This is a genomic window from Flavobacterium sp., assembly GCF_017744675.1.
Classification (GTDB): domain Bacteria; phylum Bacteroidota; class Bacteroidia; order Flavobacteriales; family Flavobacteriaceae; genus Flavobacterium.
Genome location: NZ_JAGIAV010000001.1, coordinates 866,151 through 923,821, shown reverse-complemented (window position 1 = coordinate 923,821; position 57,671 = coordinate 866,151). Strand labels below are relative to the sequence as shown.

General features: G+C 34.5%; 49 protein-coding genes and 3 tRNA genes (1 of these 52 only partly in view). 23 read left to right on the top strand and 29 right to left on the bottom strand.

What is annotated here, in order from left to right:
• Positions 1-1,550: the 5' portion of a phosphoenolpyruvate carboxykinase (ATP) gene (gene pckA / locus J7574_RS04065; protein ID WP_290964552.1), read on the bottom strand. It extends 55 nt beyond the left edge of the window; 1,550 of the gene's 1,605 nt are visible here — the first part of the coding sequence; the start codon lies at positions 1,548-1,550; its stop codon lies off the left edge, out of view.
• A 301-nt stretch (positions 1,551-1,851) separates the two neighbouring features.
• Entirely contained in the window at positions 1,852-2,238 is a 387-nt protein-coding gene (locus J7574_RS04060) for a DUF423 domain-containing protein (protein ID WP_290964549.1), read from the bottom strand.
• 186 nt (positions 2,239-2,424) lie between these two features.
• Here J7574_RS04060 and J7574_RS04055 point away from each other — a divergent pair, with 186 nt between their 5' ends.
• Complete coding sequence (locus J7574_RS04055; protein ID WP_290964547.1) at positions 2,425-3,789, top strand: saccharopine dehydrogenase family protein; 1,365 nt, start codon at positions 2,425-2,427, stop codon at positions 3,787-3,789.
• A gap of 330 nt (positions 3,790-4,119) precedes the next feature.
• Here J7574_RS04055 and J7574_RS04050 read toward each other — a convergent pair whose 3' ends face one another.
• The 5 genes from J7574_RS04050 to J7574_RS04030 form a co-directional block, all read right to left on the bottom strand.
• Positions 4,120-5,343: an energy transducer TonB gene (locus tag J7574_RS04050; RefSeq protein WP_290964545.1), complete on the bottom strand. Its 1,224-nt coding sequence runs from the start codon at positions 5,341-5,343 to the stop codon at positions 4,120-4,122.
• On the bottom strand, positions 5,340-5,714 hold the full coding sequence (locus tag J7574_RS04045; RefSeq protein ID WP_290964543.1) for a BlaI/MecI/CopY family transcriptional regulator: 375 nt from the start codon (positions 5,712-5,714) through the stop codon (positions 5,340-5,342). Before J7574_RS04045 ends, J7574_RS04050 begins: the two co-directional genes overlap by 4 nt.
• A complete protein-coding gene (locus tag J7574_RS04040) occupies positions 5,711-6,673 on the bottom strand; it encodes a DUF6624 domain-containing protein (RefSeq protein ID WP_290964541.1) in 963 nt (320 codons plus the stop codon). Before J7574_RS04040 ends, J7574_RS04045 begins: the two co-directional genes overlap by 4 nt.
• Before the next feature lie 18 nt (positions 6,674-6,691).
• A complete protein-coding gene (locus tag J7574_RS04035; protein ID WP_290964540.1) occupies positions 6,692-7,120 on the bottom strand; it encodes a hypothetical protein in 429 nt (142 codons plus the stop codon).
• Positions 7,121-7,370: 250 nt separating this feature from the next.
• Positions 7,371-8,759, bottom strand: a complete 1,389-nt coding sequence (locus J7574_RS04030; protein WP_290964537.1) for a dipeptidase — start codon at positions 8,757-8,759, stop codon at positions 7,371-7,373.
• A gap of 110 nt (positions 8,760-8,869) precedes the next feature.
• On the opposite strand from J7574_RS04030, the gene J7574_RS04025 reads away from it, so the two are divergent.
• Both J7574_RS04025 and J7574_RS04020 read left to right on the top strand, forming a co-directional pair.
• Positions 8,870-8,951: transfer RNA gene (locus tag J7574_RS04025), tRNA-Leu, on the top strand.
• Positions 8,952-9,202: 251 nt separating this feature from the next.
• Positions 9,203-10,048: a class I SAM-dependent methyltransferase gene (locus tag J7574_RS04020; protein ID WP_290964535.1), complete on the top strand. Its 846-nt coding sequence runs from the start codon at positions 9,203-9,205 to the stop codon at positions 10,046-10,048.
• Between the two features lie 319 nt (positions 10,049-10,367).
• On the opposite strand, the gene J7574_RS04015 is transcribed toward J7574_RS04020, so the two are convergent.
• Positions 10,368-10,517 (bottom strand): hypothetical protein, encoded by a 150-nt coding sequence (locus tag J7574_RS04015; RefSeq protein WP_367272534.1) that lies wholly within the window; start codon positions 10,515-10,517, stop codon positions 10,368-10,370.
• A 211-nt stretch (positions 10,518-10,728) separates the two neighbouring features.
• Between J7574_RS04015 and J7574_RS04010 the strand changes: the two genes are divergently transcribed.
• Positions 10,729-11,202 (top strand): YcxB family protein, encoded by a 474-nt coding sequence (locus tag J7574_RS04010; protein ID WP_290964532.1) that lies wholly within the window; start codon positions 10,729-10,731, stop codon positions 11,200-11,202.
• An 88-nt stretch (positions 11,203-11,290) separates the two neighbouring features.
• On the opposite strand, the gene J7574_RS04005 is transcribed toward J7574_RS04010, so the two are convergent.
• Together J7574_RS04005 and J7574_RS04000 are read right to left on the bottom strand one after the other, a co-directional pair.
• A complete protein-coding gene (locus tag J7574_RS04005) occupies positions 11,291-11,644 on the bottom strand; it encodes a GIY-YIG nuclease family protein (protein ID WP_290964529.1) in 354 nt (117 codons plus the stop codon).
• Positions 11,645-11,648: 4 nt separating this feature from the next.
• Entirely contained in the window at positions 11,649-12,239 is a 591-nt protein-coding gene (locus J7574_RS04000; RefSeq protein ID WP_290964526.1) for a TetR/AcrR family transcriptional regulator, read from the bottom strand.
• A gap of 217 nt (positions 12,240-12,456) precedes the next feature.
• Here J7574_RS04000 and J7574_RS03995 point away from each other — a divergent pair, with 217 nt between their 5' ends.
• Entirely contained in the window at positions 12,457-13,113 is a 657-nt protein-coding gene (locus J7574_RS03995) for a DUF1080 domain-containing protein (RefSeq protein WP_290964523.1), read from the top strand.
• Positions 13,114-13,276: 163 nt separating this feature from the next.
• Here the strand turns inward: J7574_RS03995 and J7574_RS03990 are convergent, their stop codons facing one another.
• The 10 genes from J7574_RS03990 to trxA form a co-directional block, all read right to left on the bottom strand.
• The gene (locus tag J7574_RS03990) at positions 13,277-13,942 is read right to left on the bottom strand and encodes an HAD family phosphatase (RefSeq protein ID WP_290964520.1); all 666 of its coding nucleotides are present in this window, start codon (positions 13,940-13,942) and stop codon (positions 13,277-13,279) included.
• Between the two features lie 423 nt (positions 13,943-14,365).
• The gene (locus tag J7574_RS03985; protein ID WP_290964518.1) at positions 14,366-15,949 is read right to left on the bottom strand and encodes an MFS transporter; all 1,584 of its coding nucleotides are present in this window, start codon (positions 15,947-15,949) and stop codon (positions 14,366-14,368) included.
• A 1-nt stretch (position 15,950) separates the two neighbouring features.
• Positions 15,951-17,003 (bottom strand): HlyD family secretion protein, encoded by a 1,053-nt coding sequence (locus J7574_RS03980; protein ID WP_290964515.1) that lies wholly within the window; start codon positions 17,001-17,003, stop codon positions 15,951-15,953.
• A gap of 110 nt (positions 17,004-17,113) precedes the next feature.
• Entirely contained in the window at positions 17,114-18,406 is a 1,293-nt protein-coding gene (locus tag J7574_RS03975) for a TolC family protein (protein WP_290964512.1), read from the bottom strand.
• Positions 18,407-18,809: 403 nt separating this feature from the next.
• A complete protein-coding gene (locus tag J7574_RS03970) occupies positions 18,810-19,634 on the bottom strand; it encodes an AraC family transcriptional regulator (protein WP_290964509.1) in 825 nt (274 codons plus the stop codon).
• 289 nt (positions 19,635-19,923) lie between these two features.
• A tRNA-Asp gene (locus J7574_RS03965) sits at positions 19,924-19,997 on the bottom strand.
• Positions 19,998-20,559: 562 nt separating this feature from the next.
• A tRNA-Asp gene (locus J7574_RS03960) sits at positions 20,560-20,633 on the bottom strand.
• Positions 20,634-20,719: 86 nt separating this feature from the next.
• Positions 20,720-21,646: a DUF58 domain-containing protein gene (locus J7574_RS03955; protein ID WP_290964506.1), complete on the bottom strand. Its 927-nt coding sequence runs from the start codon at positions 21,644-21,646 to the stop codon at positions 20,720-20,722.
• A complete protein-coding gene (locus J7574_RS03950; RefSeq protein WP_290964504.1) occupies positions 21,643-24,219 on the bottom strand; it encodes a M1 family aminopeptidase in 2,577 nt (858 codons plus the stop codon). The genes J7574_RS03955 and J7574_RS03950 overlap by 4 nt, the downstream gene beginning before the upstream one ends.
• 153 nt (positions 24,220-24,372) lie before the next feature.
• Entirely contained in the window at positions 24,373-24,690 is a 318-nt protein-coding gene (trxA, locus tag J7574_RS03945) for a thioredoxin (RefSeq protein WP_008466289.1), read from the bottom strand.
• 232 nt (positions 24,691-24,922) lie between these two features.
• On the opposite strand from trxA, the gene J7574_RS03940 reads away from it, so the two are divergent.
• Both J7574_RS03940 and J7574_RS03935 read left to right on the top strand, forming a co-directional pair.
• Complete coding sequence (locus tag J7574_RS03940) at positions 24,923-27,394, top strand: AsmA family protein (protein ID WP_290964499.1); 2,472 nt, start codon at positions 24,923-24,925, stop codon at positions 27,392-27,394.
• 190 nt (positions 27,395-27,584) lie between these two features.
• Complete coding sequence (locus tag J7574_RS03935) at positions 27,585-27,899, top strand: HPF/RaiA family ribosome-associated protein (RefSeq protein WP_290964497.1); 315 nt, start codon at positions 27,585-27,587, stop codon at positions 27,897-27,899.
• Positions 27,900-28,056: 157 nt separating this feature from the next.
• Here J7574_RS03935 and J7574_RS03930 read toward each other — a convergent pair whose 3' ends face one another.
• Positions 28,057-28,716 (bottom strand): hypothetical protein, encoded by a 660-nt coding sequence (locus tag J7574_RS03930; protein ID WP_290964495.1) that lies wholly within the window; start codon positions 28,714-28,716, stop codon positions 28,057-28,059.
• Between the two features lie 231 nt (positions 28,717-28,947).
• On the opposite strand from J7574_RS03930, the gene J7574_RS03925 reads away from it, so the two are divergent.
• The 5 genes from J7574_RS03925 (at position 28,948) to J7574_RS03905 (ending at position 33,216) form a co-directional block, all read left to right on the top strand.
• On the top strand, positions 28,948-29,436 hold the full coding sequence (locus tag J7574_RS03925; RefSeq protein ID WP_290964492.1) for a nuclear transport factor 2 family protein: 489 nt from the start codon (positions 28,948-28,950) through the stop codon (positions 29,434-29,436).
• A 264-nt stretch (positions 29,437-29,700) separates the two neighbouring features.
• Positions 29,701-31,083 carry an ammonium transporter gene (locus J7574_RS03920; RefSeq protein WP_290964489.1) on the top strand — a complete coding sequence of 461 codons (1,383 nt, stop codon included), beginning with the start codon at positions 29,701-29,703 and terminating at the stop codon, positions 31,081-31,083.
• A 361-nt stretch (positions 31,084-31,444) separates the two neighbouring features.
• Positions 31,445-32,122: a tRNA (guanosine(46)-N7)-methyltransferase TrmB gene (gene trmB, locus J7574_RS03915; RefSeq protein ID WP_290964487.1), complete on the top strand. Its 678-nt coding sequence runs from the start codon at positions 31,445-31,447 to the stop codon at positions 32,120-32,122.
• A gap of 41 nt (positions 32,123-32,163) precedes the next feature.
• Complete coding sequence (locus J7574_RS03910; protein WP_290964486.1) at positions 32,164-32,802, top strand: lysine transporter LysE; 639 nt, start codon at positions 32,164-32,166, stop codon at positions 32,800-32,802.
• 84 nt (positions 32,803-32,886) lie between these two features.
• Positions 32,887-33,216, top strand: coding sequence for an MGMT family protein (locus tag J7574_RS03905; protein WP_290964484.1), 330 nt, complete (start codon positions 32,887-32,889; stop codon positions 33,214-33,216).
• 326 nt (positions 33,217-33,542) lie between these two features.
• On the opposite strand, the gene J7574_RS03900 is transcribed toward J7574_RS03905, so the two are convergent.
• Together J7574_RS03900 and J7574_RS03895 are read right to left on the bottom strand one after the other, a co-directional pair.
• Positions 33,543-34,868, bottom strand: coding sequence for a PAS domain-containing sensor histidine kinase (locus tag J7574_RS03900; RefSeq protein ID WP_290964482.1), 1,326 nt, complete (start codon positions 34,866-34,868; stop codon positions 33,543-33,545).
• Positions 34,869-35,015: 147 nt separating this feature from the next.
• Entirely contained in the window at positions 35,016-36,365 is a 1,350-nt protein-coding gene (locus tag J7574_RS03895; protein WP_290964480.1) for a sigma-54 dependent transcriptional regulator, read from the bottom strand.
• A 160-nt stretch (positions 36,366-36,525) separates the two neighbouring features.
• Here J7574_RS03895 and J7574_RS03890 point away from each other — a divergent pair, with 160 nt between their 5' ends.
• The 3 genes from J7574_RS03890 to J7574_RS03880 all read left to right on the top strand — a co-directional run bounded on the left by J7574_RS03890 (position 36,526) and on the right by J7574_RS03880 (position 41,182).
• Entirely contained in the window at positions 36,526-37,770 is a 1,245-nt protein-coding gene (locus tag J7574_RS03890) for an HlyD family efflux transporter periplasmic adaptor subunit (protein ID WP_290964477.1), read from the top strand.
• A gap of 147 nt (positions 37,771-37,917) precedes the next feature.
• Positions 37,918-38,625 (top strand): ABC transporter ATP-binding protein, encoded by a 708-nt coding sequence (locus tag J7574_RS03885; protein WP_290964476.1) that lies wholly within the window; start codon positions 37,918-37,920, stop codon positions 38,623-38,625.
• A gap of 130 nt (positions 38,626-38,755) precedes the next feature.
• The gene (locus tag J7574_RS03880) at positions 38,756-41,182 is read left to right on the top strand and encodes an ABC transporter permease (RefSeq protein WP_290964473.1); all 2,427 of its coding nucleotides are present in this window, start codon (positions 38,756-38,758) and stop codon (positions 41,180-41,182) included.
• Between the two features lie 64 nt (positions 41,183-41,246).
• Here the strand turns inward: J7574_RS03880 and J7574_RS03875 are convergent, their stop codons facing one another.
• Complete coding sequence (locus J7574_RS03875; protein WP_290964469.1) at positions 41,247-42,845, bottom strand: L,D-transpeptidase family protein; 1,599 nt, start codon at positions 42,843-42,845, stop codon at positions 41,247-41,249.
• Between the two features lie 372 nt (positions 42,846-43,217).
• Here J7574_RS03875 and J7574_RS03870 point away from each other — a divergent pair, with 372 nt between their 5' ends.
• From J7574_RS03870 to J7574_RS03855, 4 genes are all read left to right on the top strand, one after another.
• Positions 43,218-44,345: an Mrp/NBP35 family ATP-binding protein gene (locus tag J7574_RS03870; protein WP_290964467.1), complete on the top strand. Its 1,128-nt coding sequence runs from the start codon at positions 43,218-43,220 to the stop codon at positions 44,343-44,345.
• A gap of 176 nt (positions 44,346-44,521) precedes the next feature.
• Complete coding sequence (locus tag J7574_RS03865; RefSeq protein ID WP_290964464.1) at positions 44,522-44,758, top strand: NifU family protein; 237 nt, start codon at positions 44,522-44,524, stop codon at positions 44,756-44,758.
• Between the two features lie 217 nt (positions 44,759-44,975).
• Positions 44,976-45,455, top strand: coding sequence for a hypothetical protein (locus J7574_RS03860; protein WP_290964463.1), 480 nt, complete (start codon positions 44,976-44,978; stop codon positions 45,453-45,455).
• Positions 45,456-45,512: 57 nt separating this feature from the next.
• Entirely contained in the window at positions 45,513-45,830 is a 318-nt protein-coding gene (locus tag J7574_RS03855; protein WP_091490641.1) for a 2Fe-2S iron-sulfur cluster-binding protein, read from the top strand.
• An 81-nt stretch (positions 45,831-45,911) separates the two neighbouring features.
• Here the strand turns inward: J7574_RS03855 and J7574_RS03850 are convergent, their stop codons facing one another.
• The 4 genes from J7574_RS03850 to J7574_RS03835 form a co-directional block, all read right to left on the bottom strand.
• Complete coding sequence (locus tag J7574_RS03850) at positions 45,912-46,415, bottom strand: SMI1/KNR4 family protein (protein WP_290964458.1); 504 nt, start codon at positions 46,413-46,415, stop codon at positions 45,912-45,914.
• Positions 46,416-46,544: 129 nt separating this feature from the next.
• A complete protein-coding gene (locus J7574_RS03845; RefSeq protein ID WP_290964455.1) occupies positions 46,545-47,534 on the bottom strand; it encodes an aspartate-semialdehyde dehydrogenase in 990 nt (329 codons plus the stop codon).
• 175 nt (positions 47,535-47,709) lie between these two features.
• Positions 47,710-48,090 (bottom strand): large conductance mechanosensitive channel protein MscL, encoded by a 381-nt coding sequence (gene mscL, locus J7574_RS03840; RefSeq protein ID WP_290964452.1) that lies wholly within the window; start codon positions 48,088-48,090, stop codon positions 47,710-47,712.
• Between the two features lie 205 nt (positions 48,091-48,295).
• Complete coding sequence (locus J7574_RS03835) at positions 48,296-50,767, bottom strand: bifunctional UDP-N-acetylmuramoyl-tripeptide:D-alanyl-D-alanine ligase/alanine racemase (protein ID WP_290964450.1); 2,472 nt, start codon at positions 50,765-50,767, stop codon at positions 48,296-48,298.
• Between the two features lie 285 nt (positions 50,768-51,052).
• On the opposite strand from J7574_RS03835, the gene J7574_RS03830 reads away from it, so the two are divergent.
• Positions 51,053-51,658, top strand: coding sequence for a hypothetical protein (locus tag J7574_RS03830; RefSeq protein ID WP_290964447.1), 606 nt, complete (start codon positions 51,053-51,055; stop codon positions 51,656-51,658).
• Here the strand turns inward: J7574_RS03830 and J7574_RS03825 are convergent.
• Entirely contained in the window at positions 51,653-52,357 is a 705-nt protein-coding gene (locus J7574_RS03825) for a porin family protein (protein WP_290964444.1), read from the bottom strand. The genes J7574_RS03830 and J7574_RS03825 overlap by 6 nt on opposite strands.
• Before the next feature lie 224 nt (positions 52,358-52,581).
• On the opposite strand from J7574_RS03825, the gene J7574_RS03820 reads away from it, so the two are divergent.
• The 3 genes from J7574_RS03820 (at position 52,582) to J7574_RS03810 (ending at position 57,540) form a co-directional block, all read left to right on the top strand.
• Positions 52,582-52,935: a hypothetical protein gene (locus J7574_RS03820; protein ID WP_290964441.1), complete on the top strand. Its 354-nt coding sequence runs from the start codon at positions 52,582-52,584 to the stop codon at positions 52,933-52,935.
• 161 nt (positions 52,936-53,096) lie between these two features.
• Positions 53,097-55,304 (top strand): TonB-dependent receptor, encoded by a 2,208-nt coding sequence (locus J7574_RS03815; RefSeq protein WP_290964438.1) that lies wholly within the window; start codon positions 53,097-53,099, stop codon positions 55,302-55,304.
• Positions 55,305-55,431: 127 nt separating this feature from the next.
• On the top strand, positions 55,432-57,540 hold the full coding sequence (locus J7574_RS03810) for a prolyl oligopeptidase family serine peptidase (protein ID WP_290964435.1): 2,109 nt from the start codon (positions 55,432-55,434) through the stop codon (positions 57,538-57,540).
• Positions 57,541-57,671 lie beyond the last annotated feature (131 nt).

Here is a 57,671-nt window from a genome sequence, read left to right as displayed (position 1 = left end):
TTCGCAAAATTAGCTTTGAATTTATGAGCCAATTCTAACGCTTTTTTATCGTATAAATCTTTGTCTTCCCAAGTGTTTCTAGGATTTAAAATTTCGTTTGGAACATTTGGACAAGATTCTGGCTGTGCAATTCCAAATACTTTGTGATCTACAAATTCTACATTATCTAGTTCTCCTTTTAATGCAGCTGTAATCATAGCGCGAGTATATTTCAGTTTCATACGGCTTCCTGTTCCGTACGCTCCGCCAGTCCATCCTGTGTTGATTAACCAAACTGTTACTCCAGCATCTTTCATTTTTTTGCTCAACATTTCAGCATAACGCGTTGGATGTAAAGGCATAAACGGAGCACCAAAACAAGCAGAGAAATTAGGTTGAGGCTCTGTTACACCAGCTTCTGTACCAGCAACTTTTGCTGTATATCCAGAAATAAAGTGGTACGCTGCCTGACCTGGAGTTAATTTTGAAATTGGAGGCAGGATTCCAAAAGAATCGGCCGTTAAGAAAAATATATTTTTAGGATTATGTCCAATCAAACCTGGTTGTACATTATCGATATGTGTAATTGGGTAACTTACACGAGTATTCTGAGTGATCGAAATATCATCAAAATCTACTTCGTTTGTTCCAGCTTTAAAAACCACATTTTCTAAAAGCGCTCCTTTTTTGATTGCTCTAAAAATGTCTGGTTCATTTTCTTCTGTTAGGTTAATTACTTTAGCGTAGCATCCGCCTTCGAAGTTGAAAACTGTGTTTTCATTTGTCCATCCGTGCTCATCGTCTCCGATTAATTTACGTTCTGGATCTGCAGATAAAGTTGTTTTTCCTGTTCCAGATAATCCGAAGAAAATTGCCGTATCTCCTGCTTCACCAACATTGGCGCTACAGTGCATTGGAAGTGTATTTTTGAAAACTGGAAGAATAAAGTTTAGAGCAGAAAAAATTCCTTTTTTCATTTCTCCCGTATAACCCGTTCCTCCAATTAAAGCGATTTTTTTAGTAAAATCTAAAATAGCAAAATTAGATTGTCTTGTTCCGTCTACAGCAGGATCTGCCATAAAACTTGGAGCACAAACTACTGTCCATTCTGGAGTAAAATTAGCCAGTTCTGAATCTTCTGGACGCAAGAACATATTGTAGCAGAACAAGTTTGACCAAGCTGTTTCTGTTACAACACGAACATTTAATCTATAATTTGGATCTGAACACACATAAGAATCGCGAACAAAAACTTCCTTGTCTGATAAAAATGCTGTTACTTTATTATAAAGCTTTTCAAAAGCTTGAGGCTCAAACGGAATATTTACATTTCCCCACCAAACTTGATCTTTAGTTATATCGTCTTTTACGATAAAACGATCTTGTGGAGAACGACCTGTAAATTCACCTGTATTAATTGCCAACGCTCCGGTAGAATTCTCAACACCTTGTCCTGACTGCAAAGTAATCGCATGTAATTCATCTGCAGATAGTTGATAACGAACTTTTGCATTTTCAATTCCTAACTCTTTTAACGAAATCGATTGCGCGAAAACTGTATTAGTGCCCATAAATTTTTAAGTTGTGTGTGATTTTTTATTTAAAGCAAAATTACAGATTAATTTTTATTTCTTTTAAAATACTTAAATTTCACTCTAACTTATGCGAAAAAAGAGAAATTTCACTTTAAAAATTACAAAAAGAAAAAAATAATCGCTTCTAATTTGTTTAATTACAACCTAATGCGTGATTTTGTTATATTATTTTTGTTTAACAATAGAAAATACAAAAAAGTCACACAAATAAGATCATATGTTATTTATGTGACAAAATTAAAGATTAATTCTTAGACAGAATTTTTTTTTCGAGATTTTATGATTTTCTCTTCAATATCGTAAAGAATAATAGCGCCCAGGCAATAATTAATAAGAAACCACCCAATGGAGTTGCGAATATGATAATTTTAGACTCAAAAAGAGTATAGTCTTTTGTAGCCAATAAATAGATCGAACCGCTAAAAAGAAGAACACCTGCAACAACCAAATTATAGATTGTTTTTAAGGTTTTTTCGGCAATGTCTTTTTGTGTAGATAAAAATAGAAGAAATAGAGCATGATACATTTGGTAGCGAACACCAACTTCAAAAGTATTTAACTGATCAACCGAAAGATATTTTTTCAATAAATGAGCACCAAAAGCGCCCAAAATAATAGCTAACATACCAATAAAAGCTCCCGTTAGAACGATTCTTCTTTTCATAATTATTTCTTTTGAAATTTAAAACAAAAATACTTCAAACGAACCAAAAAACCGCCTTTTTTTTGGGATTATTTAGAACTAAATCAAATTCTTTTTTGGGTTTTGCGAAAAAAATAATTCAATTTAATTTAATTTTAATTGTTATATTTATAACAATTAAATATATTTGTGTTAAATATTTGAGACATGAGAAACATTTTAATATTTGGAGCAGGAAGATCTGCATCATCTTTAATTCGATATTTATTATCGAAATCTAATGAAGAAAAACTACACTTAACAGTAGCTGACCTTTCATTGGATCTTGCAAAAGCAAAGACGCAGAATCATCCAAATGCCACTCCACTTGCCTTAGATATTTTTAATGCCGACGAAAGAAGAAAAGCTATCGCAAATGCTTCGACAGTAATTTCAATGCTGCCTGCGCATTTGCATATCGAAATCGCCAAAGACTGTTTGGAGTTTAAAAAGAATCTTGTTACAGCATCTTATATTAGTGATGCTATGCAAGCTTTAAACGAAGAGGCCATCAAAAACAATTTGATTTTTATGAACGAAATTGGTCTCGATCCAGGAATCGACCACATGAGTGCCATGAAAGTTATTGACGAAATTAGATCTAAAGGAGGCAAGATGCTTTTGTTTGAATCATTTTGCGGCGGACTCGTAGCTCCAGAATCTGATAATAATTTATGGAATTATAAATTCACTTGGGCGCCAAGAAATGTGGTTTTGGCTGGACAAGGTGGCGCTGCCAAGTTTATTCAAGAAGGCACCTATAAATATATACCGTACAGCGCTTTGTTTCGCAGAACCGAATTTCTAGAAGTGGAAGGCTACGGAAAATTTGAAGCCTATTCAAATCGCGATTCTCTTAAATACCGTTCGGTTTATGGTTTAGATAACATTCTTACTTTATATAGAGGAACAATTAGAAGAGTTGGCTTTTCGAGAGCTTGGAACATGTTTGTACAGCTCGGAATGACTGATGATAGTTATATTTTAGAGGGGTCAGAAAATATGAGTTATCGTCAGTTTATCAACTCTTTCCTTCCTTATCATCCAACAGATTCTGTAGAGATTAAAACAAGATTGATTTTAAAAATCGATCAGGACGATATTATGTGGGATAAGCTTCTGGAACTGGATTTGTTTAACCCACACAAAATGGTAAATCTTCCAAACGCTACTCCAGCGCAAATTTTAGAAAAAATATTATCTGAAAGCTGGGCCTTAGAGCCAGATGATAAAGATATGATTGTGATGTATCATAAGTTTGGTTACGAACTAAACGGCGAGAAAAAACAAATCGATTCTAAAATGGTTTGCATTGGCGATGACCAAACTTATACGGCAATGGCCAAAACAGTCGGACTTCCTGTTGCGATCGCTACATTATTGATTTTAAACGGGAAAATTACAACTCCAGGCGTTCAGCTTCCTATTAAAAAAGAAGTGTACGAACCAATCCTGAAAGAGTTAGAAGAATATGGGGTTATTTTTAACGAACAAAAAGTACCTTATTTTGGTTACAATCCAGACTTATTTTAGTCTGGGTCTGCATTGTTTATTTTTTAGAATTTTTTTTTAATTAGTTTTTTGATTTTATCCGCTTCCCTCCATCAGAAGCGGATTTTTTCTTTTAAGGGACAGAGGGGCAAAGTAACAGAGTGACAAAGTTTTTTACTTTTCAATAAAATTAATTTGCCTCCAGCTTTAGCTGGAGGTTTTAGATTATAAAGTAAAAAGGCTTTAGCCAAATTTTCTTATTTCTGAAATATTCGGCTAAAGCCAATTAAATCATATAAAAAACCTCCAGCTAAAGCTGGAGGCAATTAGGAAACCTTTGTCTCTCTATCACTTTGTCTCTTTGTCACTTTCCTACTTTGCATCTTTGCTACTTTGAATAGTAATTGGCAAAGAATACAGTACTCTAACCGGTTTTCCGTTTTCGCTTCCTGGAATCCAGTTTGGAGAAAGTTTTAAAACACGAATTGCTTCTTCTCCTAGTCCGTATCCTGCATCTTTTACAATTGTAATTTCAGATAAACTTCCGTCTTTTTCGACCATAAACTGCATGTATATTTTGGTATCGACATGATTTTTTGAGGCCTCTGCCGGAATTTTAAAGCGCTGGCCTACAAATTTGTAAAACTCCATCACTCCACCTGGAAATTCAGGCTGTTTGATTTCTGAATCACCAGCTTTATACACCTTATCATTCATTAGATTAGCTTTCTGGGCTACAGCTTCAGAACTGAAAGCAAATAATAACACGATACAAACGGCAACAACTGTCAATACTTTGAATCCAGCTTTTGCAACAGACTCTTGTTTAGTCATCATAAGTAAACGTTTTTTGGTTATTTGATAATTGATATTGCTTGCCAACGGAACAGTTTGTTTTTTTGAAGCAAATTCCAGAAGTAGATTCTGGTAATTGCTTACTTCTCCAAATTGTTTATTTACAGCCTCATCGGCTAAAAATTCGTGATTGAGCTTAATTGCTTTTATAAAATAAGGCAAAATAGGATTGATCCAAAACACAATTCTTAGCGCTTCAACAAAAAGAATATCCAGCGTATGTTTTTGTTCTAAATGGGCTTTTTCATGCGCGATTAATTCTGATGGAATTTTACCCATCTCAAACTCTGCTTTGTTCACAAAAATGGCATTCCAGAAAGAATGAGGCAAAACCGCTTCATCAATTAAAACAACCTTTACGCCATTTATTAAACGGGTTTCTTTTCTTTTTAATTTCAAGAAAAATGAAATTATGTTTAAAATAAAACGAAACCCCAGAACTAATAAAACAAAAACATAAATGCGAATTAAAAAATAGAAAATATTTTGCATAATGTCGCTTTCATTCAAAGGAGCACGACCGGTTCGAATCACGATTTCTTCCAACTGAATAGTGTTTATTCCCGTTTCAAACATGGTTTTTATCGAAAACAATTGCAACGGAATTACAAAACTAAAAATCAAAGTTCCGATAAGGTACGCACGATTAAAACGAAACATTTTTTCGTTTTCCAACAATAATTTATAGACTGCATAAAAAACAAAAAGCAGTATTCCTGATTTTAAAAGATAGGTTATCATTTTTTCTTTTTTTGAATTTCTGAATCGATTATTTTTTTAAGATCTTCCAATTCGGAAGCACTCAAATTGGTTTCGGTCGTAAAGAATGAAGCAAATTGCGATGCCGAATTATTAAAGAAATTGCTAATGAGTCCTTTTACGTGTTTAGAAAAATAATCTGTTTTTTTCACCAAAGGATAATATTCTCTCGAATTTCCAAACTCGTTGTATGCCACAAACTTTTTGTCAATCATTCGTTTTAAGAGCGTAGCAACCGTTGTCGTTGCCGGTTTTGGTTCCGAATACGCTTCGAGCAAATCTTTCATAAAAGCCTTTTCAAGCTTCCATAAATGCTCCATCAATTGTTCTTCTGCGTTTGATAATTGTGTCATTTTTTACTGTTTTCAAGTTTTTCTGATTCAGCCAATTCTTTTTTATAGGCCTCCAAATTCCATTCAATATTCAATTTTGCTGCATATTCAGCCATTGTGCCAAGTCCGACTTCTGCGCGCCTTTTATCCACATTATCTGGATCTATCATTGGCGCTATGCAAATTTTATTCGTCTTTTTATTCTTTGAACTCTGACTGCCATAAATCTGTTTTTTCCCTTCTCTTAAAGCAACTCGATCTTCTAAATATGCCAAATTTCCTGGATCTGCATTGCCGTTTACAACCGCTTCTCTCATCATCGGTAAATATTTTTGCTGGTATTTTAAATCGGCATGCTGAATAACCAAAAACAAAGTTTTATTTCCCTGAGAACCTACTACATTTTTTCCTAACCAGCCTCTTTCATCCAGTATTTTCATCACCTTAATGAGGTTAATACTGTCTTTCGTTCCCATAATTTTACCTATGCTGTCCAATTTTTTCTTATCAGGATTTGAAGTTTTATAAATATTCATAAATTCACCGCGAATTTCTTGGTCTTCGGCATAAATCAATGCAAGTTCTTTTTCTAGCGCCTTATCGTAATTTGCCCCAATAATATCCAATTTCTTCTGCAATTTATCTATTGTCTTTTTCCATTCTTTTTCTGAATGCAGACGTTTTAAATCCTGATCAATTTGAATATGCGCCATGTTTTCATATCCTTTATCAATAGATAGATTCAACCATTTAAAAGCTTTTTTATTTTCTTCTGCCTTAGACGCGGAACAGCCCGCATTATAGAAGTCTGAATATGATTTCTGTTCTATTTTAAAAGCCTTAGTATAATAAGCAACAGACAATTTATAGTTTTCTGCCGTATAGCAAGAATCTGCTTTGTGAACCCATTCTTTATAGGTTTGCGCTTCCGCGAAAGCGAAATTGGTTACTACAAAAAAGTAAGCAAGTAATTTTTTCATAAATTAAAGTTAGTAGTATTATTTAATAGTATGTTCTGAGACTAATTCTCCTTTATCGTAATTTTTGATGTTTTTCAATTTCCCGTTGTCTGAATAAAATTTCCATTCTCCAAAATAAAACCAATGCGACTCAACCGAATTGGTTTCGAATTTTGTTTTCCCTTTCGATTCTAATTTTCCGTTTTCGTAGTAACTCTTTACAACACAAATTCCGTTTTTGTATTTCTCTGTTTTGTAGATTTTGCCATTAATGTACGTTTTCCACTTTTTTACAGGAAGATCACTTTTATAATATTCATACGATTTATAGGTAGTGCCATCCTGTGCATAACTGTCCATCCAAACCCCTTCTTTTTTCTTGTCAATCTTCTGATTAATCGGTTTGCTTTTACAGCCCAAAAGCAGTAATCCCCAAAACAATACTAAAAAAAGGTTCTTCAAACTCATTTGCTCTACAATTATAGATTTGTTTCTACAAATGTAGAATTAAATTTCAAACGAACAAGTTTTTTCTTATTTTTTTATTTCCTGCGATTATTTTTTAACCGCAAAGCACGCAAGGATTTTTCTACTGTTACGCTCATAAACGCAAAGTTCGCTAAGCTTTATCTAGAAAACTTTGCGAACTTTTTATAATTCTTACTTAAAAAAGCTTAGCGACCTTTGCGTATACCTTTGCGCTCTTTGCGGTTAAACTTTACTTAGAAAGCTCCACAAAATACTTATAAAACAACGGAATAGTCTCAATACCTTTCAAGTAATTAAAGATTCCGAAATGCTCGTTTGGAGAGTGAATAGCATCGCTGTCTAATCCGAAGCCCATTAGGATGGTTTTGCTTTTTAGTTCTTTTTCGAATAAAGCCACAATCGGAATACTTCCTCCTGAGCGAACCGGAATTGCAGGAACTCCAAAAGTCTCAGTATACGCTTTGTTAGCAGCCTGATACCCGATGCTGTCAATTGGCGTTACATAACCTTGTCCTCCGTGGTGAGGCGTTACTTTTACCGTAACTCCAGTTGGAGCAATGCTTGTAAAGTGTTTTGTGAAAAGTTCTGTAATCTCTTCCCAATCTTGATTTGGAACCAAACGCATTGAAATTTTAGCAAAAGCCTTACTCGCAATAACCGTTTTAGCACCCTCTCCCGTGTAACCGCCCCAGATTCCGTTAACGTCTAATGTCGGACGGATAGAGTTTCTTTCGTTAGTTACATAACCTTTTTCACCATAAACATCAGCGATGTTTAAAGCATTTTTATATTTTTCTAAGCTAAAAGGCGCTTTTGCCATTTCGGCTCTTTCTTCTGCAGATAATTCCTGAACTTTATCGTAGAAACCTGGAATTGTAATATGATTGTTTTCGTCGTGAAGAGAAGCAATCATTTTTGCCAAAATATTAATTGGGTTTGCCACAGCTCCACCGTATAAACCAGAATGCAAATCGCGGTTCGGACCTGTAACTTCCACCTCAACATAACTCAAACCTCTTAAACCAGTCGTAATAGACGGCTGTTGATTTGAAATCATTCCGGTATCTGAAATAAGAATAACATCATTTTTCAGTTTTTCTTGATTGCGTTCTACGAACCAAGCCAAACTTGCAGAACCTACTTCTTCTTCTCCTTCGATCATGAATTTTACGTTACAAGGCAAAGTATTGCTTTGCACCATTAATTCAAGCGCTTTTACGTGCATGTACATCTGACCTTTGTCGTCGCACGCTCCACGCGCAAAAATCGCTCCTTCTGGATGAATATCTGTAGTTTTAATAACAGGTTCAAATGGTGGTGAAGTCCATAATTCTAATGGATCTGGCGGTTGCACATCGTAGTGTCCGTAAACTAAAACCGTTGGAAGATTTGGGTCTATTATTTTTTCTCCGTAGATAATTGGGTAACCTGGAGTGTCGCAAGTTTCGACATAATCGCACCCTGCTTTTGATAAACTTTCTTTTACAGCCTCTGCTGTGTCAATAACATCTTGAGAATATGCAGTGTCGGCACTTACCGACGGAATCTTTAATAATTCGATCAATTCGTTGATAAACCGATCTTTATGTTGTTGAACGTAGGACTTAATATTTTCCATTTAAATAATTTTTATAGAAAACCAAAAGTACAAAAAAGAGAATTAAAAAAAATTTTCAAAAAACGCTTTGATAATTGGAAAGTATGCTTATCTTTGCACCCACAATTACCGCGGATATGGCGAAATTGGTAGACGTGCCAGACTTAGGATCTGGTGCCGCAAGGCGTGTAGGTTCGAGTCCTATTATCCGCACAAAAAAAGCTTCTGAAGATTTTCAGAAGCTTTTTTGTTTTTAGCGCATAATCAAAAAACCTATTTTCAAGACAAAAACTCTAACTGTCAAACAATTAACCGCTCAACTAAATCAATCAAGGCAATTATTCCGTAACTTTGATAGTCAAAAAATCTGCTTATAAACCTTCTCTTTGCCTACTGCAGAACAAATTCCCCAAATTTTGTTTTGGTTATAAAATTCACTTTTCAGCAACCTAACAAAAAACAAAATGGAAACACAACTTCAAGAAATTCGGGAACAGCAAAAAGCATCTTGGAACAAATTTTCGCCAGGCTGGAAAAAATGGGATTATGAAATTCTAGATTTTATGAGGCCTTTTGCCGATGAAATTATTCGTTCGATACATCCAAAAGGTTCAGACAAAGTTTTGGATGTCGCCGCTGGAACGGGCGAACCGGGTTTGAGCATCGCCGCGATGCTTTCTGACGGAAAAGTAACTATTACAGACCTCGCCGACGATATGCTCACCATTGCCCGCGAAAATGCTTTTAGAAAAGGAATTACCAATGTCGAATTTCAAGCGTGCGATGTAACCGAACTTCCTTTTTACGACAATACTTTTGATGCCATAAGCTGTAGAATGGGTTTTATGTTTTTTCCAGATATGCTTTTGGCAGCAAAAGAAATGTTTCGAGTTTTGAAACCTGGAGGCCGAATCGCAATTGCGGTTTGGAGCACAGCCGATAAAAATTTCTGGGTTACTGCCATTGGCGGAACCATTAATAGAAACATGCAACTCAATCCTCCGCCGCCCGAAGCTCCGGGTATGTTTCGTTGTTCGAAAAGCGGTTTAATGACCGATATTTTCAAACAAGCAGGATTTAAAAACACTACCGAAACCGAACATATTGGCAAATTAGTTTGCGGCACTCCAGATGTGTATTGGAATATGATGACTGAAATTGCCGCGCCTTTTGTTGCCGCGCTCAGCAATGCCGACGATGCCATGAGAGAAAAAATAAAACAAGAAGTTTTCTCACAAGTAAATGAAAAATTCCCCGATGGAAATGTAATTATTGATGGAAGTGCGCTAGTCATTTCTGGGGAGAAATGATTTTAATCATCAATATTTACACGTCTAGTTGTGTCATTTCGACGTAAGGAGACTCGAGCGATAGCGAACGGACGTAGTAAATCTCCACGAGAAGCTCCACAAAGATTGATATTCGCAACGGAGCTACTTGCGAAGATTTCTCCTTACGTCGAAATGACAAACTTTGTGGAAATCTTCACAATCCACCTTGACGAAAGAAGATTCCCAGCATCACCAACAGGTTGTACACTATGAAAAAAATTGCGGAAATCACTCTGGAATTTTTTGTTGGTTTTGCCTTTGGTTTCTCCTTTCGTTGAGATAAACTATTTAATTTCTTTTACTCCACTTCTAAATACGGATCCAAAACCTCTGCTAATTCGTTTACCCAATAAAAGAAATTTTCAAGGTTCATTTTTCCCATTGCATCTTTTTCTTTCATTACGTTCAACATTAAGAGATAATTTGTTCTTCGCAATGCTTTCGCCATATCTTTTGGGTCGATAACATCTTTAAAAAAACTTTTAGTCTGATTTCTAAGTCTTTTGAAATTTGATTTGTACTCATGATTTTAGAATTAAAATATTTGCAAAAATCTTTAGAACTTAATTTCATTTGAACCCATATATGCCTTCAATTCTAATAATTATTTTCTTATACGAAATCTATTTTTAATTTTACATCAAAACCAAAAAGCAATAATGATTAAAACCAAAAAATTTCAACTTACCCAAAAAGAATACTTTTCATTTATTATTAGAATTCTATTAAAAAAGATAGGCTGGCTATTCGCTTTAATGATTTTAATTTCTATCGCACTAATCTTCAAGGATAATAAAAATTATACTCAAAATTCCGTTATGGTCTTTGGCTTTTTCTTACCAGCTGTATCATTATTTCAACTTTGGAGATTTGCAAATTCAAAAGAAAACAGAAATTTTTTTGTAGAAATACAATACGAAGTTTTTACAGATAAAATTTTTTCTACAGTTGGTGAAACATCTGAAAGCACAATTGCAATACAGAATTTTATTAAAGCTTTAGAACTAAAAGACCTTTACCTTTTATACATTTCAAAAGGTCAATGTTTTTACTTTCCAAAAAGAATTTTCGAATCTCAAGAAGATGAAAATTGGTTTAGAAATGAAGTGTTTTTAAAGATTAAGAAGAAATAAATTCGGCCAAAGCCTATTTCCAATAGAATCAAAAAAAAACCTCCAGCTAAAGCAGGAGGCAATTCATAAAACTTCATGTCATAAGTGACTATTGCTTCTTTTTGTTATATCCTTTTTCGTCAAAAGGTTTTATTTCATCCAAAAACATTTGCTCGAGAAGCTTCAAATCTTTCTGATCAAATTCTACTTTATCATTTTCTTTTACTTCGCTCAGAATTTCAAATTCAAATTTATTACCTCCAAGCTCTTTCCAATCTTTCTGAAGTTCTACCACGGGATGATTTCCGCAGTTAAGCTGAAATTTTTGGCGTTTAAAAATCGCATCAAGATCAGTATTGCTGTCTATATAGACTTTTCCGTTTACAGTATTTCGTATCTGAAAAACACCTTTTTTAAACTTCATTTCCTTGTATTCGTCTCTAAGCTCTTTTTTAGTTTTCATGCGGTTATTTTTTCATTGCTTTTTCTATCTGCGATTTTAAATTTTTACTAAAATCAGCATAATCAGACGGGTAATTTCTATTTAAATACAACATTAAAATTCCCGTAATTAAGTAGTTAAGTTCTTTTATTATTTCCTGAATTTCTGTTACTGTAAAGCTTTTTTCATCAATACAATATTGAAATTCTTCTTGACAAAGTTTTTCAAGAAAGGAGAAAATTAGTTCTGCTATTTTGGCATTTTCAGCCGAATTGGGAAGTTTTTCGATAAAAAAGATTTCAAAAACACTAGGATATTGCACAAAATATTCGGCGTAGGAAGTTGCAATTGCAACAATTTTCTTTTCTCCTCTTTGCGCGTCTTTCGTTTTATCTTCGACATATTCCTGGCACTCCTGCTGAAAATCTTTCACACAAAGAAAAATGAGCTCTTTTACATCTTTAAAATAATTATAAAGTGTAGCAAACGAATATCCCGCTTTTTCGGCTATGCTCCTTACGCTTAAAGCTTGAATGCCTACTCCTTTTAAAATTTCTTTTGTGGCTTGAATGAAATAATCTTTCATTCGCTGCTCTTGTATTTCTTTTTTACCCATCACTTTAAACACTATTAAAAAATATAAACACTGTTCATATTTTGAACAAATGTAAAAATAATTAATGCAAATGCAATATTTTCAGCTATAAAAAAATGTCAATTCAATTTTCAAAACAAAAAAAGCAGAACGGCGAATTTTTATTTTAACCGATATAATTATTTTTACTTTTTATAAATCGTCAATCAAACGAGTCTATCGTTTCAAACTTATCGTTATGTTTCAAAAATCAGTTTTTGCAGTTCTTCTTGTTTTCATTTTAAATTCTTGCGTTGTGCAGCGAAAAAGCTTGGAAATAAACGATTGGTATGCGTTTACCAAATCGAATACGACCAGACAAGAACCTTCAAAAGTTTATGAATTCACAGACGGAATGATTCGCATGTATGGAGAAGATCCAAGTTGTTTGATGACTAAAGAAAGTTATAAAAACTTTGAGCTGGAATTGGAGTACAGATGGAATATGGAAGAGAAATACAAAATGAAAGGAACAAAAAACAGTGGTGTTATGTACAATATTCCGCTGGATGCATCTGACAAAATTTGGCCAAAAGGAATTCAGTTTCAGATAAAAGAAAACACCACGGGAGATTTTATCTTTCTAGATCAGGTAACGGCAAAAGTAAACGGAAAATTAATCGAAGCTGGCGCAAGTGTGGTTTCTCCTAAGTTTTTGGAAAATGAGAAACCGTACGGCGAATGGAATGTAGTTGTAATTAAATCTTTGAACGGAAAAATCACGCAATATTTAAACGGAAAATTAATAAACGAATGCACAGAGGCTTCTTCTACTGAAGGAAAGATTTCTTTAAACTACGAGCGTTCGCCAATTGATTTTAGAAACATTCAGATAAAAAGCATTTCTAAAGAGTAGGCAAAATCAGCCTCCTATTGGTGTCGAATCCCGCGTGTGATTCCTCCTTCGTCGGAATGATAAAATTGAGATAATTGAGCTGCATAAAAAAACCTTTGTCAAAGTTTAAAACTTTGACAAAGGTCGCTCGTTTAGTTTGCGATTAGAATTTGGAATTTGGGTTTTATTTATTGGAATTTAACAACTCAATAATCTTCCCAACGTTGACTTCGCTATAATCATTAATATAAAAATCGCATGGTGGCAATTCTTCTTTTTTATGAGTGCTGAGAACGCCAACTACTTTCATTCCCGCATTTAATCCTGCTGTAATGCCCGAAAAAGAATCTTCGAAAACGACACAATCAGACGGGGAAACGCCAACGCGCTCTGCCGATTTCAGATACACTTCTGGATTTGGTTTATGAAACGTAACATCTTCGCTAGACATCATCGAATCCATTTTTTGGTCGAGTTTCAAAAAATTGGCAATCAAATCTAAATTGGCACGCGGAGCCGATGTGGCAACCGCTGTTTTGAATCCGCGGGATTTTAGCTCTTCTAAAAACTGCATATAATGCGGAATCGTTTCGACTTTGTCTTTGTAAATCTCACGAAACATTCCTTCTTTTTCGTCTTCCAATTTCGTTAATTCTTCTCCCGAAATTGGGCGCTTGAAGAAATGCGTCATGATATAACTATTGTGTTTTCCGTACATATGTTCTTCAAATTCTTCATTGGTGTACGGAATATTATATTTATCGAAAAACTTCTCAAAAGCGACTACATGATGCGGATTGGTGTGGCAAATCACGCCGTCCATATCAAAAATTACACATTGCTGGCTCATAATTTTATTTGTTTTTTAAACGGGTGCAAGATAAGGCAATAAAGCGGTTATTACACAGAGATTCACAAAGGTTTTTCGCGGAGATGCGCTAAGATTTTTTAGTCTCGCAAAGGTGCTAAGACGCAAAGTTTTATTTCACGCAGATTTAAAAAAGATTTAATCAGATATGCGCAGATTATTTGAATCTCGCAAAGGCGCTAAGACGCAAAGTTTTTTTCACGCAGATTTAAAAAGATTTAATCAGATGTGCACAGATTATTTATTTCTAAAATCTCAAAAATTAAATCTGCTAAAATCTGCAGAATCTGCGTGAAACAAAAAATCCCCTTTAATCTTATTATCCCGATAGCTATCGGGATAATAAGATTAAAAGACAAAGATTAGCAAAACTTGAAACTTTAAACCTGAAACATGAAACAAAATTTACCCTATCCAAATTTTACTTTTTACCAAAGTCATCGTCTGTCTCAAATGTTGATTGCAGGCGATTAGAATAATCAAAACCACTAAACCGTAACCTACAATGGTATAAATCTCCATATCGGCCAATAAAGTCGATTGTTTGGCGATTGTGTCGAAAACCTTTTTCATTGCTAAAACATTGGCATTATCTGCCGAATAACCTTTGGCCATAAAACTTTGCGTTGTGCTTGCAATGGCTTGCTGTGCTTCTGGATTTTCGCCTGTTACAAATTGGCTTAGCTTCAAGAAATGTTTTTTATTTAAGAAAACCATCGCATTCTGCATGACGCAGAAACCAACTGTGCTTCCCCAGAAACGGCCCGAAACTCCAACAATTCCTGAAGAAACTGCCATATTTGCCGGAACCGATGATGTGGTAAATAAGATGAGCGGAACAAATAAAAACCCAACACCGATTCCTTGCAAAATATACGGAATGATAATATCGCTCAACGCAATATCTGGCACAAAAAGAAACGTAAACCAGAAATGGAAAATAGCAATGAGCGTAAAACCAATCAGGAAAATAATTTTAGTCGAAACAGATTTCATCAGGAAGAAAGCAGCCAGAACAAGTCCGATTACGTTTCCTAATCCGTTTATGTACTGCACGCCTGCCACACGCGACGGATCCCAATTCCAGATGGAAAACATCGCCGAATGACAAAGACTCAACGTTGCTCTGCTGATATAGAAAAGGAAAAACAATAAAAATCCTATTCGCAGATTGGCGTATTTTATCACTTCAAAATCAAAACTTGGTCTTTTTACCAAACGTTCTTTAAAGATAAACAATCCGCCTGTGATAAGGGAAATCATCAACGCCAAAACCATTTCTGACGATTGAAACCAATATTTTTTCTCGGCATACACAAAAAAGTAGGCACCGCAAAGAATCGAAATTAAAACCAAAAAATAACTCATCCAGTCGATTTGATACAACGGAATCTTCTTTGTAATTCGGTGCCCCCTGAAAGTAACTAAGATTAAAAAGACGTTTAAAACCTGAAGTCCGCCCGAAACATACAGCATGTATTTCCAATCGTAATGATCGAGAAACCACACAGCAATATTCATAATAAAAGGCGTAGACAATAATAGTGAGCCATAATAAAATGAAAATCCTATAATAATGGCGTTTTTAGAATTGAATTGCTGAATAATCAATTGTCTGATTGTAATGGCAGGAAGCGCCATAAGAACACCTTCTACAATTCTTAGCAATAAAAAAACCGAAAAATTGGTAACATAACCCGATAAAACAATCGTAATTCCGATTAGAGAATACACGCCCATCAGATAATTTTTGGTTGGGAAAAAGCTCGAAAATCGGCTTTCTATCAAAATAGTTGCCAGCAAAGTTCCGTAGGTAACGCACATAGCGAACTGCAAATCTTCGGGCTCAATATCCAGAAAACTTGCCGCATACGTTACGTTTGACGTATAAACTCCCAATAAAATCATGGAATGCAGCAAACAAACGAACAAAATAGTTATGATCGCCCATTTTGGAACCCATGATTTAAATATACTTTTATCTTCCATTTTATTTGTGCGCAGCAACAACCGTAATGTTCATTCCTGCTCTTAAAAAATCGGTTTGTTTATCTTGTTCTTTTAACTGAATTCTAACTGGAATTCTCTGTTCGATTTTCACAAAGTTTCCAGTTGCATTATCTGGAGGAAGCAATGAGAATCTCGCACCGCTCGCAGGCGATAACGAAGCAATTGTTCCCACAAAAGTTTTGTCATTTATAGCATCAGCTTTGATTTCTACTTCTTGCCCAACGGTTAAATACTGCAATTGCGTTTCTTTAAAATTGGCTGTAATCCATTTTTCTTTACTTACAATAGAAAGCAAAGACTGCCCTTCTTTTACCATTTGTCCTGGCTGTAAAGTTCTTTTTCCAACCCAACCATCGTAAGGCGCTGTAATTACTGTGTACGAAAGAAATAATGCCGCATTATCTGCCACCGCTTGCTTTGAAGCAATATTAGTTTGCGTTGTTGGAACATTCGCCTCGGCAACAGAAGTGCTTAAAGAAGCCGAATGAATTCTGTTTTTCATTTCTGAAAAATGTGCCTGAGCCGATTCGTAATCTGCTTTTACTTTTTCTAATTGCTGAGAAGTTGCCGCTTCTTCGGTTACCAAAGCTTTATATCTTTCGTATTCTAATTTTGTTTTCCAAAGGTTCGCTTTCGCAGCTTCCAATTGCGCTTCGTTAATTGCCGTTGCACTTGCTGTATTGACTGCATTCTTTTGAGCCACAACACTATTTTGCTGCGCGTTTTGAACATCGGCAAGAGCCACATTCAATTTCGATTTGTATTCTCTGTTATCAATCACGACCAAAGTGTCTCCTTTATGCACAAATTGGTTTTCGTCAAAACGAACTTCCTGCACATAACCTGTAATTCTAGACATAATTGGCGTAACGTATTGTTCTACCTGAGCGTCATTGGTTTCTTCGTGGTTTCGGTTAAACACATAAAACCAAATTCCCAAAATAACCCCGCTTATAACCAGCGTACACGCAATAATTGTTATCAGTATATGAAACGTCCTATTTCTTTTAGTTTCATTTTTTATCTTAACCATCTTTTTATCTCTTTATCTTAGTTCTTTAAGTCTTTTCTCTTGCTTCTATTCAAGTCTTGCTTCTTTCTTCTTTCATCTAAGGCTTTAGCCTAATCTTTCACGTCTAGCATTTAGCTCTGAGGCATAATCCCCGCCGTGTGCATCATTTCGTAATGTTTCAAAACAGCATCCAAATGCGTAGCAATTTTGTTGTATTTCGCTTGAAGCAAAGCATTATCAGCATCGACCATTTCGGTAATTAAAACCAACTGATTTAAGTATTTCAGCTTTACAATTCGATAGTTTTCTTCGGCTAAATCCAAAGCTTTGTCAACCACAACAAACTTTTCAAGGATTTCCTGATATTGCGTATGCTCTTTGTACAACTGATCCTGAATTTCATCTTTTATGATTTCATTCTGCATTTTCTGCATATCGATTTTAGTACTCGCTTTGGCTACTTTCGTTTTGTTTTTGTACAAAGCCGAAAGGTCAAAACGCGCCTCGATTCCCACCTGACCTAAAGTGTACAAATACGGATTTGGCGGAAAGAATTTGTAGTTAGGATAATAAAAACCATAATTCCCGAAGAAGTTTACACTTGGCAGATAATTCCCTTTTACCATTTGCAGTTCAGTTTTACTGATGTTTAATTCCTGACTAGCCATTCGCATTTCTTCATTCTGCATGGCTTTGTTCAAGTAAAAATCATACGGATCTACACCGTTCATTTCGTCCAGATTTGCAGTGGTGTCGATTGCAATTTCTTCATTTTCCGGAATCTGAATCAACGTCTTCAGATCGTGAAGTGCGATTTTAATGTTTTTGGAGTTTGTAAGCGCATTCAATTCACGATCTGAGAGTTGTAATTCGGCACGTATAACTTCATTTTTGGTTACCGTTCCGTGTTTCTGAAGTGATTGCACTTCTTTTAATCGGTTTTTTTCTTCTTTGATGTTTTCTTCAAATATTTTTTGAAGTTCCATCATTTTATAAATCGCCAGATAATTAGCCACAACTTGCAGTTCAATATCATTTTCTGTTTTTTCCGATTTTATTTTTGCTATTTCGTTTTCTTGATTCGCAATTTTAATCGCGTTGTTAATTTTGTTTCCAACGTAAATTGGCATTTTAAAAGTGGAATTCACCTCATAGATTTCAGGAATTGCAGGTGTAACTTCTTTGTCTTTTAAGAAACCGCTTCCTTTAAATTCTGTAATGTTGGTAATTCTAGAGTACATCCCGTTTAGTTGTACATCTGGCAATCTAAGTTCTTTTCTTTCTTTGATGTTTTGCTCAGCGAGCGTAATCTCCAGTTGAGATTTAAGGACTTTTTTATTGTTTTCCTTCGCCAGTTTCATCGCTTCTTGTAAAGAAACCGTATGAACTTCCTGAGCCTGTAAACTATTGAATACTAACGCCATTAGTAAAATCAATAAGCTTCTGGGAAAACAATCTTCTTTAGAGTTTGTTTTTGTAAGGAACATGGATATTTGAATAATTTATGCTGCAAAGTTCCTTCATTTTTTCCTTGGCAGAAGATTCTAAAAAGTCAATAACATATTCATTTCGGACAAATGTTAAAATTCCATTTCGCGAAAACGTTATATTAAATTACTGAAAAACAAATAGTTGAAGATTAAAGTTATTTCACGCAGATTTTATTTTTCTCTCGCAGATTTGGCAGATTTGGCAGATAAAATTTTAAAAATCTCCAAAATCAGCTTAGATCTAAACAAATCTGCGTGAAAAATTTAGCACAATCCAAAAATCCCCTAAATCTGCGGAATCTGCGAGAGAAATCAATTAAGCACTGTATGAAATATACTATTTAGATCTTTCCAAAATTTCCTCTCCATTTAAATAATCAGAAGGTCTTTGTCCTAAAATTTTGAAAAAAGTATTACTGAAAGTTGGAACACTATTATAACCAACTTCCAGAGCTACCTCTTTTACAGAAAGCTTTCTTTCTAACAAAAGTTCGATCGCTTTAAGGATTCTTCGAATGGTATAATATTGAATAAACGACATTTTGAGATCTTTCTGAAATAAGCGATACAAAGAACGTTCGCTATATCCGAATTCATGCGCCACATCTGCAAAAAGAATCGTTTCTCCGAGGTTATTTTCAATATATCGAAGAATCTTTCCCAAACGCGCATCTTTAGCCTGAGGCAATTCTAAAGGTAAATTGGTATGGCATATCTGTGGAAGAATCGCTTTTATCGCCTTTGCAATAACAAAACTCGGGCTTCCTTTTTTCAAATCACCATTCCACTGATTGGTAAACATCATCATTTGAAGCAGTAAATTGTTCACTGGATAAATACCCTCGCTTTTGTAGAATTCATCTTCATCTTTTTCAACCGGAAAATAGAGATTTCGCATCATCACCTGCTCAGACTTCGGGTGAATGCTATGCTCCACTCCACTCGGAATCCAAATAAAATGCCTTGCAGGCAGAAAATAAGATTTTGTTTCTGTTGTTACAAACACCACATCTCCTTCTGCATAAAGCATTTGAGCTTTGTCATGTTTGTGTGTTGGAACCAGTAATTCGCCCATTATATCATGATGACAATAAATGCTTTTTTTATCGGCATCTACTTTCTTGATGTAATATTTGTCTACTTTGAAAGGCTCTTGTTCCATAATATAAAGATAGGAAAGAAATAAATTCTAATAATTAAAATCCCAAATTCCAATCACCACACAGTTTGTCATTCCGAGGAACGAGGAATCTCACTAGAAATTCCGCAAAGTAATTCTCCAATCTATGTCGAATCCCGCGTGAGATTCCTCGTTCCTCGGAATGACAAATTAGACCGAGTAAAACCTTTGCGAACTTTGCGTAAAATCTTAGCGTGCTTTGCGGTTAAACTTCACTAAGTGTATAAAACAAAAAAGCTTCTCATTAAGAGAAGCTTTTTACAAACTTAGGCGGTCTGGACGGGACTCGAACCCGCGACCCCATGCGTGACAGGCATGTATTCTAACCAACTGAACTACCAAACCCTGCGTTATTGTGGGTGCAAAAATACAACAGAATTTCATTTCTGCAAGCGTTTTTATGAATAAAATTTGAGAAATTTTTAATCGACTAAAATCCAATATTTTAAAAATTTAGGTTTTAATCAAAAAGCAGGAATTTTCTTTTACTTAACCGCAAAGACACGGCAAAACAAAAACATAAAGTCTGTAAAAGCTTTATTAAATTACAGTTTTGCGGACTTTGTATCCTTAAAAACATCTTTGCAAACTTTGCGCATCCTTTGCGCTCTTTGCGGTAAAATCTTTGTAGAATTTCTTGCGGAGATTCCTCGTTCCTCAGAATGATAAACTGTATGATCAAATTGGAATTTGGGATTTAATTTTAAGAATTCAAAATCATTGGAATTTACCTTTTACAAAAGGTCTTAAATCAAAAAAGCCATCCACAAAAGTGGAAAGCTTTTCATTGGTCTAACTACTAAACCAGCTACGAGTTACAAAGTCGTAGCAAAACAACACAACTAATCTTAGATACCGTTTTTGGGCAAAAAAGCCTTTCTTAATAGAAAGGCTTCTCCCAATATTGCGGTCTGGACGGGACTCGAACCCGCGACCCCATGCGTGACAGGCATGTATTCTAACCAACTGAACTACCAAACCTCTGCGTTATTGCGGTTGCAAAGATATAACAGAATTTCGTTTCTGCAAGTGTTTTTATAAAAAAAATTAAAAATTTCTTTAAAATATTATCCAAAGTTTTGTTTTTCAACCAAATAAGTAGTCAATATTTTTTCAAAATTATCGCCCACATTTACCGGAACGTACTTAATTTGGTTCTTGGCACAGGTTAAAGCCAAGTTTTTAAAATAGGCTTCTACCCTTTTTTCATATTCTTCTTTTACATTATCAGCAAAAATAGAAACCTCTTCTCCCGATTCTAAATCAATGAACTTTCTGGGCGCATTATCAAAATCAAACTTTAATTCGGTTTGATTATCAACCACATGAAACAAAACCACTTTATGTTTGTTGTGCTTCAAATGCTGCAATGCATTGAATAGTTTCTCGTCATCCTGCGTTTGAAACATATCGGTAAACAAAATAATCATCGAACGGCGATGCATTTTCTCAGCAATCTGATGCAGATACGTAATCGTATCGGTAGTTTTCTTTGCCTTAGGCTGTTCTAACAATTGCTCCAATTTATTCAATAGCATTCTATGGTGGCGATCGCTTCCTTTTTCTGGAGCGTAATATTCGTAATGATCAGAGAAAACGCTTAAACCAACGGCATCACGTTGTTTCTTTAGAATATTCATCAAAACTGCCGAAGCCAAAACCGCAAAACCAATCTTCTTTTCATAAAAAGGCTGATTCGATTTCAGTTCAGGATAATGCATCGAAGACGAATTATCTACAATAAGATGACAGCGTAAATTGGTTTCTTCCTCAAAACGTTTCGTGTACAAACGATCGGTTTTAGCAAATAATTTCCAATCGATATGTTTGGTGCTTTCGCCTGCATTATAGACTTTATGCTCGGCAAATTCGGCCGAAAATCCATGAAACGGACTCTTGTGCATTCCAGATATAAAACCTTCCACAACCTGATTTGCCAGCATTTCGAGATGCTGAAAACTCGAGACTTTCTCTATTTCCGATTCAATTTTCATTCGGTTTCTTTTTTAATATTTTGTGCTTTATAAAGCAAATCTGTCGCCATGAATAACTTGCGTTTCAAAATCGGACTAAAATTAGGGTTTTCTTTTAAGAATCGCTGCACTTCATCAAAAGCATATTTCGACGAATATTTCCCTACAGTGCTATCTAACCAATCTTTCGGAAAGAAAATATCTCCCGTACGCTGAATTTCGTCTACCAAATCTAGTGAAAATCTAATATATTTTTTCGCACTTTCTTGTCGAAGCGGATGATTTACATTGGCCAAACCAACCGAAACCCACGATTCTTTTTCTCGATTAGAATCCTCTTTTAAAGATTCTATAAAAGCATTTCGAACCGATTCATTTTTTGATAATGACGGAAGCAGAAACTCAAATCGTTTCTTTTTATCTGGGTTTGAAATTGAATTTCTAGTTCGCTCTAAAATTTCATCGGCCTTTGGATGTTTGAAAATAGCCAGATTCATTGCCATATTGGTGTAATCATCTTCATTTAATTTTAAACCTGAAATCGAAATTTCCCTATTCCAAACCTTATACAAACTCGCCTTTCCAGAATCTGAATAAGCAACCGAACTAAACAAACCAAACAATGTCTTTTTAATATTCGAAGATAAATTAGCTTGTAAACGATCATATAAAATAGCAATCAACTGTTTTTGTACTTTATTTTGCTGTTTCTCACTCAAAAATTTCCAGTAAATCGTATTCAGATTATTAGAAGCAATTCGTAAAACCAATTCATTTTCTTCAGTTTGAATTGCTTTTAAAAAACATTCGAAAGCTTGATTTACAGAAACATTTCCAATTAAAGTATTTTCATAAAGATTGCTATACGTCGAAGCCCTTGCTACCTCATCTTTTAAACTTGCGATATAATTTAAATTATTCCCGTCAAGCGGAAAAACTCCGTATCCAAAACCATTATAGTTGTAAATAATAAAAAGCGGTTTTTCAAGTCCTACAGCTTCTTTTAAAACCAAATTTTTATCTGTAATATTTGCCGTTAGCACTTTTACATCGTTAGCATACACTAAACCAATTTGAAAAATCTGTGGCCACACATTCTCTGATTTATCTTCGGCTTGCTGAATGATTTCAAATTTTTTGATTCGGTTTTGAACGTCGTATTCAATTTTATCTGAGAAAATAGTTCTTCCCGATTGGTTTACCCAAACCTCACTCCATTTCTTCATGTCCAAAGGCGTTTCGGCATCTAGAATTTCTACGAGATTATTCCAATCGGCATTGTCATTGGCGTATTTCTGAATGTATTTTTGAATCCCTTTTTGGAAAGATTCTTTTCCCATCGAAGCTTCCAATTGACGCATCATAATGGGGGCTTTATTGTAAATCATAGCGCCATAAAGCGAACCCGCATCTTTCAAATTTTCCAAATGCTGTCTTATTGGGTGTGTGCCCAAAGACCGATCCTCCGCGTAAGCGCTAGGATAATGCGCCGTAAAAAACTGCAAATTATGATTGACTTTCGGGAAAATCGGATTCATAATTTTATCTGCCATGAAGTTCGCAAAAACCTCTTTCATCCAAACATCATCAAACCATTTCATGGTTACCAAATCGCCAAACCACATATGTGAAGTTTCGTGTGCAATGAGTTTTGCTCGGTTTAATTTCTCGCTGTCGGTGGCGCTGTTGTCCAAAAATAAAGTCGATTCTCGGTACTGAATTGCACCAACATGCTCCATTCCACCATATTGAAAAACAGGAATCGAAGCAAAATCTAACTTCTGAAACGGAAATTTATAATTGGTATATTTTTCTAAAAAATCTAAAGATTGCTGATGCAAATTGAAAATTGTATCAACACTGCTTTCTATTTTTCCTTTATCATTTTCTCGATACAGCATTGTCATTTCCATATTTCCAGGCTTTTGCGTCACGCTATTGAATTTTCCTACTACAAACGAAAACAAATAGGTACTCATTTTGTCTGATTCTCCGAAAGTGTACGACGTAAAATCGCCTTTTTCAAGTTTCTCTTTTACATCGGCTCCAGCCAAAACTTTCCAATCTTTTGGAACCGAAAGACTCAGTTTGTAAGTTGCTTTTATATCGGGTTGATCAAAACAAGGAAATAAAGTGCTTGCGCGATCTGGAACCAGCAAAGTATATAGAAAATCATCGTTTCTATTTAAAGATAAATTGCCTGCAATGAATGAAATCGCAATAGTATTTTTTCCTGAAATCAAACTTCCGTTAGGAATTACAATATGCCCTTTTTCATGAGTAATACCAATCGTTTCTCCATTTGCCGATACCGATTTTATGTTTTGTGTTTTCTCTTTAAAATCTAAATATAACGACTCGCTTAAATCTGATAAACTTAAATTTAAAACCAAAATGGAGCTAATATTTTCTGCCTTTTGATTAGGAATACTAAAATCCAAAATGTATTGAACATTAGAAATCTGCTGTTTTCTAAACTGAGCCAATTGCTCTGAAACACCATTTTCTAAAATAAGATTTCCTTTTGTTTTAGATTGCGAAAATCCAATCGTAATCATTGTGAAAAAAGTAAGAAAGGAGTAAAAAATTTTCATTTTTCGAAGGATATAAGATTCGTAAAAATAAAAATTCCGCCACGAATTCACGAATTATTTAAAGCAAAAATTCGTGAATTCGTGGCGAAAGAAATCCAAATAAAAAAGGCTTGACTTTCGTCAAACCTCCTTTATATAAATTGCAATCTAAGATTACAATAAAGCATCTAAACTATCTGCGTAGGCTTGTTTCGGAGCTACTCCTACTTGTTTTCCTACTACTTCACCATTTTGAAACACCAAAACGGTTGGTATGTTACGCACACCATATTTTGCAGCAAATTCTTGGTTAGCATCTACATCTACTTTACCAACAACTACTTTACCAGCATACTCTTCGCTTAATTGGTCAATGATTGGACCAACCATTCTACAAGGACCACACCATGCTGCCCAAAAATCTACCATTACTGGTTTATCTGATTTTAAAACTACTTCATCAAAAGTAGCATCTGTTATTGCTAATGCCATAATATATTAAGATTAAAATTAGGTTTGAATATTTAACTTTCAAACTACAGTACAAATTTAAAAATTTAAAATAAATCAAACACCATTACTAAATTAGTTTTCATTATAAATGTATTGTCAATAATTATAAACTGTATAACGTTAAATTTACAATTTATTTAACTGAAAATCAAATCAGTATATATTTTAGCATTTTTTTAGTATCTTTAGTATATCCATAAATTCGATTAACATGAAAGAAACTTTAGCCAAAACAAAATCCTTTCTGCAATCTGATTCTTTTAAAAAATATGCCAAACGATTTGGTTATTTTATCCTAGGCTTAATCGCAATTCTTCTGCTGGCTTGCGGAGGTTTATCCATTTATTTCCACCAACATAAAACAGAAATAATTGCCAAAGTCAATACCAAAATCAACGAAAACATAAATGGCAAGTTTCATATAACCGATTTCCATTATAAGTTTTTAACGGGTTTTCCGTACTTCACACTTGCGCTTAATGAAGTCGAAATAAAAGACAATAAATGGCCAAGCCACAAACATACTTTGCTGAGAGCAAAAGAAATCGAAGCACGTTTAAACATTTGGAGCCTGTTGCATCATGAAATTAATATTCATAAAATCTTGATCAACGACGCCGATATCTACATTTACAAAGCCGCAGATGGTTATTCTAATGCGAATATTTTCAAGCCTAAAAAGAAAAAGCCAAAAACCGACAAAGAAAAACCCGAAACTACAATCGATCAAGTAAGTCTCTCAGAAGTTCATGTGATTATCGACAATCATCTAGGCCATAAATTGTTTGATTTTGATGTGGCAAGTTTAGAGTCTAAAGTCAATTATGATGGTGACAATTGGCAGACGAATTTGTTTTTGAAAACGAAAATCAACAGTCTGGCTTTTAATACCGTTCATGGAAGTTTTGCCAAAGACAAAGTGCTCGAAGGCAAATTTGATATTTCGTATGCTGAAGCCAAACAGAAAATAGACATTAATACTGAAGGCCTTAAAATTGGTTCTGATGCTTTTGATATTGTGGCTTTCTTTAATATCGGGAAAAACAATTCGCTTTTCGGAATCAATATTGGAACCGATATTTTATGGCAAAATGCTTCTAATTTATTGTCTGGAAATATCAGTTCGAAACTGAATAAATTTGGCATCAAAAAACCGATTAAGGTAAACTGCGACATTAAAGGCGATTTGAATGTAGCAGGCGACCCGAAAATTGTTGTACAAGCAGATGTGAGAAATAACGAGTTGAGCATTCCGGATGGTTTGTTTACCAATTGCAGTTTTAAAGGAATTTTTACCAACACATTTAAACCCGAAAAGGAATCCAGCGATCCGAACTCGGCTATTATTTTGACCAATTTTAAAGCCGAATACGAAAATGTGCCACTAACTATTGCACAAGCCGTGATTAATGACCTCGAAAAACCAATTGCAACTGGAGTTGTAAATTCTGACTTTGATATTTCGAAATTGAACGGAATGATGAACGAGAAAATCCTTCGTTTTGATAGCGGTCACGCCAAAGCCAATTTGAAATTTCAGTTTGATATTGTCGATTTGTACATCAACAAACCTCGTTTTACGGGCGATGTTGATATTGATAATGCCACTTTCGATTATCTTCCAAAAAGCATTCATGCCGAAAATACAGCCGTTCAGTTGTCTTTTACGCAAGAAGCGCTTTACATCAAAAAAATTGCCTACAAACACAAAAAGAACGTCATTCGCATTGACGGAAAAATCGATAATTTCCTGAATCTGTATTACGATGCACCCGAAAAAATGGTTGTAAACTGGAATATTTATTGTCCAAGTATTGATGTGAAACAGTTTATGGGCGTTTTAAAAAATTCGCCAAAACAGAAAGTAGCCGAAAAAAGACCTGCAAAAAAGAATGTCAATTTTACGAATCAATTAAGATCGGTTATCGAAAAATGTACTGCCGTGATCAATCTTAAAGCCGATAAAATCACGTACGGCGCGCTCACGGCCACCAATACACAAGCAACGCTGCAAATGCTAAATTCTAAAATCCTGCTCAAAAACGGAACACTGCAAACTTCTGGTGGAAGCATTAATTTTAGCGGTTCTGTTCAGCCAAGCGGGAATAATTATGTTTTTACTTCAAACGCTCAAATAAATCACGTAGATATTTCCAGTTTTTTAAAATCTTTTAACAACTTCGGAATCAAATCTTTTAGTCCGAAAAACATTCGTGGCCGATTAACCAGTACTGCCAATGTTGTAGGCTTAATGAACAGCAAAGGCGATTTGATAATGAATTCAACAAAAGGGAAATTAGACTTCAATGTCAATCAAGGCGCCTTAATAAACTTTGAACCCATTATGAAAGTCGGCAAATTTGCTTTTCCGTTTCGCGATGTCGAGAATATTACTTTCAGCGATTTATCGGGTTCGCTCAACCTTCGCGGAGAACAAGTCGATGTCAACAAACTCACCATAAGTTCGAGCGTTCTTAACCTGGATGCAGAAGGCGTTTATTCTTTCGGCCGAGGCACCAATCTAGCACTTACCGTTCCGCTAAGAAATTCTAAAAACGACGCCAAACTCGCCACCAAAGAAGAACGCAAAGCCGTTCGCGAAAAAGGAATCGTCCTGCATTTGATCGCTTATGATAATGAAGGAAAAATGAAAGTTAAGTGGGGGAAGAAGGAGAAATCGTAGTTTCTTTCTTTAAATAAACTCTCATTTTTTGTCATTGCAAATTAAAATACTATGAGTATATTTTTTCCAAATCGAAGTTACAAAATTGAAAAATAAATCATTTTAAAATTTCATAATATTTCCTTAACCTGCTTGTCTTTTAGCTTTAAAATCGATAAGTTTGAGAATGAATCATTAAATATTATGCGTTATGAAAGTACAAATCAACACAGACAAAAACATTGATGGACACGCAAGATTAGAAGCTTACTTTTCTGCAGAAATTGAAAAAAGCTTAAATCGTTTTGAAGATAAAATTACTCGTGTAGAGCTTCATTTTGGAGATGAAAACGGGGAAAAATTCGGATTGCATGACAAAAAATGTGTGATTGAAGTCCGTCCTGTAAAATTACAGCCAATAACCGTGACAGAGCATGCCGATACTCTTGAAAAAGCTTTCAGCGGGGCATTGGCCAAAGTCAAAAAATCGTTGACGAGCACTTTCGAGAAAATAAAAGAATATTAATCTATTTTTTTAACCATATAAGTGATATAAGTAAATTTAAGATCTTTACTTAATGTTACTCCTAAAAAAAGTGAAGCCGCAAAGTAATATACTTTGCGTTTTTTTGTTTTGAGATCAATTCTAAAATGAACTTATATCACTTATATGGTTTAACAAACTATTTAGGCAGTGGTGCTCCTACTGCAATATCGCAACGGTGACCTGGTTTTCCGTGTGGCGGATTCATTCCATCAGCAACCGTAGCTTCGTTTCCTTCTGTGCTTAACAATGCAGGAACTGGGTTTGATGCAGGAGGTGGCGTTACTGAAAAATTTTGTGTAACGGTTCCGCTTTGCGCTGTATTTGTACTTGTTGCCGTTGTCTTTGCAACAGGAGAATTTAATGGTGCTCCAACAGGAATATCACATCTATGACCCGGTTGTCCGTGAGGCGGGTTCATTCCTTTAGCCACTTTAACTGGCGTTGTTGTCGTAGTCACTACTTGAGGCTGGCCTACCTTTACTGTTTGCCCAGCTTGTGCCGTAACCTGACCTTGCTGAGGTGGTGCCGAATTTAATGGCGCGCCAACTGCAATATCACAGCGGTGGCCTGGCTGTCCGTGTGCAGGATTAATCCCTTTTGTATCGCTTAAAACCGTATTTGGGTTTGCCGCAGGATTTTGCACCACTGGCGCAGCAGCTTTAGTTGTATCTTTTGCAAGTCCTAACCTTACTAATTCTGAGGTTGCTGTACTTTCTTGCGGCTCTAATTCTTTTTTACAAGAAATAAACAATAAGGAAGTGATGGCTAACGAACTGATAAGTATTTTTGGATTCATTGGGGTATTGTTTAAAATCTCTCAAATATACTCGTTTTTTCGCGATTACACCACATAAGTCATATAAGATAATTTAAGCTTTACGTACACTTGCCACAAAGGCTCAAAGGCACAAAGTTTATTTTAAAATCTTAGCAACTTAGTGTCTTTGTGGCAATAACTTCTTTAATTTCCTTACATCACTTATATGGTTCAAAAAAATTATACCTTTAAACTCAAATCATACTACTCATGAAAAAAACACTTTTATTTCTTTTATTCGTTGTTTCTTTTGCGAATGCACAAGCAGACAAAACCAAAATCAATCAAATCTTAGACGCTTGGCATAAAGCTGCTGCTGAGGTAAAATATGATGCTTATTTTAGTGTCTTAAATTCAGATGCCATTTACATCGGAACTGATGCAACCGAAAATTGGACCAAAAAAGAATTCGCAATTTGGGCAAAACCTTTTTTTGATAAAGGAACAACTTGGAACTTTAGAGCTTTAGAACGTCATATCTTTTTTGACAAAAGCGGAAAAATAGCTTGGTTTGACGAGTTGCTAGATACGCAAATGAAAATCTGTCGCGGTTCTGGAGTTTTGGTAAAAGTGGGGAACGAATGGAAAATTCAGCATTATGTTTTATCTATGACTATTCCGAATGACGAAGTAAATGCTGTAACCAAGATAAAAGCTCCAATTGAAGACGCTTTGATCGCCAAGCTTCAGAAAAAATAAAACATTTTCAGGTTTTCTTATTATAAACGTAACTTTTTGAGCACTTTACCAATGTGATTAACAGATTAATTTTAATTAATTCGTTAAAAACAGTGCTTTTTTGTAACTTTAGAATAAGATACTGTCAAAAAAACGTACCGTATTTTACAAAATCAATCAAAATAAAAACCTATACCTCTATTTTAACAGCCTTTAAAACGAGAATCTGTATTTTTTTCTAACTTTGACCCCAAAAAAAATAGGGTTAAACAAAGTATTTTAAAAATGAAAATAGAAAAACGCTGGATTATATCCTTTATTATGATCAGTGTCGTATGTACGATCGGTGCATTTTGGCCTACAGTAACAGAAAATAATTATGTTTTATCAGAATTTGGAACTATAGACCACATTGTTCCTGCCGATGTCGCTTGGATGCTAACTTCAAGCTGTTTGGTTTTAATCATGACACCAGGATTGTCTTTCTTTTATGGCGGAATGGTAGGCAAGAAAAACGTTATTTCTACCATGCTTCAAAGTTTTATCTGTTTGGGTGTAGTAACACTTTTATGGGTTGTTGTGGCGTTTAGTTTGGCTTTTGGAGAGCCAGTTGGTTTTGGCTCTGGAGATCATTTTTATAGCTTTTTCGGAAATCCAACCACTTTTGCTTTTATGGATTATGTGGGCGTTCTTCCTCATAAACAATTGGCTACTACAATTCCGTTTATGCTTTTTGCTTTGTTTCAAATGAAATTTGCCATTATCTGTCCAGCGATCATTACAGGTTCGTTTGCAGAACGTGTTCGTTTTATTTCTTATTTAGTATTCATTAGTTTATTTACGATATTCATTTATGCTCCTTTGTGTCACGCCGTTTGGTACCCAACTGGAGTTTTAGGAAGCTATTTTGGCGTTAAAGATTTTGCTGGAGGAACAGTGGTGCACATGAGTTCTGGCTTTGCAGCTTTGGCGGGAGTTATTGTTTTAGGAAAAAGAAAAAACAGCCAACATATTCCAACCAATATTCCGTTTGTTTTATTAGGAACAGGAATGCTTTGGTTTGGCTGGTTCGGATTTAACGCTGGATCTGCTCTTGCGGCCAACGGAACTGCTGCTATGGCTTTTGCCACAACCACAACCTCATCGGCTGCGGCGATGTTAACTTGGATTTTCTTTGATAGAATGAACGGAAGAAAAGTTTCTGCTCTAGGAGCTTGTATTGGAGCCGTTGTTGGTCTTGTTGCCATTACGCCAGCTGCAGGATTTGTTTCTGTACCAGAAAGTATGTTCTTCGGATTCATCACGGCTTTGGTTTCTAACACGGCTGTAAACTGTAAATATTCTAAAAAATTCGACGATACCCTTGACGTTTTTGCCTGCCACGGTGTTGGTGGAATTATGGGAATGATCTTAACGGCTATTTTTGCTCACGGCGAAAATGCAAGTTTGCTTCATGGCGGATGGAATGTTTTCGGACATCACATGATGGCGTTGCTTCTAGTATCAATCTTTACTTTCTTCGGCGCTTATTTCTTGTTTAAAGTAACTAATTTCATTATTCCGCTGAGAGTTTCAGAAGAATCAGAACACATCGGATTGGATTTATCACAACACGATGAAACATTAGATCCAAAATCAAAACCAATTACAGAACCGCATTACGGTTAAATACTATTTTTTTTCCGCCACAAATTCACGAATTATTTTTAAAATAAAATTCGTGAATTTGTGGCGGAAGACATTTTGAATATGTAGTCCCAATGGGACATTTTTCATCTATATATTATTCTACTACCGATATTTTATTCCTAACGGAATAATTATAAAAAACACCTCATTCCTTAATAAATCTCGTAGAGATCAAATATTGGTAAAAACAGATAATCTTCAACTTCAAGCTGTCCCGTAGGGACTATACTTCCATAAACATTGAAAAAAATCTTTTTAATTCGTGAATTCGTGGCGGAAAAACATTTAAACAGCATTTCATTCGTTTATATTCCTTAATTTTGCGGAAAATTTTTGTAAAGTGGGAAGTAAAAATAAACTAAAAAGATTCAGAGAAAACGAAACATTTCAAAACGTTTTTCAACCAACCAGAGAAGAAGTTGTAGGCGATTTAATGCCTTTGAAAGGAAAATGGAATTCTGATTTCTTTAAAAATGATAATCCATTAGTTTTGGAATTGGGATGCGGAAAAGGAGAATACTCTGTTGGATTAGCAGAAAAATACCCTGACAAAAATTTTATCGGAATCGATATAAAAGGAGCGCGTTTCTGGAGAGGTGCAAAAACTGCTGTAGAAAACGGTCTTCACAATGTTGCTTTCGTACGTACGCAAATCGAATTGATTGATCATATTTTTGCTGAAGGCGAAGTAGACGAAATCTGGATTACTTTCCCAGATCCGCAGATCAAATACAAGAGAACCAAACACAGAATGACGAATTCTGAATTCTTGAAATTGTACAAAAGAATCTTGAAAAAAGACGGTGTGGTAAATCTTAAAACCGATAGCGAATTTATGCACGGTTATACACTTGGATTACTTCACGGAGAAGGACACGAGGTTTTGTATGCTAACCACAATGTCTATAAAAACGAAGGAAGTCCTGAAGTTGTGACTTCTATCCAGACTTTCTACGAAAAACAATATTTAGAGATTAATAAGGCAATTACGTATATTCGTTTCAAAATTAAGGACTAACTTTAATTTTGAAACCTTTATCTAACCGATTTAATAACTAAATGACCTACCTCACTCCATTACTTTCAGGCTTTATTGCCGCAGCCATCGGGACTATTCCGCCAGGATTGCTCAACATGACAGCTGCGAAAATAAAAATGAAAGAAGGAAAAAAAAATGCTTTGTCATTTGTAATCGGTGCTATTCTGGTTATTTTTTTTCAGGCGTATGTTGCAGTGCTATTTGCCCGTGTTATAGACAATCGGCCAGATGTTGTTACGTTATTGCGTGAAGTTGGTTTTGTCATTTTTTCGATCTTAACGATTTATTTTTTATTTTTTGCTAAAGATCCAATAGCAAAGAAAAAAACAAAAATTAAAAAGAGTAGTAAAAAAAGTCGTTTCTTTCTCGGAATGCTACTTTCTGGATTAAATTTCTTTCCTATTCCCTACTATGTTGTAGTGAGTGTAACATTGGCCTCTTACCATCTTTTTGTATTCGAAAACTCGATTATCTTAACCTTTGTACTAGGCGCTGTCCTTGGTGCTTTTGCCGTTTTATACAGCTACATTGCTTTCTTTGGAAGAATAGAAAAAAAAACCGACTACTTCATGCGCAACATGAATACCATAATCGGGACAATTACAGGATTGGTTGCTCTTGCGACACTTTTTAATATCTTGAATTATTACTTCGGATAAATAAAACGAACCATTAAGCAATTAAGAAAAATTAAGTTTTTATCTTTATTACCTTCATTTCTTAATGGTAAAAATATTTTTTTAATGGCTGAGGAAAATTTTTTCGAAAGGGTTTATGTAATCGCTAGACAAATTCCGTTTGGGAAAGTAACTTCTTATGGCGCTATTGCAAAAGCTTTGGGAGCTGCACGTTCTGCAAGAATGGTAGGCTGGGCAATGAACGCTTGTCATAATATGGATGATATCCCCGCTCACCGAGTTGTAAACCAAAAAGGACTTCTAACAGGAAAACATCATTTTGACGGAACTAATTTAATGCAACAGCTTTTAGAGAATGAAGGCATTAAAGTCGTTAATAATCAGATTGTCGATTTTGAAAAACATTTCTGGCAGCCGGAAATTTCCACCATATAAGTGATATAAGTTCATTTTAGCTTGACTTGATTATTTTACTTTCTCCCGCAGATTTTGCAGATTTAGGAGATTTACCATCGTATAAATAATTTAGAAAAAATCTGCCGAATCTGCGAAATCTGCGAGAGAAAAAGACGCACTGCAGTTCCTTTACAATAAAATCTTTGCGACTTCGCGTCTTTGCGAGATTAGACCATTCAGAGTACTTGCTCTCTTTGCGTAGACGCACTGCAGTGCGTCTCTACAATACAATCTTTGCGCCTTTGCGAGATTAAATAACAAAGTAAAACTTTAAATGAACTTATATCACTTATATGGTTCATTTTTTAGATCAAGCAAATAACAAAACTCGTTTGATCTTCGTCGGTTTGGTAACTTAAATAACCTCCGTGAGCTTCAATAATATTTTTGGAAAGCGTTAATCCGATTCCAGCGCCATCTTTTCTTGTCGTGAAAAACGGAAGGAAAACTTTATCTCTAATTTCAGCATCTACTCCCTTTCCGTTGTCTGAAATCACAATAAAAAAGCGATTGTTTTCGGTATAGCTCGAAATAATTAGTTTCTTTTCTTCTTTTTCTTTTAAAGCATGAATACTATTGGTAATCAAATTGATAATCACTTGTTCCATCTGATTTTTATCAATCAAAATCGAACGAGAACTATGAATTTCATTGATTAACTCAATTCCCTCATCTTTCAAAATCGGACTCATAATACGCAAACAATCTTCAAACAAAGCGTTTATTGGCGTCGCTTGTTTGTTTGGCGTTGGAAGCATTGCTAGTTTTCGATAATTCTCTACAAAAAACTGTAAATGATCGCTTCTGTTAATGATGGTAGAAATACTGCTTTTGATGTCTTCAAAATCATCATCTTCCAGTTCTTCTTGATCTACAATTTGAAGCAAATTCTGCGAAAGCGCACGAATTGGCGTTAGCGAATTCATTAATTCGTGCGAGATAATCTTCATTAGATTTATCCAGGCTTCTTTTTCTTTTTTCTCAATAACACGCTGAATACTATCCAAAAGAATAATAAAATATTCCTTGTTGTAAGTCTGCGTGCGAGAAGTCTGAAGCATAAAAGTCTGTAAATCCTGATCTTCAATTTTAATTGAAATTGCTGTTTTCAGTTCGCCAAAATCTACATTTTCTATTTCAGTGCAAAGTGCAGGAAGATAGTTTTTAAGGTATTTCCAATGGCTTACTTTCGGCACTTTAAACAGATTCGAAAAACAATCGTTCATTATAAAAATTGACCAATCATCATTTTCTTTTTCTAAGATTAAAGCAGCTGTATCAATACTGTTCAAAATCGAACGATAAATCAATTCTTTGGAAATTTGTTCCTGTTTCTGAACCTTTAAAGCATTGTATAAAAGATACAAACTATTGAAATTGTCTTTTTTATATTCTTCTGGAAAATGAGTCGAAAAGTCGTCATGCAGAATGGAATTTATGGTTTTATCATAAAACAGCAATTGGTTTTTGACAAAAAAATACATTTCGAAAAGAAAAATCAACACAAAGACTCCAACTAATAAAGCATTAAATCGAAATCCTTTATAAAATAATAAAGCACTGCAGAGGGAAAGAGCCATTACAAAAACGACCCTAACAAACAACGCGTTATAAAATTTCCAACTCTTCATTATTTTGTTTGAATTGCCTCTAGCTTTAGCTGGAGAGATAAAATTATTTATAGAAATGGGCTTTAGCCAAATGTTTAGGTTTGGCTAAAGCCTGAAATCTTTACTTATTATTGACATCCAGCTAAAGCTGGACGCAACTTATTTTCTTTAATTCTTTAAATCGTATTTTTCAATTCTTCTATAAAGCGCAGCGCGTGACAACCCTAATTCTTCAGCGGTTTTGCTGATATTTCCGTTATGTTTAAAAAGTGCTTTTTCAATCGCTCCTTTTTCCATTTCAGATAACGGATTTTCATCATTTTCCTGAATTTCTTCAAAATCTAGAATATCCAAATCCATTACAGAAATGGTGCTGTTTTCTGCCAGAATCAAAGCGCGTTCTATTTTATTCTCCATTTCACGAACATTTCCTTTCCATGGATATCTTTCTAAATAAGATGCCGCATTATCTTCAAATCGCCAATTATCCTGATTGTATTTTTCGGCAATTTGCTCCAAGATAAAGTTTGCCATTGGTACAATATCATCTTTTCTTTCTCGCAAAGACGGCAGATTAATTTCCATTGTATTGATTCTATAAAGTAAATCTTCACGGAAAGTTTTGTTCTTTACCTCCGTTTTAATATCGCTGTTTGTCGCCGCAATAACACGCACATTCAGCGGTCTTGGTTTGCTTTCGCCTAAACGAGTTACGGTTTTGGTTTGCAAAACATGAAGCAATTTTGCCTGAAGATGCAACGGAATATTCCCAATTTCGTCTAAGAAAATAGTTCCGTTCGATGCGTTTTCAAAACGGCCTGGAGTATCGATTTTGGCATCGGTAAAAGCGCCTTTGGCATAACCAAAAAGTTCGCTTTCAAACAGATTATCGCTCAAAGAACCTAAATCTACATGCACAAAAGGCTGATTTTTTCGTTCAGAATGCTGATGAATGTATTCGGCAAAAACATATTTTCCTGTTCCGTTTTCACCCAAAATCAAAACATTGGCATCGGTTCGGGCCACTTTTTCGGCAATAGAATACGCTTGCTTTATTTTGGCTGAAGTTCCAACGAAATATTTCTTTTCGGTTTTTTCAGCTTTGTCAGCTGGCTTTTTAGTATTTTTTCTACTTTCTGCAACTGCTTTATCAATAGTTTCAAGCAGTTTTTCGTTATTCCAAGGTTTTAGAACATAATCAAAAGCTCCAATTTTAATGCCTTCTACAGCAGTTTCAATTTTCCCAAAAGCCGTCATTAAAATCACAATAGTGTTTGAAGAAAGCGTTTTGATTTCTTTTAGCCAATGAATTCCTTCTCGCCCATCTTCAAAACCAATTCGGTAATTCATATCCAGCAAAACCACATTTATGTCATTTTCGCTTAAAATTGAAATGATTTTTTTGGGACTATTAGTTGTAAAAATCGTCTCGAAATGCTTTTTGAGAATCATTTTTGCAGAAAAAAGAATTTCTTCCTGATCGTCGACAACTAATATTTGAGCTTGTTTTTTTCTCATGTGGCGTTTTTTCTGTCCGCTTCCGAACGGTCAACTGTTCATTATCGAACACTTCGTTTTTGAGGTGGTTTTTAGAGCCCTTTTAAAATCAGTGCTTTACAAATAATAAATTTTATGGCACAGTATTTACCTATTGATTATCAGTAAAATATTAAATAAAATGGACACGGTAATTCCTCGTAAAAATAAAAAATTTAGATATCTCGCAATAGCAATTGCTGTTTTTTTAGTTTTGGTTACCATCTCGGTTTTTGCTTTTAATACCAAAAGAACTTTAAACGTAAAAGCAGATGAATTGGTAATTCAGAAAGCAGAAAAAGCTTTTTTTGAAGATTTCGTGGTTTTCCAAGCAAAAGTAGAACCTCTAAATGTTATGCTGGTAAATGTTACCGAAGGCGGATCTGTAAAAGAGATTTTTGTAGAAAACGGCGCAATGGTGACGAAAGGACAATCGCTGGCTCGTTTGTACAACCCCAATACAGAATTGAACTACTTAACTCAAGAAACAGCTATAATTGAGCAAATCAACAATTTGAATACAGGAAAACTGAACATCAGAAATCAAGAATTAACCTTAAACAAGGATTTGGTTTTGATCGAGCATGATTACAACGATGCTAAAAGATTGTACGATATGAATTCTAAGCTTTACGAAAAAGATGTTATTTCTAAAAATGACTGGAATACTTTTAAGGAAAGTCTTCGTTTTCAAGAAGAGCGCAAAAGAACGATCCAACAAAGCATTCAAAAAGAAAAACAAAGCAATCAGGTTCAGATTTCACAAATAAACCGTTCGATCCAGACCATGGAAAAGAGTTTGGATATTCTTAGAAACAATAAAAAGAACTTCTTGATTACAGCTCCAGAAACGGGCCGATTGACTTCTTTTGAACCTGTTTTAGGGAAGACTTTTCAGGCTGGAGCAAGCATTGGAAAAATCGACGCTAATAAAGGATATAAACTGACTGCAGACGTGGATGAGTTTTACTTGGAAAAAGTGAGAGAAGGTTTGAAAGGTCAAGTAGAATTTAAGGGCAAAAATCTTGAAGTTATCGTTACCAAAGTAATTCCAGAAGTAAAAGGCGGACGTTTTACTGTAGAATTGGCTTTTGCTTCTAAAGAAAAAATTGCTCTTCAGGACGGACTTAGCTTCGGAGTAAAACTAATTTTATCTGAAAAGAACAAAACCCTAGTAATTCCGAGAGGTGCTTTTAATCAGGAAGCTGCAGGAAAATGGATTTTTGTTGTCAACGGAAATAAAGCTGTAAGAAGAAATATCAAATTAGGACGAGAAAATCCTTCTTATTATGAAGTTCTAGAAGGTTTAAAAGAAGGCGAATCTGTAGTCACTTCTTCTTATACCGACTATAAAGACATTGAAGAGCTTTCGCTTAATAAGGAATAGTTTCAGGTTTCAAGTTGATTCGTTGCGTTAACTTGAAACTTAAAACTTGGAACTTGAAACCTGAAACTTGAAACAAAAAAATAAAATCATCATTTCAATCATCAATCAAAAAACGAATTTAATAACATTTCAAAACCTTAAAAAATTATGATCACAATTCAGAATTTAACCAAAGTTTTTAGAACAGAAGAAATAGAAACTGCTGCATTGAGCGGTATCAATTTAGAAATAAAAAAAGGAGATTTTCTAACTATCATGGGGCCTTCGGGCTGTGGAAAATCGACTTTACTGAATATCATTGGTCTTTTGGACAGTGGAAGCAGCGGAAGCTACAAACTGTTAGATCAAGAAATGATTGGTCTAAAGGAAAAAGGAAGATCAAAAGTGCGAAAAGAAAACATTGGTTTCATATTTCAGAATTTCAACTTAATTGATGAGCTTTCTGTTTACGACAATATCGAATTGCCTTTGCTTTATAATAATGTAAAAGCTTCTGAAAGAAAACAGAAAATTGAGGCAATTGCTGAAAAACTAAATATCTCTCATCGTTTGAAACATTTTCCGCAACAGCTTTCTGGAGGACAGCAGCAGAGAGTTGCCGTTGCAAGAGCTTTGGTAAACGACCCGAAAATTATTTTGGCCGATGAGCCAACAGGAAACTTAGACAGTAAAAACGGTAATGAAGTAATGGAACTCTTAACCGATCTGCATGCTAAAGGCGCTACTATTTTGATGGTTACCCACTCTGATTACGATGCTTCTTTTTCGCAAAGAACCATTCATATGAAAGACGGAGTTATATTTTCTGAGAAATTAAATCAACGCAATGTTGATGTTTTTATGGACGCTAAATAATAAAACGATGATTAAAATTATTATTACTGCACTTGTAGTTCTGGTTGAATTAGTGTGCAAAATATTTACCATGATCTAAGACCGAAAGGTTTTACAAAACAGCCATATCAACTATAAAAATATAATCAAAATGATTTTTAACTGGTTTAAAATATTTATATACCATTTAAGACAAAACAAACTGTTTTCGTTTTTAAATGTTTTAGGATTAAGCATCGGAATTGCTTCGGTTATTTTCGCGATTCTTTACTGGAACAATGAAAATGCTTACGATCAATGGAATCCTGAAAAAGAGAACTCTTATTTGGTTCTTAATAAAATTGGTTCTGGAGATATTTGGGCTTCCAACTCGATTCCGTTTGGAGAAACTTGCAAAGCCAGCATTCCAGAAATTGAAGAAATCTGCATAATGAACAACTGGTACGACCAAGAAGTTATCAAATATAAAGATCAAAAACTGTTGACCAAAAACATCATGGTTTCTGATGAAAATTTCTTTGATTTTTTCCCTTTCGAAATCGTGAAAGGCGCTAAACAGAATATCTTAAAAGAAAAAAGCAGCGTTGCTATTTCTAGCGAACAAGCCGATTTGCTTTTTAAGAACGAAGATCCTATTGGAAAATCTATTTCATACAAAAACAACATCTATACTGTTAAGTCGGTTTATCGTTTAATTAAGCCTTCATCTATTGAGCCAACTTATGTTTTTAGCGGTGTAAAAAGAGAGGGCGATCTAAACAGCTGGGGAAATTTTAATTATGGCTTAATGGTCAAAATTAAAAAAGGTGTAGATCCTGCTCTTGTTTTAAAGAAAATGCAGAATGTAGTTTATGTAAATAGAACAGTAAAAGATGCTAAAGAAAGCGGACAAACTGTCGAACAATATATTAAAGAAAATGGTGAAGTAAAAGTAATTATAGACCAACTGAAAACATCTCGTTTGCACGGTACAAAAAGTTCAGGAGGAAAAAACTTTCCTGAAGGTTATGGCAATTTAAAGTTACTTTACATCATGGCAGGTTTATCTCTTTTGATTTTAGTTTTATCATTGGTAAACTATATTAATTTAGCAACTGCATCGGCAATAAAACGCGCCAAAGAAGTTGGAGTTCGCAAAATCGTAGGCGCCTCTAAAAACCAGATTATTGCTCAGTTTATTTTTGAAACTGCGATAATTGTAACCTTGGCTATTTTATTTGCTTTGGCTATTGTTGAGCTTTCATTGCCTTACTACAACAACTTCCTGAACAAAACACTAACTATAAATGGCAGTGAATTCTACCTGCAGCTTATTTTAATATTTGGATTAGTAATCATTTTTGCGGGTATTTTCCCTGCCATTTATATTTCAAACTTTGAGACTCTAAAAGTTTTAAAAGGTAATTTTTCTAGAAGTAAAAGTGGCATCTGGATTCGAAATTCAATGCTTATTTTCCAATTTGGTATTGCAGCATTCTTTATTATTGGCGCATTAATTGTCAATTCTCAGGTTAATTATATGATGGAGAAAGATTTGGGTTTCAACGGAGATCAAGTAATTTCAATTCCCTTTAATAGCTTAGATAGACTTAAACGAACAGACCAATATTTAAGCGCAAAACAGGAAATTAAAAAAATACCTGGAGTTTTAGACATTTCTGCTTTTGCAGGGTCATTTGGAGGAAGTACCAATTCTAGTTCTGGTTTTAAACACAATGGCATTTTTGTACAGCCAAGAAATGTAGAAATGGATTTTGGTTTCTTAGATATGATGAAAATCAAAATTGTAAAAGGACGCGATTTATCTCCTAAATATGCTTCAGATACGATAAGTGGAATGCTTATGAACGAAACATTGGTGAAAGCCCTTAATATTAAAGATCCAATAAACACGATTATAACATCAGGATGGGGAAATGAAAAAGGAGATCTGAAATTCAAAATTGTGGGTGTCGTAAAAGATTTTAACATCACTGGATTGCAAGATAAAGTCCCTCCGATGGTTTTCATCAACTTAAAAACTTTGAAATGGAATAACTTTAATCATGTATTGGTAAAGGTTTCTCCAAATAATTTAACAGAAACGTTAGAAAAATTGAAATTATATTGGGAGAAAAACGTAAATCCAGACTATCCATTTGACTATGAATTTGTTGACAAAGGATTTGCTAAGACTTATGCAGAGCAAGTAAAGCAAAAAAACCTGTTTTTTATCTTAAATCTGGTTGTAATTATAATTGCAATCTTCGGATTATTCGCTTTGGCATCATTTTCGATGGAGAGAAGATTGAAAGAAATCGCCATTAGAAAAACTTTAGGAGCTGAAACAGATATACTCTTAAAAGAACTTTCGAAACAATATATTGTTTTCTGTTTTATAGGATTTGGAATCGGAATAGTTCCTGCTTACATATTATTACAGAAATGGCTTGAAGATTTCGCTTTTAGAATAGGAATATCATCAGTTCCTTTTATAATTGCCCTGATTTCTCTTTTGCTTTTAACACTTGTGATTGTTTTAACAAAAGCGTTTCAGGTTACCAAAATAGATGTATTAAAATATCTAAAATACGAATAAGCTTGTAGACCATTTTTTTTAAAGAAGCCCGACAGATTTCAGTAAAATCCGTCGGGCTTGTATTTTATTTCATCGTAACAGAATCATTGTAAATTAGCTTGTCCAAACTCTGGTCACGCTCGTATACATCTGGAAAAAAGTTGACTTCTCCATTATCCTGAACCCAGCAAGTAAAATAACCTATATAAACCGGAATCTTTCGTTTAAGCATACAGGTTGTTTCTTTTTCGCCACTCATTGCACTCTCAATTTTGTCTACCGGCCAGTCTGGATCATCTTTTAAAATATGAAGAGCGAGCTGTTTGGCTTCTTTTACATTTATACAACCGTGGCTAAAGGTGCGCTTTTCAAATTCGAACAAACTTTTTGCAGGCGTATCGTGCATATAAATATCATTCGGATTGGGGAACATAAATTTTACTAATCCCAAGGAATTCTTTGGTCCTGGTTTTTGCCGCACTTTTCCACCATTCCATTCCATATTGTGTTCTGCCAGATAGTTTTTGTCACTTGCGATCTGAAGTTTCAATTCATTTTGAATAATACTGGTCGGCACATACCAATACGGACTAAAGACAATTCGATCCATATTTCCGCTAAAAATTACCGTTTCGCTAAGCCTGTTTCCAACAAAAATATCCGAAACTAAATCATATTTTCCATCCTTAACATAAAATAGCCTAAAAGAAGGAATATTTACCATGACATATTCTTCCGCTTTGGCTAATTTAGTCGGAATCCATCGGCATCTTTCCATATTCAGCATAATGGTTCTGATCCTTTTTCCAATTGGCTCGTTCATCTGGTTGATGTGGTCTCTGGTTATAGCATAATTTAATTTCAAATTATACCTTTTTTTATAATTTAAAACACCAGCCATAAGCTCTTCATCATAAATATCGCTTCCAGAATCTCTTTTTAAATCTCCAACCACAAACAAGCGATTTCTAATTTGTTTAATGGCAATTGCAGTATCATCTGGTCTTAAGTCTTTGTAAGTAGCACTGTCAATTGTAATTTTTTGCCAGAGATTATCGGTTTCAATTTTACGGTATTTTTTAAGCGCATCTTTCAATCTGTAGTATTGGCTAAATAAAAGATTATCATCTTTATCCAATCGATCAGAATCTACCATTAAAGAATCTAGAATATGAGTATACGAAATAGATTTTGCAGGCAAATACCATCCTATTTTTTTCAATGTCGCGGGATCAACTCCAGAATATACATTGCTGGCATAAAATACATACATACTGGTCAGCAGTAATTCGGTATCAAGCTGGGATGGTTTGTTTGAAGAACTTTCGTTAAAAGCCTCATCAATTTGTTCTTTATAGGGCATTTTTTCTTCAATTCCCTGATCTTTCAGAACATTAACTTTTTGATATAACAGCGATCCAAACTCGGTAATACTTTTATCGTCATACCAAATAGATTTGTATTGTTTGGCTTTATAAATATCCTCAACATCTTTCTGGTATTTTTTAAGCTTAGGATATTTTTTAAAAAAGGCATTAATCGAAGCAGCATCGATAGTAATAATCGAAAAAGCTTTTCGATTTGTCAAATCAGTCTTGCTTTTGACATTGTTAGACAATGAATTAAAAGAAAATGCAAAAAAACTGATTGTAATAATAATTAAAGAAAAAGTAAAATTTCGCATATTTTTAAAGTTTAAAATTGGTAGAAATAACTTTAAAAAAAACACCGAAAACCCAAATAAACACTTCAAAAAACCTTAGTTTTCATCTATTTTTTTTATGTCTGGCAATCATCGATTTGGGCTATCAAATATAACGAAGTTTTGTGAGAATTTTAATTTATTTGGAAGAAAACTTACATAAAAACACTGTGCGGAACCCTAAAAACTTTCTCAAAAGTTATGTTGAATAATTTTGAATAATCTCAATATCAATAATTACAATTCAAAAACGCTAAATTTCCAAACTTAATCTGTTATCTTTGCACCCTGAAATCAGTTTAAATAAAGATAATCTTATAAGGCTGGTTTAAGAATAAAAAATAGCCCATTACAATGAAACTAGATAGAAAAGAAATTCTAAAGGCCTTAGAGACAATCACTATTGCTGGAGAAGGAAAAAATATGGTTGAAAGCGGTGCTGTAACCAATGTTATTACATTTGGAGATGAAGCTGTTGTAGACCTTGTATTGCATACGCCTGCTATGCACATCAAAAAAAGAGCTGAAGATGATATTAGAAAAACAATTCATGATTTAATATCGCCAGATGCTAAAGTAAAAGTAAATATTAAAGTAGAAACTCCAGAGAAAACTGAAATTAAAGGTCGTTCGATTCCTGGAATCAAAAATATTATTGCAGTTGCTTCTGGTAAAGGAGGAGTAGGAAAATCTACAGTAACTGCAAACTTGGCCGTTACGCTTGCAAAAATGGGCTTTAAAGTTGGTGTTTTGGATGCTGATATCTACGGGCCTTCTATGCCAATTATGTTTGACGTTGAGAACGCAAAACCGGTTTCTGTAACCGTTGACGGAAAATCAAAAATGAAACCTATTGAAAGCTATGAAATCAAAATGCTTTCAATCGGATTTTTTACAGCGCCTAGTCAAGCGGTAATCTGGAGAGGACCAATGGCGGCAAAAGCATTAAACCAAATGATTTTTGATGCAGATTGGGGAGAATTAGATTTCATGCTTCTGGATTTGCCTCCTGGAACTGGAGATATCCACCTTTCGATCATGCAATCGCTTCCAATTACTGGAGCTGTTGTAGTAAGTACGCCGCAAGCGGTAGCACTTGCAGATGCTAAAAAAGGAGTGGCAATGTTCATGCAAGACAACATCAATGTTCCTGTTTTAGGAATTATTGAAAACATGGCTTATTTTACACCAGAAGAATTACCAGAAAATAAATATTATATCTTCGGACAAGAAGGCGCTAAAAACCTTGCTGAAGATTTAAACGTACCATTTTTAGGAGAAGTTCCTATTGTACAATCTATTCGCGAAGCAGGAGATTACGGCCGTCCAGCAGCATTGCAGACCGCTTCTCCGATAGAAAAAGTCTTTGAAGAAATTACTCGAAATGTGGTGCAAGAAACAGTAAACAGAAACGAAAGTTTGCCAGCAACAGAAGCGATCAAAATTACAACGATGGCGGGTTGCTCTGCAGTTAAAAAATAATTAGATAATTGAGATAATGTGGCAATTAGATAATGCAATTTAATTATCTAATTAACAAATTTTCTAATTGGCACATTTTCATTAATTGACACATTAATAAATTGAGATAATGAGAGAATTAGACAATTTTAAAGAATTTTCTAATTGACACATTTTCTAATTGACACATTAATATTATGACAACAGAAGAATTAACAAGTAGTGTTTTATTGGCCTTAGATGAGATAAGACCATTCTTAAAATCTGACGGTGGAGATATTTCATTAATTTCTATCGAAGATGACAAACATGTAAAAGTTCGTTTGGAAGGGGCTTGCATTAGCTGTAGCGTAAATCAAATGACGCTAAAAGCAGGTGTAGAAACAACGATAAAAAAATATGCACCACAAATTGAAACTGTGGTAAATGTGTAATGTAACAAAAACAGCTTTTTTTCAAAATAAAACTTTCAGAGTTTAACAAGAATAGTAGGTGATTTATTGTTTGATTAGAAAAATGATAAAATAACTGTAAAAAAAAAGATGTTTTTTGCCACATTCATAAAAAACAACGCAAAGATTTAAGAGTTTCTGTTAAGGAATTGTTACATTTTTAACTTAAATTTGTCACAAAACCCTTAAATCTTAAACTATGAGAAATTTTTACGCTCTTTTTTTATTATTTTTTATAAGTGCTGCAAATGCACAACAGGGCCAAACACTTTTTGCTGACAAAGCTTGGGTAAATGAATCTGAAGAATGGTCAGATTTTCAATATTCGGGACAAATTATTTTTTCTACGAATGGGAAAACTGAAGAAGGCGCTTTGCGAATTGGCAATTATGATTTTTTATATGACCTTTGCGGCGGAAATGCAAGGTTTAAAAATAAATCAACTTATAGTTCTGCCGATTTTTCGCATCCAAGAAAAGTTAGCGCACAAACAGACAAACAAGGAATTTTAAACTCTACTTACGAAGGAACGCTAATTTTCCAGTCTGACACAGATTATTATTCTGTTATTTCTCTTGTGACGATATTAGAAAAAGGAGGTAATATTATTGGTGTAAAAATGCGCCTTAAGGATGGCAATCAAAAAGAATATGCTTTTAGCTTAAAAGAAAAAAGTTAAAATTAAATAACAGATCGAACACGTTTTCAGATCTGCAACAAAATTCCAATAATTAAAATGGATGTATTAATTAAAATTAAAGATCGAGAAGGAGTTATACACGAATTACAGGCTCCAACTGATATGGCAATGAATATAATGGAGTTATGCAAAGCATACGAACTTCCTGTTGAAGGAACCTGCGGAGGAATGGCCATGTGCGCTTCTTGCCAGTGTTATGTTCTAAATGATGTTGCATTACCAGAAATGGGTGACGATGAAGAAGCCATGCTTTCTGAAGCATTTTATGTTAAATCTAATAGCCGTTTAGGCTGTCAGATTCCAATTACTGAAGATTTAGAAGGATTGGAATTGGAATTGGCACCAGAATACTAAAAAACACAAAATCCAATATTAAAATTCCAAATTCCAAGATGCATTTTGTGCTATTGGAATTTGGAATTTTTTATTTGGAATTTATACTGAAAGCTCGTTTGGATCAAAAGGCTCAAATTCTCTTTCAGAAAATGCTTCTGTCAAAATTCCAGCCGTACAAAGCCAAGAAATGGTTTCTTCTAGCGAATTTCCTGCTTTATAAATCATTTCACTATATCGAGGCAAAATATAATACTGGCTGTTTAAAAAAATAATTTCGTCGCCATCAAAAGTATCTCCAATTCTGATGGATTCCAGTACTTCTTCTTTTGTTAAGACCTCTTTTCCTTCATCCCAAAACCAATATTCCGTTATGCGGTTTTTCCATTCTTCCAAAGTCAAAATAATCGTTTCTGGAAGATAAACTCGTATATAAGTTCCTCCTAGAATTCCGCATCCGTATGTTTGAACATATTCTTTATAATCTTCATCAAATACGACATTCAACGTCTTTTCACAAGCTAGAATTTCTTCTTCATCGGCCGTAAATAAGTCGGTTTTATTAGTATTATAGTTCGGAATTATTTTGTAGTTATCGAAATTCATAAAATATAAGTTTTAACTGCTAATTTACTTATTTAACAGCCACGCCAAAAGTTTTTGATACGAAAAAGCCGTAATCACTTTCGCAATTACGGCTTCTTCTCTTTATAACAATTTTATTTAATCTCTAGATTATACCAAACCTGCTTTAATTAAGTATTCAGCAATTTGGATAGTGTTTGTTGCAGCTCCTTTTCTTAAGTTATCAGCCACGATCCACATATTTAATGTATTTGGCTGGCTTTCATCACGACGGATTCTTCCAACAAAAACATCATTTTTACCTTCTGCATATAATGGCATTGGGTAAGTAAAAGTATCTAAATTATCTTGCACCACTACTCCATCAGTGTTGTGTAAGATTTCGCGAACTTCGTTTACATCAAAATCATTTGTAAACTCAACGTTTACTGCTTCACTGTGTCCGCCTACAACTGGTACACGAACGGCAGTAGCTGTAACTCTAATGGTATTATCAGATAAGATTTTTTGAGTTTCACGAACTAATTTCATTTCTTCTTTAGTGTATCCGTTTTCTTCAAAACTGTCGCAGTGAGGAATCGCATTTCTGTGGATAGGATATTTGTAAGCCATATCACCTTGAATTCCAGCGTACTCATTTTCTAATTGTTTTACCGCTTTTACACCAGTTCCTGTAATAGATTGGTAGGTAGAAACAATGATTCTTTTAATATTGTATCTTTTATGTAAAGGAGACAAAGCCAAAACCATTTGAATTGTAGAACAGTTTGGATTTGCAATAATTTTATCTTCTTTAGTCAAAACATCAGCATTGATTTCTGGAACTACAAGTTTTTTTGTAGGATCCATTCTCCATGCAGATGAATTGTCGATTACAGTTGTTCCAGCAGCAGCAAATTTTGGAGCCCACTCTAATGACGTATCTCCTCCAGCAGAAAAAATAGCGATATCGGCTTTCAGATCAACAGCTGTCTGTAATCCTACTACTTTATATTTGGTTCCTTTATATTCTACTTCTTTTCCTACTGATCTTTCAGATGCAACAGGAATTAATTCTGTAACAGGAAAATTTCTTTCCGCTAAAACTTTAAGCATTACTTCGCCAACCATTCCGGTAGCACCTACAACTGCAATTCTCATTTTTATATTTTTAAATAAATCAATTAATCAAATTTGTACCGCAAAAGTAAGTATAATAAAAGTCTCTGCAAGGCGATTCACAAAAAATAACAAATTGTTACAAAATAAACATTTTGTAAAAAAACCGCCTCTTAGAAGGCGGTTAAATTAGACTTAGTGTAGCGGTATTGTATTTTTATTTATTTTTTAATAAATCTCTAATTTGTGTAAGCAATTCTTCTTGAGTTGGTGCTGCAGGAGCTGCTGGTGCAGGAACTTCTTTCTTTTTAGCGTGGTTTATTCCTTTAATGATTAAGAACAAAACAAATGCAACGATTACAAAGTTAATTACTGCCGATAGAAACATACCGTACTTAACTCCTCCAAAAGCAGTAAGCTCTTCAATTGTAGATAAATGCGCAGCATCTAAAGCTGGTTTCAACAATAAAGGAGTGATTACATCCTCGATAAATGAACTTACAATTTTACCAAAAGCAGCTCCAATGATTACACCGACAGCCAAATCGACTACGTTGCCTTTCATTGCAAATTCCTTAAATTCTGAAAAAAATCCCATATCTGATTTGTTTTAGTTTTACGTTAAATGAATATCGAAAATACGCAATTTTCTTTAAAAAACCATATCTAAACGTCTTTTGAACCATATAAGTCATATAAGTTCATTTTAGACAAACCTTATTTCTTTTTTTTGCTTAACTATACATGGGCAGTTAAGCAAATCTTATAATTCCTTATATCACTTATATGGTTCAAAAATAATCCTATCGAAAAAATACGCGCTTTACTCGTTGCGAAATACTCGTCATGATCTCATACGGAATGGTTTTCAGCGCCTCAGCCATCTCAATAACAGTTGGGCTTTCGCCAAAAATAATTACCGAATCGCCTTCTTTGCAATCTATATGACTTACATTGACCATTAGCATGTCCATGCAAACGCTTCCGACAATTGGAGCTTTTTGGTTTTTAATCGTGACAAAACCTACTTCATTTCCCCATAATCTTGCAATTCCGTCTGCATATCCAATCGGGATTGTGGCAATTTTGGTTTCTCTATCTGCCATAAAACGACGCCCATAACCAACACTGTCGCCAGCAGGAATGGTTCGAATTTGAGAGATTATAGATTTTAAAGTTCCAACATTCTCTAAATATTTTTGTTCCGCCGGATCGTTTGAAACTCCGTATAAGCCAATTCCTAAACGCACCATATTATATTGTGCGTCTGAAAAATTGCTAATTCCAGAGGTGTTCAAAATATGTCGAATTGGATTAATATTTAATGCTGCCATTAGTTTGGAAGACAATTTTTCGAACAATGCAATCTGCTGTCTCACAAAATCAAAATGTTTCGGATCATCGCTAGTTGCCAAATGCGACAAAATACTTTGCACACGAACAGTTGAATTGCCTTTTAAAGTAGCAATGAGTTCGTCGATGGTATTGTTTTCAAAACCTAAACGATGCATTCCTGTATCCATTTTAATATGAATTGGATAATCTTTTAGGTTCTTTTCGCGAGCAATTTTCAAAAAGGCATTTAATCCTTTCAAACTATAAATCTCGGGTTCTAACTGATATTGAATGATGGATGGAAAACTGGTCGATTCGGGATTTAAAACCATAATTGGAAGTTTTATCCCGCCACTTTTCAACGCGATTCCTTCATCGGCGAAAGCCACACCCAAATAATCTACTTTATGATGTTCTAGTAATTTCGCAATTTCTAATCCCCCGTTTCCGTAGCCAAATGCTTTTACCATAACCATCATTTTGACATTTGGAGCCAGTTTTGATTTGAAGTAATTAAAATTGTGACTAATAGCATCAAGATTAATTTCTAAAATGGTCTCATGCGTTTTTTCTTCAAGAAGTGAAACAATTTCTTCAAACTGAAAAGATCTTGCTCCTTTTATTAAAATCGTTTCGTTATTGAAATTTAGATTGTCAATTTCTGCAATAAAATCGGCTGTGTTATCAAACATGGTGCTGTTCGGAAACTTAGCTTTAAAAGAAGAAATTGTTGGTCCAATACCAATTACACGATTTATTTTATTGTCTGAAATTAACTGAGCTACTTTAGAATACAGTTCTTCATTGGTAAATCCGCTTTGGAAAATGTCGGATAAAATAACTGTTTTTGAAGCGCCTTTTTTCTTCTGACTTTCTAAGAAATCCAAAGCAATTTTAAGCGACTGAAAATCGGAACTATAACTATCGTCGATAATACTGCAATTATTCATTCCGTTTTTGACTTCCAAACGCATACGAACGGGATATAGCATTTCTATTCTGTTCTGAATCGTTTCCTGGTCGTAGTTAAAATATAATAAAACCAATAAACAAGAAATCGCATTTTCGATAGAAGCAGAATCGTTAAATGGAATTTCTAAATTGAAGTTGTCATTTTTGTAGTGATATTGAATAAAAGTATGATCGTTTTTATGTTCTCTTTTTTCAATAAAAACATCAGCCGTTTTATCTATAAAACTCCAAGAAAACAGTTTTCTCGGATGATGCATATATTCAGCTACAAATTGAGACAAACAAGAATCAACCACTTCATTTTTTTGATAAATAATGATCGGACAATCTTTGAATAAAAGTAGTTTTTCATCAATTTTCTCCACTAAATTTAAAAACCCTTCATCGTGCGCAGAACCAATGCTCGTTAAAACACCAATATTGGGTTTAATGATTTTTTCGAGATTTACCATTTCGTTAACCGTCGAAATTCCCGCTTCGAAAATTCCTAGATTATGTTTTTCATTAATGGCAATTACCGAAAGCGGAACTCCAACTTGAGAGTTGTAACTTTTTGGACTTCTAATAATATTATAATCAGGACTTAATAAGAAATTAAGCCATTCTTTTACAATCGTTTTACCGTTGCTTCCTGTTAATCCGATAACTGGAAAATGAAAAAGATTTCTGTAATATGCTGCAAAATCCTGCAAGGCCTGAAGCGTATTTTCGACAACCAAAAAATTAGCTTTATCTGCGTAACCTTCTGGAATATATTGAACAACAAAATTCTGAACCTTGTTCTCTATTAAATCTGGAATGAATAAATGGGCATCATTGTTTACGCCGGCCAGAGCAAAAAATAAAGTCTGTGATCCGTTTTGAAGCGAACGGCTGTCAATTGAGATATGATCGATTAAAATAGCAGCATCTGAGCCAATCCATTTGGCGTTAAGAACTGAAACTAGGCTTTTTAAATTTATGCTCATTTAGAAATTTCTTTTTTCAAATTTAAAAAAAGGTTTGCCACTAATTTCCCAAATTTTCACTAATTATTCAATTTATCTGAAAGTGTTGGTTTGCCACGAATTCCGCAAATTCACACGAATTAATTTCAAAAAATAATCTTCTAAATCGAAGCGAAAAATTTCGGCCATATAACCTTTATTAATTCTGAAATCTATAGCAAAAAAATAATTCGTGCGAATTCGTGTATTTCGTGGCAGAAAACATTTATTGATTATATTTGTTTTTACACCACAAATTCAGGCATTTTGAAAAAATTACTTCCACTCTTCTCCTATATATTGCATCCGATTTTCATATCGCTGTACGCTACGATGTTTTACTTATTTTACAAAGACGATATTTTTAGCACACAAGAGAAGTATTTTGTTTTAACCCAGATTTTAGTCATTAACATAATTGTTCCAGTCTTATTTTATTTACTTCTAAAATCGACTGGACATGTAAAATCAATCATGCTGAGCCAAACTTCAGAACGAACGATTCCGCTCATACTGCAATGCTTTTTGTATATTTTATTGGTTAAAAGAAGTATTGTAATTACACGTTATCCAGAACTTCATTTCTTTTTTCTTGCTGCCTTATTCAGTACGATTTTGGCATTGGTGTGTGTTCTTTTCAAGATAAAAGCAAGCCTTCATATGGTGGCTATTTCTGGTTTAACGATTTTTGTTATCGGATTAAATATTCATCTTCAGCTCCATAATCCGTATTGGCCGGCTTTGCTTATTTTATTGTCGGGAGTCGTGGCTTCATCACGCTTAGAAATGAACGCGCATACGCCTAGAGAAATATTAATTGGATTGTTTATTGGAATAATGCCACAGCTTTTATTTCTATATCTGTGGTTATAAAATGTAAAAGATCAATCCTGCATTTAAGGTTTTCATATTGATTTTTTCGCCAGAAAGAGTGGTAGCCGATTTAAACAGAGGACTTAAGCCGTAATATATATACACGTTCCAAGTGTTGTATCCTGCCGAAAGATAGGGTCCGTATTGAAATTTATTGATGTCTGAATTATTATTAATTCGATATGTTGTTTCTCCATTATCCAAAATAGAGGAACTTGAAAACACATAGCTCAATTTTACGCCGCCATAAATACGCCAAAATTTAGTGCTTTCGTAAGTCGAATTTCGCCATCTAAACTCTATCGGAAGGTCTACAGAATATTGTCTGTATCGGTTAGAAACAAATTCTCCGTAACTATTAACACCATAAATAATTGCCCCCGATGCGTCTTCAGAAATGTTTAAGTTCTGATAGTAATTCTGATAGCTCAACCCTAACCCAGCCGCAATGGCAATTGTTCTAGTTTTATTAACAGGCATATCACGCAAGAAACCTCCCGAAAGTCCGAGAGAAAATTTATTTTGTTTAAAATCAACAGGAATATCAGTAAACATATTATAAGTAACCGAAAAATAGAACTGATCTTCACGATACAAAGAATCTATTTTTACAACTGGTTTTATCTCAGGCTTAACGTCTGCTTGCGCAAAAGAGTTAAAAAAAGAGAGTAAAAATAAACAGCTAAAAATAATTCGCATATCTTGGTTTGGGTTTTAAGAGATGATTTCAAATAAACGCTTTTCTGCGTCCATTTATTTCACCTACAAATATAATATAATGCTTTCTGTAGTAAAGATACAAAGTAAAAATATTCTCATTTTGACGGCGAATAAAATTAATTGCTGCATTATTTTCAATAAATCCATTCGATGAAACAAAAAATTAATACATTTTCTTTTTATCTTTTATACCTTTGTGGTGTATGAAAAGAAAGCAGCTCATATTAAGTTTATCTTTTGCTGTCACAATATTGTTCTCAATATTGTTTCAGTCCATACATAGTTATGAGCATATCGTAAAACAGCTTTCAGAAAAGCAATGCCATCACAATTACAATGACCCAAGTGGCGAAATAACGCATCAACATCATGATTATGATGTTTGTTTTGTTTGTCATTTTGCTTTTGAATCTTTTATTGTACCGCAAAATTTCTCTTTTGAATTTCATTCCTTTGATAGAGAAACACCGTATTTCTTCCCGTTTTCAGAAAAGATTTTTTCTGTATCAAACCCTTCGTATTTCTTACGGGGACCACCTGCCGCTGTAGTTTCTTAAGTTTCGATTATTCGAAAAACATCATATTTCTTTTATTTTAAAATTCAAACAGCATTGAGTTTCCTAATCCTATTTTATCAATTAGGATCAGAATGCTTTATAGTTGGCTTTGTTTTTTATTAGAAGAAAAAAACTCAATTTAACTATAGCATCATTTTCAAATGAAAAAATTTATAATTGCCCTTATTTTAGGGTTCTCGAGCATACTTACTGCTCAAAATTCGGTTTCTGGAATTGTAACCGATAACCAAAATAAACCATTACCTGGTGTTTCTGTTTATGCTCCAGAATTGCATAAAGGAACCACAACAGACGCAAACGGAAAGTACGAGTTGAATAATCTTCCAAACGGAAGCCTACGCGTTGCTTTTACTTATATTGGATATGCCACTCAGAATAAAACAATTGCTAAATTATTGAAGCAAAATACACTTGATATTGTTCTTGAAGAATCTATTTTAGAAATGGATGAAGTCGTGGTTTCAACGCCTTTCAATAAATTGCAATCGCAAAACGTAATGAAAATTGAGCACGAAAGCATTAAAACATTACAGCAGAAAGGAACTTCAACTTTAATTGAAGGTTTGGCGACAATTCCTGGAGTTTCTCAGATTTCTACAGGAACTTCTATCGGAAAACCCGTTATTCGCGGACTTAGCGGTAATCGTGTTTTGGTTTATTCTCAAGGTGTTCGTATCGAAAATCAGCAGTTTGGAGACGAGCATGGTTTAGGTTTAAACGATGCTGGAATTGAAAGTGTTGAAGTTATAAAAGGTCCAGCGTCTTTATTGTATGGTTCTGATGCTCTGGGAGGTGTTTTGTATTTTAATCCTGAAAAATTTGCTGATGCTGGTGATTTCAAAGCCAATTTCAGTCAAAAATATTTTACGAATACAGAAGGAAGCAACTCTTCTATTGGCTTAAAAACCTCTACAGAAAACTGGAAATTCTTAGCTCGCGGAAGCTACAACACACATTCTGATTACAAAATTTCTGGCGGCGATCGCGTAACTAATTCACGTTACAACGAAACTGATTTTAAAACAGGTATTGGCTACAGCAATTCGAGTTTCTCAAGTGTTGTACGATACAATTTTAATAAACTGGATATTGGAATTCCAGAAGATGGAATCGCCGAACAATCTTCAAGCAAAGACACTCAATTTCCGAGACAAGGCATTTACAATCATTTATTGAGCTTAAACAATGTCATTTTCTTTGAAAACTCAAAACTAGATGTTGATTTAGGATATATCTCGAATGACAGAAGCGAGTTTGAAGACAGCAACGAAGCTTCTTTACATATGAAACTGAATACTTTCAATTATAATGCAAAATACCATTTTCCAAAATTTGGGAAAATCGAAACTATTTTTGGTGTTCAAGGAATGCATCAAACCAACAAAAATTCTGGTGAAGAATACTTGATTCCAGATGCTATAACAAATGATTTTGGTGTTTTTGGAACTGCCAATTACGAATGGGACAATAGCGTTATTCAAGCTGGATTGCGTTTTGACAACAGAAACATAACTTCAATCGCGCACGGAACTGAGGGTGAAGAAGGCTATTTTCAAGCTTTAGATCGTTCTTTTGACAGTTTTAATGCTTCATTAGGATACAAAACAAAATTTGCAGAACCTTTGACTTTCCGTTTAAATGTAGCAACTGGATTTAGAGCGCCAAACTTAGCAGAATTAACTTCAAATGGTGTTCACGAAGGGACAAATCGTTACGAAATTGGAAATGCTGATTTGAAAACCGAACAAAACGTTCAAACCGATTTGAATTTAGAATACAAAAACACACACTTCGAGTTTTTCGTAAACGGATTTTACAATCATGTAAACAATTACATCTACACTTCGCCAACTGGAGAAGTTAGAGATAATAATGATGTTTTTGCTTATATTCAGGATAATGCGCAATTGTATGGTGGTGAAGTTGGCTTGCACTTTCACCCTCACCCATTAGATTGGTTGCATTTTGAAACTAGTTTTGAAACGGTTACCGGTAAAAAACAAAACAAAGATTACCTGCCTTTGATTCCTGCAAACAATTGGAACAATACGCTTAGAACCGAATTTAATATCAAAAACTGGCTAAGTGAAGGTTTTGCTTCTTTGAATGTTTCTTCGACTTTCAATCAAGATAATGTAAGCGGTTTTGAAACAGCTTCTAAAGGATATACTTTGGTGAATTTAGGACTTGGAGGAACAGTGAAACTAGGAAAAACTGCTTTTGACATTAACCTAAACGGAAACAATTTATTTGATAAAAAATATATTGCGCACCTTTCTAGATTAAAAACAGATGGAATTCCGAATATTGGAAGAAACATCGTTTTGGGCGTAAATTTCAATTTGTAAAATTCACCATATAAGTCATATAAGTTCATTTAATTTAGCCTGCGCTGATATTTACTTATATGACTTATATGGTTTGCCTTTTTAAAACAAAAAGCATTATTTTTGTTACAACAGATAAAAACTAACTATGAAAAAAACTTTTTTATTAATGGCAATTACAACCGTAGGAATTTCGTTTGGACAAGGCAAAATGCAGTATCCGCAAACTAAAAAAGGAGAAACTGTTGATGTTTATTTTGACACCAAAGTAAGCGATCCGTATCGTTGGTTAGAAGATGATAAATCTGTCGAAACTGGTGCTTGGGTAAAAGCTCAAAATGAAATTACTTATGCGTATTTAAATAAAATTCCGTTTCGTGACGAACTAAAAAAACGAATGGAAACACTTTGGAACTACGAAAAAATTGGAGCTCCATCTAAAGAAGGAAAATTTACATACTATTCTAAAAACAACGGACTTCAAAATCAATCTGTAGTTTACAGAAAAGATGAAAACGGAAAAGAAGAAATTTTCTTAGATCCGAATACTTTTTCTAAAGACGGAACTACTTCGCTTGGTGGCTTAAATTTTTCTAAAGACGGAAACAAAGCAGCATATTCTATTTCTGAAGGTGGAAGCGACTGGAGAAAGGTGATTATTATTGATGCGCTTTCTAAAAAAGTTTTAGAAGACACTTTGGTCGATGTAAAATTTAGCGGGATTTCTTGGCGTGGAAATGAAGGTTTCTACTACTCTAGTTATGATAAACCAAAAGGAAGTGAACTGTCTGCCAAAACAGATCAGCACAAACTGTATTTTCACAAACTGGGAACTTCTCAAAAAGACGACAAAGTAATTTTTGGAGCTGACAAGAAAAGAAGATACGTTGGCGGATATGTTACCGAAGACAATCGTTATTTAATCATCACGGCTGCAAATTCTACTTACGGGAACGAATTGTACATCAAAGATCTGACTAAACCAAACAGTCCGATTGTTACTATTTTAGACAACTTTGACAGCGATAGTAGCGTCATCGAAAACCAAGGCAGTAAATTATTTATCGAAACCGATCTTAATGCTCCTAACAAACGTGTTGTTAATGTTGATGCTGCAAATCCGAAACCTGAAAATTGGAAAGACTTTATTAAAGAAACCAAAGATATTTTATCGCCTTCAACTGGCGCTGGCTACTTCTTTGCTAATTATACTAAAGATGCCGTTTCCTTCGTACAGCAATATGATTACAGCGGAAAATTAATTCGCGAAATTAAACTTCCTGCTGTTGGAACTGCAGGCGGATTTAGTGGTAAAAGAGAAGATAAGATTTTATACTACAGCTTTACCAATTATACAACTCCAGGAAGCATTTATTCTTTGGAACCAAAATCTGGCAAATCTGAAGTCTATCAAAAACCAAAAGTAGATTTCAAAAGTGAAGATTACGAATCGAAACAAGTTTTCTATACTTCAAAAGACGGCACAAAAGTTCCGATGATTATTACATATAGAAAAGGAACAAAATTAGACGGGAAAAATCCAACAATCCTTTACGGTTACGGCGGATTCAATATCAGTTTAACTCCAAGTTTCAGCATTGCCAATGCAGTTTGGATGGAAAACGGAGGTGTATATGCTGTTGCTAACTTAAGAGGTGGTGGAGAATATGGTAAAAAATGGCACGATGCAGGAACAAAACTTCAAAAACAAAACGTATTTGACGATTTTATTGCAGCGGCAGAATATTTAATTGCTCAAAAATATACTTCTTCTGATTATTTGGCTATTCGTGGAGGATCTAACGGAGGTTTATTGGTTGGCGCAACGATGACGCAACGTCCTGATTTGATGAAAGTAGCTTTGCCAGCTGTTGGAGTTATGGACATGCTTCGTTACAATGCGTTTACAGCTGGTGCAGGATGGGCTTTTGATTACGGAACTGCTCAAGACAGCAAAGAAATGTTCGAATATTTAAAAGGCTATTCTCCTGTTCACAATGTAAAACAGGGAACTCATTATCCTGCGACTATGGTCACTACAGGAGATCATGACGATCGTGTAGTTCCAGCGCACAGTTTTAAATTTGCATCTGAATTGCAGGAAAAACAAACAGGAGAAAATCCAGTTTTAATTAGAATTGATGTAAAAGCGGGACACGGAGCAGGAAAATCTGTTGCGGCGTCTATTCAAGAAAATGTAGACATTCAAGCTTTCACACTTTATAATATGGGCTTTACTTCTTTACCGAAAAAGTAAGACTTTAAGCTTAATTTTTTTATTAGCCACGAATTCACGAATTATTTTTCTGAATATCGTGGCTATTATTTTTTTGTTTCACGCAGATTTTGCAGATCTAAGCAGATTTAAATTGATTCAATTAAAAAAAT

Coding starts and splice junctions, on each gene's coding strand:
- J7574_RS04060 (WP_290964549.1), bottom strand. CDS start 2,238: ATGAAAAGAAGAATCGTTCTAACGGGAGCTTTTATTGGTATGTTAGCT.
- J7574_RS04055 (WP_290964547.1), top strand. CDS start 2,425: ATGAGAAACATTTTAATATTTGGAGCAGGAAGATCTGCATCATCTTTA.
- J7574_RS04050 (WP_290964545.1), bottom strand. CDS start 5,343: ATGATAACCTATCTTTTAAAATCAGGAATACTGCTTTTTGTTTTTTAT.
- J7574_RS04045 (WP_290964543.1), bottom strand. CDS start 5,714: ATGACACAATTATCAAACGCAGAAGAACAATTGATGGAGCATTTATGG.
- J7574_RS04040 (WP_290964541.1), bottom strand. CDS start 6,673: ATGAAAAAATTACTTGCTTACTTTTTTGTAGTAACCAATTTCGCTTTC.
- J7574_RS04035 (WP_290964540.1), bottom strand. CDS start 7,120: ATGAGTTTGAAGAACCTTTTTTTAGTATTGTTTTGGGGATTACTGCTT.
- J7574_RS04030 (WP_290964537.1), bottom strand. CDS start 8,759: ATGGAAAATATTAAGTCCTACGTTCAACAACATAAAGATCGGTTTATC.
- J7574_RS04020 (WP_290964535.1), top strand. CDS start 9,203: ATGGAAACACAACTTCAAGAAATTCGGGAACAGCAAAAAGCATCTTGG.
- J7574_RS04015 (WP_367272534.1), bottom strand. CDS start 10,517: ATGGCGAAAGCATTGCGAAGAACAAATTATCTCTTAATGTTGAACGTA.
- J7574_RS04010 (WP_290964532.1), top strand. CDS start 10,729: ATGATTAAAACCAAAAAATTTCAACTTACCCAAAAAGAATACTTTTCA.
- J7574_RS04005 (WP_290964529.1), bottom strand. CDS start 11,644: ATGAAAACTAAAAAAGAGCTTAGAGACGAATACAAGGAAATGAAGTTT.
- J7574_RS04000 (WP_290964526.1), bottom strand. CDS start 12,239: ATGGGTAAAAAAGAAATACAAGAGCAGCGAATGAAAGATTATTTCATT.
- J7574_RS03995 (WP_290964523.1), top strand. CDS start 12,457: ATGTTTCAAAAATCAGTTTTTGCAGTTCTTCTTGTTTTCATTTTAAAT.
- J7574_RS03990 (WP_290964520.1), bottom strand. CDS start 13,942: ATGAGCCAGCAATGTGTAATTTTTGATATGGACGGCGTGATTTGCCAC.
- J7574_RS03985 (WP_290964518.1), bottom strand. CDS start 15,949: ATGGAAGATAAAAGTATATTTAAATCATGGGTTCCAAAATGGGCGATC.
- J7574_RS03980 (WP_290964515.1), bottom strand. CDS start 17,003: ATGGTTAAGATAAAAAATGAAACTAAAAGAAATAGGACGTTTCATATA.
- J7574_RS03975 (WP_290964512.1), bottom strand. CDS start 18,406: ATGGCGTTAGTATTCAATAGTTTACAGGCTCAGGAAGTTCATACGGTT.
- J7574_RS03970 (WP_290964509.1), bottom strand. CDS start 19,634: ATGGAACAAGAGCCTTTCAAAGTAGACAAATATTACATCAAGAAAGTA.
- J7574_RS03955 (WP_290964506.1), bottom strand. CDS start 21,646: ATGAAAATTGAATCGGAAATAGAGAAAGTCTCGAGTTTTCAGCATCTC.
- J7574_RS03950 (WP_290964504.1), bottom strand. CDS start 24,219: ATGAAAATTTTTTACTCCTTTCTTACTTTTTTCACAATGATTACGATT.
- trxA (WP_008466289.1), bottom strand. CDS start 24,690: ATGGCATTAGCAATAACAGATGCTACTTTTGATGAAGTAGTTTTAAAA.
- J7574_RS03940 (WP_290964499.1), top strand. CDS start 24,923: ATGAAAGAAACTTTAGCCAAAACAAAATCCTTTCTGCAATCTGATTCT.
- J7574_RS03935 (WP_290964497.1), top strand. CDS start 27,585: ATGAAAGTACAAATCAACACAGACAAAAACATTGATGGACACGCAAGA.
- J7574_RS03930 (WP_290964495.1), bottom strand. CDS start 28,716: ATGAATCCAAAAATACTTATCAGTTCGTTAGCCATCACTTCCTTATTG.
- J7574_RS03925 (WP_290964492.1), top strand. CDS start 28,948: ATGAAAAAAACACTTTTATTTCTTTTATTCGTTGTTTCTTTTGCGAAT.
- J7574_RS03920 (WP_290964489.1), top strand. CDS start 29,701: ATGAAAATAGAAAAACGCTGGATTATATCCTTTATTATGATCAGTGTC.
- J7574_RS03910 (WP_290964486.1), top strand. CDS start 32,164: ATGACCTACCTCACTCCATTACTTTCAGGCTTTATTGCCGCAGCCATC.
- J7574_RS03905 (WP_290964484.1), top strand. CDS start 32,887: ATGGCTGAGGAAAATTTTTTCGAAAGGGTTTATGTAATCGCTAGACAA.
- J7574_RS03900 (WP_290964482.1), bottom strand. CDS start 34,868: ATGAAGAGTTGGAAATTTTATAACGCGTTGTTTGTTAGGGTCGTTTTT.
- J7574_RS03895 (WP_290964480.1), bottom strand. CDS start 36,365: ATGAGAAAAAAACAAGCTCAAATATTAGTTGTCGACGATCAGGAAGAA.
- J7574_RS03890 (WP_290964477.1), top strand. CDS start 36,526: ATGGACACGGTAATTCCTCGTAAAAATAAAAAATTTAGATATCTCGCA.
- J7574_RS03885 (WP_290964476.1), top strand. CDS start 37,918: ATGATCACAATTCAGAATTTAACCAAAGTTTTTAGAACAGAAGAAATA.
- J7574_RS03880 (WP_290964473.1), top strand. CDS start 38,756: ATGATTTTTAACTGGTTTAAAATATTTATATACCATTTAAGACAAAAC.
- J7574_RS03875 (WP_290964469.1), bottom strand. CDS start 42,845: ATGCGAAATTTTACTTTTTCTTTAATTATTATTACAATCAGTTTTTTT.
- J7574_RS03870 (WP_290964467.1), top strand. CDS start 43,218: ATGAAACTAGATAGAAAAGAAATTCTAAAGGCCTTAGAGACAATCACT.
- J7574_RS03865 (WP_290964464.1), top strand. CDS start 44,522: ATGACAACAGAAGAATTAACAAGTAGTGTTTTATTGGCCTTAGATGAG.
- J7574_RS03860 (WP_290964463.1), top strand. CDS start 44,976: ATGAGAAATTTTTACGCTCTTTTTTTATTATTTTTTATAAGTGCTGCA.
- J7574_RS03855 (WP_091490641.1), top strand. CDS start 45,513: ATGGATGTATTAATTAAAATTAAAGATCGAGAAGGAGTTATACACGAA.
- J7574_RS03850 (WP_290964458.1), bottom strand. CDS start 46,415: ATGAATTTCGATAACTACAAAATAATTCCGAACTATAATACTAATAAA.
- J7574_RS03845 (WP_290964455.1), bottom strand. CDS start 47,534: ATGAGAATTGCAGTTGTAGGTGCTACCGGAATGGTTGGCGAAGTAATG.
- mscL (WP_290964452.1), bottom strand. CDS start 48,090: ATGGGATTTTTTTCAGAATTTAAGGAATTTGCAATGAAAGGCAACGTA.
- J7574_RS03835 (WP_290964450.1), bottom strand. CDS start 50,767: ATGAGCATAAATTTAAAAAGCCTAGTTTCAGTTCTTAACGCCAAATGG.
- J7574_RS03825 (WP_290964444.1), bottom strand. CDS start 52,357: ATGCGAATTATTTTTAGCTGTTTATTTTTACTCTCTTTTTTTAACTCT.
- J7574_RS03820 (WP_290964441.1), top strand. CDS start 52,582: ATGAAAAGAAAGCAGCTCATATTAAGTTTATCTTTTGCTGTCACAATA.
- J7574_RS03815 (WP_290964438.1), top strand. CDS start 53,097: ATGAAAAAATTTATAATTGCCCTTATTTTAGGGTTCTCGAGCATACTT.
- J7574_RS03810 (WP_290964435.1), top strand. CDS start 55,432: ATGAAAAAAACTTTTTTATTAATGGCAATTACAACCGTAGGAATTTCG.